Origin of the sequence: Yeosuana aromativorans (assembly GCF_014646655.1) — a bacterium.
GTDB classification, from domain to species: Bacteria; Bacteroidota; Bacteroidia; order Flavobacteriales; family Flavobacteriaceae; genus Yeosuana; species Yeosuana aromativorans.
On record NZ_BMNR01000001.1, the window covers coordinates 403,053 to 460,723 of the forward strand.

At 36.3% G+C, this 57,671-nt stretch carries 40 protein-coding genes and 2 tRNA genes (2 of these 42 cut by a window edge); 16 read left to right on the forward strand and 26 right to left on the reverse strand.

Translation table 11 applies throughout. From position 1 onward, the window contains the following. The 7 genes from IEW94_RS01570 to IEW94_RS01600 all read left to right on the forward strand — a co-directional run. Positions 1–464, forward strand: partial view of a glycosyl hydrolase gene (locus tag IEW94_RS01570; protein WP_188649510.1) — the final stretch only. It extends 898 nt beyond the left edge of the window; only the last 464 of its 1,362 coding nucleotides appear in the window; the start codon falls outside the window, past its left edge; its stop codon occupies positions 462–464. A gap of 78 nt (positions 465–542) precedes the next feature. Further along, positions 543–1,367: a T9SS type A sorting domain-containing protein gene (locus IEW94_RS01575; RefSeq protein ID WP_188649511.1), complete on the forward strand. Its 825-nt coding sequence runs from the start codon at positions 543–545 to the stop codon at positions 1,365–1,367. A gap of 126 nt (positions 1,368–1,493) precedes the next feature. Beyond that, on the forward strand, positions 1,494–2,939 hold the full coding sequence (locus IEW94_RS01580) for a sulfatase-like hydrolase/transferase (protein ID WP_188649512.1): 1,446 nt from the start codon (positions 1,494–1,496) through the stop codon (positions 2,937–2,939). An 18-nt stretch (positions 2,940–2,957) separates the two neighbouring features. Next, on the forward strand, positions 2,958–4,490 hold the full coding sequence (locus tag IEW94_RS01585; protein WP_188649513.1) for a T9SS type A sorting domain-containing protein: 1,533 nt from the start codon (positions 2,958–2,960) through the stop codon (positions 4,488–4,490). Between the two features lie 11 nt (positions 4,491–4,501). Continuing rightward, entirely contained in the window at positions 4,502–6,148 is a 1,647-nt protein-coding gene (locus IEW94_RS01590; RefSeq protein WP_188649514.1) for a right-handed parallel beta-helix repeat-containing protein, read from the forward strand. A 13-nt stretch (positions 6,149–6,161) separates the two neighbouring features. Then, positions 6,162–7,739 carry a sulfatase gene (locus tag IEW94_RS01595; protein WP_188649515.1) on the forward strand — a complete coding sequence of 526 codons (1,578 nt, stop codon included), beginning with the start codon at positions 6,162–6,164 and terminating at the stop codon, positions 7,737–7,739. A 133-nt stretch (positions 7,740–7,872) separates the two neighbouring features. Continuing rightward, positions 7,873–8,103 carry a hypothetical protein gene (locus tag IEW94_RS01600; RefSeq protein WP_188649516.1) on the forward strand — a complete coding sequence of 77 codons (231 nt, stop codon included), beginning with the start codon at positions 7,873–7,875 and terminating at the stop codon, positions 8,101–8,103. A 202-nt stretch (positions 8,104–8,305) separates the two neighbouring features. Here the strand turns inward: IEW94_RS01600 and IEW94_RS01605 are convergent, their stop codons facing one another. From IEW94_RS01605 to IEW94_RS01670, 14 genes are all read right to left on the reverse strand, one after another. Then, positions 8,306–10,981, reverse strand: coding sequence for an alpha-L-rhamnosidase-related protein (locus IEW94_RS01605; protein ID WP_188649517.1), 2,676 nt, complete (start codon positions 10,979–10,981; stop codon positions 8,306–8,308). A gap of 136 nt (positions 10,982–11,117) precedes the next feature. Beyond that, on the reverse strand, positions 11,118–12,002 hold the full coding sequence (locus IEW94_RS01610; RefSeq protein ID WP_188649518.1) for a carbohydrate kinase family protein: 885 nt from the start codon (positions 12,000–12,002) through the stop codon (positions 11,118–11,120). 81 nt (positions 12,003–12,083) lie between these two features. Then, positions 12,084–13,826 (reverse strand): RagB/SusD family nutrient uptake outer membrane protein, encoded by a 1,743-nt coding sequence (locus tag IEW94_RS01615; RefSeq protein WP_188649519.1) that lies wholly within the window; start codon positions 13,824–13,826, stop codon positions 12,084–12,086. Positions 13,827–13,836: 10 nt separating this feature from the next. Beyond that, the gene (locus IEW94_RS01620; RefSeq protein ID WP_188649520.1) at positions 13,837–16,992 is read right to left on the reverse strand and encodes a SusC/RagA family TonB-linked outer membrane protein; all 3,156 of its coding nucleotides are present in this window, start codon (positions 16,990–16,992) and stop codon (positions 13,837–13,839) included. A gap of 14 nt (positions 16,993–17,006) precedes the next feature. Then, complete coding sequence (locus tag IEW94_RS01625; protein WP_188649521.1) at positions 17,007–18,584, reverse strand: glycoside hydrolase family 32 protein; 1,578 nt, start codon at positions 18,582–18,584, stop codon at positions 17,007–17,009. Positions 18,585–18,587: 3 nt separating this feature from the next. Next, positions 18,588–19,907 (reverse strand): sugar porter family MFS transporter, encoded by a 1,320-nt coding sequence (locus IEW94_RS01630; RefSeq protein WP_188649522.1) that lies wholly within the window; start codon positions 19,905–19,907, stop codon positions 18,588–18,590. Positions 19,908–20,255: 348 nt separating this feature from the next. Beyond that, positions 20,256–23,006, reverse strand: coding sequence for a substrate-binding domain-containing protein (locus IEW94_RS01635; protein WP_188649523.1), 2,751 nt, complete (start codon positions 23,004–23,006; stop codon positions 20,256–20,258). Positions 23,007–23,364: 358 nt separating this feature from the next. Beyond that, positions 23,365–25,017 (reverse strand): GH35 family beta-galactosidase, encoded by a 1,653-nt coding sequence (locus IEW94_RS01640; RefSeq protein ID WP_229669415.1) that lies wholly within the window; start codon positions 25,015–25,017, stop codon positions 23,365–23,367. A gap of 78 nt (positions 25,018–25,095) precedes the next feature. Beyond that, the gene (locus IEW94_RS01645; RefSeq protein WP_188649524.1) at positions 25,096–26,277 is read right to left on the reverse strand and encodes a T9SS type A sorting domain-containing protein; all 1,182 of its coding nucleotides are present in this window, start codon (positions 26,275–26,277) and stop codon (positions 25,096–25,098) included. A 117-nt stretch (positions 26,278–26,394) separates the two neighbouring features. After that, positions 26,395–27,492, reverse strand: coding sequence for a PKD domain-containing protein (locus tag IEW94_RS01650; RefSeq protein ID WP_188649525.1), 1,098 nt, complete (start codon positions 27,490–27,492; stop codon positions 26,395–26,397). Between the two features lie 12 nt (positions 27,493–27,504). Further along, entirely contained in the window at positions 27,505–29,475 is a 1,971-nt protein-coding gene (locus tag IEW94_RS01655; RefSeq protein WP_188649526.1) for a hypothetical protein, read from the reverse strand. Between the two features lie 10 nt (positions 29,476–29,485). Next, a complete protein-coding gene (locus IEW94_RS01660; RefSeq protein WP_188649527.1) occupies positions 29,486–31,222 on the reverse strand; it encodes a RagB/SusD family nutrient uptake outer membrane protein in 1,737 nt (578 codons plus the stop codon). Between the two features lie 10 nt (positions 31,223–31,232). Beyond that, the gene (locus tag IEW94_RS01665) at positions 31,233–34,517 is read right to left on the reverse strand and encodes a SusC/RagA family TonB-linked outer membrane protein (RefSeq protein WP_188649528.1); all 3,285 of its coding nucleotides are present in this window, start codon (positions 34,515–34,517) and stop codon (positions 31,233–31,235) included. A gap of 198 nt (positions 34,518–34,715) precedes the next feature. After that, entirely contained in the window at positions 34,716–35,888 is a 1,173-nt protein-coding gene (locus IEW94_RS01670) for a FecR family protein (protein WP_188649529.1), read from the reverse strand. 134 nt (positions 35,889–36,022) lie between these two features. Here IEW94_RS01670 and IEW94_RS01675 point away from each other — a divergent pair, with 134 nt between their 5' ends. Next, a complete protein-coding gene (locus tag IEW94_RS01675; RefSeq protein ID WP_188649530.1) occupies positions 36,023–36,619 on the forward strand; it encodes an RNA polymerase sigma factor in 597 nt (198 codons plus the stop codon). Between the two features lie 355 nt (positions 36,620–36,974). Here IEW94_RS01675 and IEW94_RS01680 read toward each other — a convergent pair. The 3 genes from IEW94_RS01680 to mutS form a co-directional block, all read right to left on the reverse strand. After that, positions 36,975–37,059: transfer RNA gene (locus tag IEW94_RS01680), tRNA-Leu, on the reverse strand. Positions 37,060–37,087: 28 nt separating this feature from the next. Beyond that, positions 37,088–37,159, reverse strand: a tRNA-Gly gene (locus tag IEW94_RS01685). 96 nt (positions 37,160–37,255) lie between these two features. Further along, positions 37,256–39,835: a DNA mismatch repair protein MutS gene (mutS, locus tag IEW94_RS01690; RefSeq protein WP_188649531.1), complete on the reverse strand. Its 2,580-nt coding sequence runs from the start codon at positions 39,833–39,835 to the stop codon at positions 37,256–37,258. A gap of 207 nt (positions 39,836–40,042) precedes the next feature. On the opposite strand from mutS, the gene IEW94_RS01695 reads away from it, so the two are divergent. The 3 genes from IEW94_RS01695 (at position 40,043) to IEW94_RS01705 (ending at position 41,739) form a co-directional block, all read left to right on the forward strand. Beyond that, positions 40,043–40,480: a DUF1573 domain-containing protein gene (locus IEW94_RS01695; RefSeq protein WP_188649532.1), complete on the forward strand. Its 438-nt coding sequence runs from the start codon at positions 40,043–40,045 to the stop codon at positions 40,478–40,480. An 80-nt stretch (positions 40,481–40,560) separates the two neighbouring features. Next, positions 40,561–41,097, forward strand: a complete 537-nt coding sequence (locus IEW94_RS01700) for an RNA methyltransferase (RefSeq protein WP_188649533.1) — start codon at positions 40,561–40,563, stop codon at positions 41,095–41,097. 243 nt (positions 41,098–41,340) lie between these two features. After that, complete coding sequence (locus tag IEW94_RS01705; protein ID WP_188649534.1) at positions 41,341–41,739, forward strand: hypothetical protein; 399 nt, start codon at positions 41,341–41,343, stop codon at positions 41,737–41,739. A 121-nt stretch (positions 41,740–41,860) separates the two neighbouring features. On the opposite strand, the gene IEW94_RS01710 is transcribed toward IEW94_RS01705, so the two are convergent. Further along, positions 41,861–43,156 carry an alpha-L-fucosidase gene (locus tag IEW94_RS01710; RefSeq protein WP_188649535.1) on the reverse strand — a complete coding sequence of 432 codons (1,296 nt, stop codon included), beginning with the start codon at positions 43,154–43,156 and terminating at the stop codon, positions 41,861–41,863. Positions 43,157–43,346: 190 nt separating this feature from the next. Further along, complete coding sequence (gene folK, locus IEW94_RS01715) at positions 43,347–44,474, reverse strand: 2-amino-4-hydroxy-6-hydroxymethyldihydropteridine diphosphokinase (protein WP_188649536.1); 1,128 nt, start codon at positions 44,472–44,474, stop codon at positions 43,347–43,349. Positions 44,475–44,546: 72 nt separating this feature from the next. On the opposite strand from folK, the gene IEW94_RS01720 reads away from it, so the two are divergent. The 4 genes from IEW94_RS01720 (at position 44,547) to rpsU (ending at position 49,164) form a co-directional block, all read left to right on the forward strand. After that, positions 44,547–45,251, forward strand: a complete 705-nt coding sequence (locus IEW94_RS01720) for a queuosine precursor transporter (protein ID WP_188649537.1) — start codon at positions 44,547–44,549, stop codon at positions 45,249–45,251. 82 nt (positions 45,252–45,333) lie between these two features. Further along, positions 45,334–47,970 (forward strand): AsmA-like C-terminal region-containing protein, encoded by a 2,637-nt coding sequence (locus IEW94_RS01725; protein WP_188649538.1) that lies wholly within the window; start codon positions 45,334–45,336, stop codon positions 47,968–47,970. Positions 47,971–48,074: 104 nt separating this feature from the next. Continuing rightward, positions 48,075–48,938 (forward strand): sigma-70 family RNA polymerase sigma factor, encoded by an 864-nt coding sequence (locus IEW94_RS01730; protein WP_188649539.1) that lies wholly within the window; start codon positions 48,075–48,077, stop codon positions 48,936–48,938. Between the two features lie 31 nt (positions 48,939–48,969). Continuing rightward, on the forward strand, positions 48,970–49,164 hold the full coding sequence (rpsU, locus tag IEW94_RS01735; protein ID WP_188649540.1) for a 30S ribosomal protein S21: 195 nt from the start codon (positions 48,970–48,972) through the stop codon (positions 49,162–49,164). A gap of 54 nt (positions 49,165–49,218) precedes the next feature. Here the strand turns inward: rpsU and IEW94_RS01740 are convergent, their stop codons facing one another. Further along, positions 49,219–50,013 carry a DUF2797 domain-containing protein gene (locus IEW94_RS01740; RefSeq protein WP_188649541.1) on the reverse strand — a complete coding sequence of 265 codons (795 nt, stop codon included), beginning with the start codon at positions 50,011–50,013 and terminating at the stop codon, positions 49,219–49,221. A gap of 41 nt (positions 50,014–50,054) precedes the next feature. Between IEW94_RS01740 and IEW94_RS01745 the strand changes: the two genes are divergently transcribed. Next, the gene (locus tag IEW94_RS01745; protein ID WP_188649542.1) at positions 50,055–51,569 is read left to right on the forward strand and encodes a GH3 auxin-responsive promoter family protein; all 1,515 of its coding nucleotides are present in this window, start codon (positions 50,055–50,057) and stop codon (positions 51,567–51,569) included. Between the two features lie 234 nt (positions 51,570–51,803). Here IEW94_RS01745 and clpX read toward each other — a convergent pair whose 3' ends face one another. The 6 genes from clpX to IEW94_RS01775 all read right to left on the reverse strand — a co-directional run. Continuing rightward, positions 51,804–53,036, reverse strand: coding sequence for an ATP-dependent Clp protease ATP-binding subunit ClpX (gene clpX, locus IEW94_RS01750; RefSeq protein WP_188649543.1), 1,233 nt, complete (start codon positions 53,034–53,036; stop codon positions 51,804–51,806). A gap of 74 nt (positions 53,037–53,110) precedes the next feature. After that, positions 53,111–53,785, reverse strand: a complete 675-nt coding sequence (gene clpP, locus IEW94_RS01755) for an ATP-dependent Clp endopeptidase proteolytic subunit ClpP (RefSeq protein WP_188649544.1) — start codon at positions 53,783–53,785, stop codon at positions 53,111–53,113. 132 nt (positions 53,786–53,917) lie between these two features. Beyond that, complete coding sequence (gene tig, locus IEW94_RS01760) at positions 53,918–55,246, reverse strand: trigger factor (RefSeq protein WP_188649545.1); 1,329 nt, start codon at positions 55,244–55,246, stop codon at positions 53,918–53,920. A 135-nt stretch (positions 55,247–55,381) separates the two neighbouring features. Further along, positions 55,382–55,729 (reverse strand): phage holin family protein, encoded by a 348-nt coding sequence (locus tag IEW94_RS01765; protein WP_188649546.1) that lies wholly within the window; start codon positions 55,727–55,729, stop codon positions 55,382–55,384. Between the two features lie 11 nt (positions 55,730–55,740). Further along, the gene (locus IEW94_RS01770; protein ID WP_188649547.1) at positions 55,741–56,853 is read right to left on the reverse strand and encodes an energy transducer TonB; all 1,113 of its coding nucleotides are present in this window, start codon (positions 56,851–56,853) and stop codon (positions 55,741–55,743) included. Between the two features lie 67 nt (positions 56,854–56,920). Continuing rightward, on the reverse strand, positions 56,921–57,671 hold the 3' portion of the coding sequence (locus IEW94_RS01775) for an alpha/beta fold hydrolase (protein ID WP_188649548.1). 20 nt of this gene lie beyond the right edge of the window; the window shows 751 of its 771 coding nt (coding positions 21–771); its start codon lies beyond the right edge, outside the window; its stop codon occupies positions 56,921–56,923.

Consider the following 57,671-nt stretch of genomic DNA (forward strand, 5'->3'; position numbering starts at 1 on the left):
TTGATGCTGATGAATTGATTCAAAATGGGCATTTTGAGGGAGGAACCTACACAAAAACATACAACTGGGGAACTGCTCCTATGCCAAATGGTTGGGATGGATACGAGTCTGGCATTGTTGATACTGATGTTACAACAACCTATACCGGTAATTACTGCGCTAGATTAAAAAGTGGAAGTTCCGCCTTAACAACAGTGGTTCCAGTTGAAGCTGGTAAAACTTACGTTTATAAACTGTATTCTAAATGGGCTCAAGAGGGTGTCAATATGAGAATTGTCTTTAAAGACAATGTAGCCAATGTTAAAATTGGCCAATCAGAATTTTTGCCAATCTCTACAGAATGGACAGAATCAACTGGAGAAATTACAATTCCTGATGGTGTGACTGAAGTATTAATCTCACTTTGGAATGGTAGCCAAACACACTTTTATTTTGATGACATATCATTTAAATTAAAAAAATAAGATCTCTCACAACTTTCATGACCAAAAAGGTCATGAAAGTTGCTTTAATTAATTAATAACCATTTAAAATAAATCATTATGAAAAAAATTACTTTTTTAATTACTTTATTAACCATTTCATTTAGTTTTGGGCAAACCAACTTAATCACCTATGGTAATTTTGAATCACCCCAGGCAACAGGAAAAATAACATCGGCATCAAGCCCTTGGTCATCAAGTGTTGGCTATACTTCTGGCCAATCTTCAGTTAATAATAACAGTTCCGTAGCTCATCTGGGAGATCAATTTTTAGCCATGCCGAATGACTTTACCAACGTAAGGCAATCATTTACCGCAGTTGCAAATACCACTTATACATTAAGTATATGGTATCAATTTATTATGGGACAAGGCACTCCTGACGCTACTGATGGTATATATGTTTCAATAAGAAACGATGATGGGTCAGACAGCGGAAATGGTTCGCAATTTAGCACCCCTATTCAAGTTTACATTGATCCTTCTACCATTGATGGTAGTTGGCATGAACTTACTTTAGAGTTTACAGCGCCTCAAGCCAATTTGTTACTTTTTATGACTAAACAAGCTCGTGCAGCTTCAGGGCCAAATAATGCGGCCAGAATGGATGACATTAGTATTACTGAAAAACTTTTGTCTGTTAAAGATTTAGCACAGTTTAAATTTACTGCATCACCAAATCCAGCAAAAGATTATATAAACATATCAGCTGCTAAACCCATTAATAAGATAGAAGTTTATAATCTTTTGGGACAACAAGTCATTAATTCAAACCTTAACAGTACCAGACAAGACATCAGTGTTTCAAACCTTTCAAAAGGGGTTTACATCCTAAAAGCATTTATTGAAGATGCTACTGGAACCTATAAGTTTGTTAAAGAGTAAATTTTGATTAATAGTTAGTTTTAGTTGTAATTTGATTACAGAAGTATTCTTTTAAATAAACCTATTAGAATGCTTCTGTTTTTTTATCAATAATTATTTAGAACACTTTCAGAAAAAATAATTTTAATGGAAAAACACAGGCCCATACATCATTTTATTATCCTTTTCTTGGGTCTACTGATTTATTCATGTAACAATAAACCAAAAGATAGTTCCGTAACAGCATCAAATCAAAAGGAACAATCAAAACCCAACATCATTATCATTCTTGCTGATGATGCCGGTTATGTTGATTTTGGTTTTATGGGTTGCAAGGATTTAGACACGCCAGAAATAGACAAGTTGGCTAAAGATGGTGTTGTTTTTACCGATGCCCATGTCACGGCAAGCGTTTGTGCTCCTTCAAGGGCAGGACTGATGACTGGTAAGTATCAACAACGGTTCGGATTTGAATCCAACGGAACTGGAGATGCTAAATCAGGTGATATTGGCTTATCTGATGATGTGGTGACTATGGCCAATGTGTTTCAAAAAAACAATTATAAAACCATAGCTATCGGAAAATGGCATTTGGGGGCAACTGCAACAGATCACCCAAACAAGAGAGGATTTGATGAATTTTATGGCTTTTTAGCGGGTAGTCGCTCCTATTTTCCTTTAGATAATCCAGATCAAGAACACATGCTCCAACAAAATGGAAAACGCATCAAATTTGATGGCTATTTAACGGATGTTTTAGGCGACCGTTCGATTCGTTTTGTTGAAGAAAACAAAGACAAACCATTTTTTATGTACTTGGCCTATAATGCGGTACACACACCCATTGAAGCCAAAGAGGATGATTTAGAAAAATACAAAAATAATCCTAGACAATACTTAGCAGCCATGACTTGGTCCTTGGATCAAAACATAGGTAAACTCAGAAATAAATTAAAGGAATTAAACCTATTGGATAATACCCTTATTTATTTTTTAAGTGATAACGGAGGCGCCCACAACAACAGTTCACAAAATGGCCCTTTAAAAGGCTGGAAAGGTAATGAATTTGAAGGCGGCCATCGGGTTCCTTTTATTGTAAGTTGGCCAGCCAAAATAAAGCCAGATCAAAAATTTAATGGATTGACTTCGTCATTGGATATTTTTAGAACCTCACTGGCGGCGGCACATATCAAACAAGATGATAATTTGCAATTGGATGGCGTGAATTTATTGCCTTATTTATTTAAAGAAAAACAAGGAAACCCACATCAAGAACTGTATTGGAGAAAACTGGAAGAATCAGCTGCCAGAATGGGTGATTTTAAATTGGTACAACTTAAAGATTTTGGAGCAACCATGTACAACTTATCTCAAGATTTAGGAGAAATGAATGATCTCTCAACATCTGATACAGCAACTTATAATACCCTATCAAAAAAATACACTGATTGGGAATCAAACATGATGGTTCCTTTATGGCGAGAAGGAAAATCATGGGAAGATGTTACGTACTATATCCAAAAAAGACTCATGGAAAACAAACCTGTATTGTACAAATCACCTGAAGAGAAAAAACAAATAGCTACTCATTAAGTTTACAAAAATCATGATATGAAAAAACATATTTTGTTAATATTAGTAATCATGTCTTGTTCAATATATGGACAAAACATTATTGTTAATGGAAATTTTGGGACAGGTAGCTTAAGTCCTTGGAGTGGTTATGCCAATCAGGTTCTTACAGATGATATTACAAACTCATTATGTGGCAATGACAACAATGGTGATTCGTCCACTTTTCAAGTCTTTTCTGTCACAGAAGGAGTAACCTATGATGTCGCTTTTGATTACAGATGGGTTAGCGGATCCGGAACTTATAACATGAACGTGGTAGTAAAAGACGGCGCTACAGGAGGGTCCAATCTAGGGCTTTTAACATTAAACACTACGCCTGATTTTTGGCATACTGGCACGTTTTCCTTTACGGTTCCAACTGGAGTTACGCAGGCGAGAATTATTTTTTATAAAGCTGCCGGCAATCGGCCTTTACGAATGGATAATGTTTATGTGGCGCCCCAAGGTTCTATATCAACTTTTATAGATTCCAATACACCTTTGAACGCCCAACCTATTGGTGTAGCAGGTGATTGGGATTTGGATTTTAGCGATGAATTTAATGATGCAACCTTAAACACATCAAAATGGGTTGTGTCCGTTAGTAGCAGTTCAAGAGGATCAAGAACAAATTTAGGAGTAAATGATTGGTGGTGGAAACCTGAAAATGTCTTTTTAAATGGAACGGGAGATTTGGTTTTACGAGGCACTAAGGTAGATAACAATACCATGTATTGTGGTAGTGTAGAAAGTAAAAATCTGTATGAACCAACCTATGGGTATTTGGAAGCGCGTATACAAATAGCCGAAACAGCTAAAGGCAATCACACCGCTTTTTGGCTTCAAGGCCATAACCAAGGTAATGTTGATAATTCCGCAGCTGATGGCGCAGAAGTGGATATTGTTGAATCCGCTTGGTTAGCAGACTACACAAAGGCTGTTGTTCATTTTGATGGTTATGGTACCAATGCAAAAAACTACACCATTCAATACAATACACCAAATATACATACAGGCTATCATATTTTTGGTTTGTATTGGACCTCAACCTCTATGGATATTTATTATGATGGTGCTAAAGTTGTATCTACCAATTCAAGCAAACCGTTCCCTTTTACGGTTGATTCAAACGGCTATCCACTAGTGCCGCAAGTTCCTGAATGGTTATGGCTTTCGGTTGGTGCCAGTTTTGCCGATGGTGATTTTCAAAGTCAACCCGTAGGAAACTTATCTGATGCACTGGTTGATTATGTGAGGGTTTACAAACTATCTTCAACATTAGGTGTTAAAGATGTCCGTGTTGATAATACGTTCAATATATATCCAAATCCCGCCGTAAACAAAGTAACCATACAGTCAAATGAACCCGAGTACCTGCTTAACATTTATGATACTAACGGCCGGCTTATCATGCATTCAAAAAAATCAACATCAACTACTATTGATGTGAGCAATTTTGCTAAAGGGCTGTATTTGTTTGAGATTATTACAAACCAAACCATTAGCACCCATAAAATACTCATCAACTAATTCAATTAATAATGTCAATCAAAACCAAATTTCTAATTTCATTTTTGGCTGTTTTACTTCAAAGCACTGTTTGGGCTACAGATTATTTTGTACACCCTAGTTTAGGAAATGACGCCAATACCGGTCTTTCAAAAGAACAGGCATTTAAAACTTTATCTCGAGCCTCAACAATTGCATTGCAAGCTGGTGATCGATTATTTTTGGCTTCAAATCAAGAATATCAGACCGGACTTCAATTAATAAATGTAAGTGGCACCAAAGAGAACCCAATTGTTATTTCTACAATAAATTGGGATATTACTGAAGAAGAAACAAAGCCAGCTACCATCAATTTTAAAGGAGAATCGTATGGCATTCTGATTCAGGATTGTAGTTATATTGAAGTTTCAAAAATAGCTTTAACTGCAAATGGCTTTTTTAGTGCTGATGCGGCTCAAACCATGAGATGTGGCATCATGATCACCAATAAAAATGAGTCGTTGATGAAACACATTAGTATCAAAGACGTTCAAATTTTTGATGTTTTTTATGAAAATCTGGCGTTTAAAAGAGGTAAAGAAGAAGTAAAAACAGCCAATGGCACCCAAAAATACGGTTGGGGCATTCGAATTATTGATAAAAACCCAAACAACTTAATTGAGGATATTGAAATTAAAAACTGCTCCATAAACAGTGTGTCACATACTGGAATCAAATTAACAGGAAACTCAAAAAACATTTCAAATATTACTATAGCAGATAATAGTATTGAACAAACAGGTGGGCCAGGCATTCAAATGTCTGAAGTTAAAAATGTGCATGTTTATAAAAATAACGTATCCTATTCTGGCAGTGATGATGATTCCAGAAAATGGGGTCGCGGCAGTGGTCTGTGGACCTGGGGCTCATCACACGTTTTAATAGAAAAAAATAAATTCATGTATGCTAACGGACCCGGCGACTCTGCTGGTGCCCATATAGATTTTAATTGTGACAATGTGGTTTTACAATACAATATTAGTGCCTATAATGCCGGTGGTTTTTGTGAAATTCTTGGCAACAATTACAATTGTTCATATCGTTACAACATCAGTATTAATGATGGTCACAGAGTTAAAGGTGTTAATGGCGCTTTTCAAGAAGGCAAAATATTTTGGCTAAGTGGATTTCAGGGAGAGCAAAGGAAACGCAAAGGTCCCGTAAATTCGTATTTTTATAATAATACCATTTATTCTGATTCTACAGTTGTTGCCAAAATAGCCATTGACAATACCAGTAACGGTATCTTGATAGCTAACAATATTTTCTATTTGGAAGGGCCTTCAAAAGCCGTGTTAGGCGACCAATATAAGCCCGATAAACTGACAGGTGATTTGGCTAAAAATGTATTTTTTAAGAATAATTTGTTTTTAAATAAAGATGACTGGCCAAAAGAAATAGGAATTAAAGACATTGCACCTATTATTGGGAATCCTGAGTTTGCAAAAAAAGGAGGCTTGGAAGCCAAAGATTATATTCCTGAAAATTTAAAATTAATCCTAAACAAAGGAATTCAAATTAGTTTACTCCCTAACGATTCTGTTGGTTTATTACAATCTCTTGAACCCAAGAAAGATATTTTAGGTAATCCCATTCAAGGTAACCCTAGTTTAGGAGCCATCGAGCCAAAAATAAATTAATAATTACTGAATCATGAATTATCCCAATAAAAAAGTACTGTTTGGTTTTGCTTTACTCATTATGGGTTTACAACATATCATCTGCCAAACGCTACAGGACAAACCCAATGTTTTATTTATTATTTGCGATGATTTAAATGATTATGAAGGTGCTTTTGGTGGGCATCCACAAGCCAAAACACCCAATATTGATAAGTTGGCAGCTTCTGGTGTTCAGTTTATTAATGCAGCAACAAACGTTCCCGTATGTTGCCCATCAAGAAATAGTTTAATAACGGGCGTTTATCCACACGCATCAAAAGATTATGGATGGACAGACCTAAAAAAACAGCCCGTTTTAAAAAATAATAAAACACTTATCCGCTATTTTAAAGAAAACGGATATAAAACTTTAGGAACAGGAAAAATAACCCACGGGAACATCAAGGAAGATTGGGATGAATGGGGGATGCCATTAAACCACAATTATGGTCCTGTATATTTTAACGGAGAGAAAAGAACCAGTAATCCATCCGTTCCTGCCCCTTATAACTCCATTGGTCCTATTGATGGGTCTTTTGGACCGCTATCGGCTGCAATATCTGAAGGCAAAAAAGGAGAAAAAGGATGGGTTTATGGGCCAGACAATAAGCCCATGCGCTACATCAACGATGATGATAGAGATTTAATGCAAGACGAATTACATGTTCAATGGGCCAAAAAGAAAATTAAAGAACTTGAAAACCGTCAAGACGATCAACCTTTCTTTTTGGGAATAGGTTTTGTAAGACCACACACACCGCTTCATGCGCCAAAGAAATATTTTGACATGTTTCCCATTGAAAAATTACAATTGGAAAAATGGATGATTGATGATGAAAAAGATACGTTTTATGCTGAAAATTTTGACCCGGAAGATAAAGACAACAACAAAGGCCCAAGATATTATAGGATGTTATTGGAATCTTATGGCGGTAATAGAGAACTGGCTCTTAAGCATTTTTTACAAGCCTACTTGGCCTGTGTTGCATTTGTTGATGACCAAATAGGACAAGTCATGGAAGCCTTAAATAACAGTAAATTTAAAGACAATACCATTGTTGTTTTGACCAGTGATCATGGTTGGCAAATGGGTGAAAAGCAATATTTGTTCAAAAACTCACCTTGGGAAGAAAGTGTCAGAATCCCTATGGTCATTAAAATTCCAAATTCCTATTCAGGCCTAAAAGTTGAACATCCCGTATCATTAATTGATTTGTTTCCAACATTTAAGGATTATTGCCACTTAACTGGGAACAATAAAATAAATGACCAAGGAGCTCCTCTGGGCGGCCATAGCTTAAGACCACTTATAGAAGGAACCGGAGACTTTAAAGGTCCCAATGGCACATTAACGGTTGTTGGAAATTATGGTGTTACCATTCCAACAGAGAAACAAAATTTTTCATACAGAACCAAAAATTGGCGATACATACGATACAGTGATGGCAAAGAAGAATTGTATAACCATGTCACAGACCCCTATGAATGGGACAATTTGGCCTATGATAAAAAACACACTAGTATAAAAAATAAATTGGCCAAAGAAATGAATGCTATCCTTGCAAACTAACAGTTCATTTTATAAGCTATCAAAATCAGTAAACAATGGTATATAGTCCAAACCTTTTAATATTCACGTATATAGTTTAGAAAGTAATTACATAAAATTACTTCACTTTTTTAATAATCATAAAACTAATCCGATGAAAAAATTATTTTTAGGTACTTTATTACTATTAGCAGTCAGTATATCATTCATATCTTGTAGAGATACAAAAAAATCTGAATCCGTTGAAAATGCCATAGATAATGCTGCTGATGACACAGAAGGTGCTCTTGAGCAAACAGGTAAAGCCATTGACAACGCTGTTGAAAAAACCAAAGAAGCTGGGGAAGCTACTAAAGAAGCCGTAGAAAAAGTAGGTGACAACTAAGCCTTTTGGCACAAAATACACAAAACAAAAAAGCCTTTATCGTTTGATAAAGGCTTTTTTATCACACTATCTTGTTGCCAAACTAGATATGTTCAAAAATACTATTGATAACATTTAAAAACTAATAATATTTAGATTTCTACACTTGTTAGCAACTGCTCAACATCTAAATATCGGATATAGCTAAGGCAAAAATTATTTTCTATAATTTTATGACCCTAACATAATCCAGCATAGCTGTATTGACTTCAACGTTCATGTTAATATTCCACTCATCAAAACTTAACACCAACTGATTTGTTCCTTTTTTCAAATCAACCGTGAACGAATTGGAATAGCCCCAGTCTGACCATTCATCTTTTCCCCTTTGTGGGAAGACTGCAACACCTTTGTATGTATCATTGACATACAGGCTTCTAATAGCACATTTATTATCCGTATTCCAAGGTCCACTTCCGTTGGAATACCTAAAATCAATACTGTACTTTCCTGCTTTATCAACGGTAACAGGAATTACAACATACCTATTATCTCTATTGGAAAGCTCTATAAACCCTTTTCCTGAATAGTTTATATAATGTTTGTTTGAGGCCTTATAATAGTTTTCAGCTTCAATTGTTCTTTCGTTTTTAGGTTCAAAAACCCAAATGGGCTCGCTTGTAAAGGATTCATATCCATTAACATCAACAGCGCTTACCTTGTACTCAGCAAATTTATTGGCACTAATTTTAAAAGAATTGGTGTTTACGTCAGAAACAGCTTCTCCGTCTTTATAAACCCTATAATTTTTGGCAGCAGGAATACTATCCCAATACAATGTGTTATCTTGAATTGTCACGATTGGATTTGGCAAACTAAACTTATTTTCAACCATATGGATAGGTTTTGTATCGAAATCTTCATTGGACAGTTGAATGTGAATGATATGATCTCCAGAAAGATTTGCGGGGAAAAAATGATTTGATTCCGCTTTTCCATCTAATTGAAATGCTTTTATCTTGTCGCCATAGCCTTCAACCGTTATTGTTAATGTGGCATCCCTATAGCTAAAATTTGAAAGCTCTTTTTTGCCAGAATAGTTCTTTGGAATTACAGGTTGAAACAATATACCATCCTTTTGAAAATGCATTCCCATAAATACCCTATGAACCATGGCCAGGTTTCCCGCCATACTCCATAACATTCTATTGGAATTGATTTCGGTTCCTTTAAAATCACCATTATCCGCTTCAAAATTCTCATAGTTGCTTAAAAACAGTGCTGCTGGTCTGTATATAGCTGCCAATCCATAGGTCAACGCCTTTTCATTGCCAACTTTGGCAGAAGCTAAGTTCCAGTATGATTGTACAAATGGCCAAATGGCGTTATTATGGTAGGGTGGAATATTGGGGATTTGAGGATAGATACAGGTTACTCCAAACTCGGTCACTGGGGATTCAGAAATTATTTTGTTTGATTGTTCTGCACTGGTTACATCAAACAAAATGGCCAATGCTTCGCCCAATGCTTCAAAACGTTTAGACTTGTTTAAATATTTTCTTCCGTAAAGGTATTGGGCATAAAAGCCTTTGTCCTCCATCCACAGTTCTTTATTGATGGCTTCTTTTATGATATTGGCTCGTTTATAAAAGGGTTGGCTGTTTTCACCCAATTCATTAGCCATGTTTCCCAAGATTGTATTGGCCTGGTAATGTAATACATTGGTGCCTAGATTCATGGATTCAGCAATATCCATATTGGACATCCATTTGGGATAGGTTTGTTCCCGCCAATCTAGAAAAGACGATTCCCCTTTATAAAGCCCTATATCAGATTGCAAGGTTTTATAATCGTCTTCAAGGGTGTTTTTAATGATTTGATAGGATTGTTTCAGCCATTCTTTATCGCCTGTTACCTTGTAGAGTTCCCAAGCGGCAATAGTCCATACAACACGGTCTGACGACACTGGCCAAGCACCACCAGAACCCGTATCTTGGATAATACGGTCACGTTTAACTTTACGCATTAAACTTATTTTGGCAATTGTTGGCTCATGATAAGCAAAAGCGAGGTAGATACTGTAACTGATATCCCTAGTCCAAACGCCACCCCACTCTGCTCCCGTTCTAAACGTGCTATCGGGTTCAATGTTTTTAAGCGCCTCCTCTGTAGCCAAATTATATAGGGCATCTACTATAGGCTGATCGGATGTATACTTTGGTTTTTTTGAAACATCTTCTGAAAGCTTCCATTCTTTTTCCCGCTTCATTGACGTATCATACGGATTCATAATAAGGGTGATTTCATAAACACCATCCATATCCTTGTCAGTTAGTTCAAGATTGTTTTCCTCTAAATTGGAAAAATCCCATGTTAAGGGTTCGGATCCTCCAGCTATATAAAACCCCTTAAAATCTTGTTTTGCAATTCGGGTACCATCATAAGCTTGATAATAGCCTTGCGTTTTAAATTGATTTAACACAGGCGACATATCTACTTTAAAAGTATACTGGTAATTTGGTGGTAATTTTTCTCCTAAATCATGAACCATTTCTGTATCCTTTTTTCCAAACGAAAAAACCGGAGAATCATGAATGCCTGCTTTAATTAACACATGATGGTCATTTCCAACAGGCATTTCAATATCCTTTTCGTTGATCGTAAATTTAAAACTGATATAATTGGAATACGTTGCATAAACAGAGCTTACATAGTTTGAAATTATCTCATTTGGAGAAACTATAACCGCTTTATTGTTGCCTTGGACAACACTGTCTTTATAAACTGCAAAATGTTTTGATTTGTATAATGCGTTTGAATTTTGGTCGGGTGTTTTATTACAACCAATCACAGAAAAAAGTGAGGCAATTACATAAAGACTAATACGTTTAAATGTCATTTTAAGGTCTTTTGTTTTTTATAAAAATCAAAGATTCGTTAAATCAAATATAATCATAAGAAGTTATACATTCTGTTATAATTGAGCTTTTAGACGTATGAAAATTGACAAGATCTTTAATTGAAATGTTATAAACTTAATACGGATTTATAAACGCATCTATTTCTTTACGCGATATTGTTGGGTTGGCTCCTTCACTTTGCGCTACCAAAGCTCCCACAGCACAGGCAAAATCAATAGCTTCTTGTGGATTGACCCTGTTAAGTAACTGGCTGATTAAAGAGGCTAAAAAAGAATCGCCAGCTCCAACAGTGTCAACAACTTTAATTAAATATCCACTGTTGTAATACAACTTGTCATCATACAACAAAACCGCTCCATGATGGCCTTTGGTAACACAAATGTGTTTTGTATTGGTTTTGCTTGCAATAAAACGAATGTTCTGTTCCAATGACAAGTATTTAGAGCTCAGCATCTTGCTGACCTCATACAGCTCGTCATCATTGAACTTGATGAAATCGGCCTTTTCCATTAAATGGACCAATACCGCTTTGGTATAGTAAGGCGGCCTTAAATTAAGGTCAAAAATTTTGTACTTTGCAAGTTCAATGAGTTTGTATAATGTGTTTCTAGAGCTATCATCTCTTGCTGCTAAACTTCCAAAAACAAACGCATCGGAATTTTTAACTGCTTTTTTGTTTACTTCTGTCAAGCGTATCTTGTCCCAAGCTCTTGGGTATTTAATATCATAAGATGCCGACCCTTTGTCGTTCAGCATTACTTTTACTTTTCCAGTTTTGTACTCATTGTGCACCTGAACACAACCTGCATCAATACCAACTCCTTTGATATAGTTGAGTATTTCCGCTCCATTTTTTCCTTGCCCTATGGCACTGACCATGGTAACGTCATTGCCTAAGGCCTGCAACCTATTTGCTACATTTAACGGTGCTCCTCCTATTTTTCGGTGCGTTGGAAACACATCCCACAACACCTCTCCGAAACATGTGATTTTTGACATTTTTCTATAAAATTATTCCAGAAGGAATATACTGATTCCTTCTGGAATGAAAAAACTAACTCAAACTAAACACTTAAAAAATTAATAACCTGGGTTTTGATCATATAACCCTCCCGTAAAATCTATTTCTCTTTGTGGTATTGGATAATACTCATCTCTACCAGCTGTAAAGTGGGCATTTGCCAGAAAATCACGTTTTGTTTTTTCCTCATTAAGATATGAGTTTAGAACGGTTTCGGCATCTCCCCAACGAACCAGATCAAAAAAGCGTGGTCCTTCCATACCAAATTCCAGTCTTCTTTCAAATTTCAGAGCTTTTAAAGCCTCTGCTTGAGAGAGTCCTGTTGGGTATAATCCAATATTATACACATCAGAAGCTCCAGCATCAATTGGTCGTTGTGTACTTTGAGAAGCTCGTGTTCTAATTTGATTAACAATCGCAATCCCTGGATCAACTTGTCCCATTTGTATTAAAGCTTCTGCCTTAAAGAGCAACACATCAGCATATCTAATAAAATCCACATTTTTAGATGTTCCAACAAAAGGTCCTTCTTTCACATAACATGAACAGTCTGGAGCTTGTTGTTCTTTCATATTCCCAAAATATCCATAAACACCAGGGTCTCTTGCCCAACTAAAATTATAAATCATATCACCACTGGAGTTTACCGTATTTCTGTATTTGAAAGGTCTTCCAGGAATGCCTACAGTATGGTCAATTCTAGGGTCAAGTGTTACACCAGAAGCCAATGGCGCTTCCCCATTGCCATCAATAACATTGAAAATATCTGAATTGTTAAACGTATCCAATAAAGGCAATCCATTGGCATCTGTTTTAAAAGCATTTACCATATTCTGGCTCGCTAAATGAAATCCGCAACATCCGTAAAGACCAGTTCCATGTGGCGAGTTTAACCCTGTAACATAGCTTACCCTACCTACTTCGGTTCCATCATTAATTGAAAATTGTGCTGCCCATATTGATTCTGGACCGTTATCATATCCGTCTAAAAAATTATTGGCATAGTCAGGTTCTAAAGCCCCTGTTACATCATCGGCATAATCAACAACTTCCTGCAATCTTGACATATTGATATTTGTAACTTGGTGTTTGTCATTTTGCTCATAGGCCTGATACAAACGAAGTTTTGCTAAATAGGCAGCTGCTGCATTTTTATCGGCTCTTCCAACTTGATCTTGTGACTGCGGTAAATTGTTATAAGCAAATAAAAAGTCATCAGCAATCTTATTCCACAAGTCTTCATTGGATAGATCATTTGATGTTTGAAGAATATCCTCTTGCGTTAAATCTTCAGTTATGTAGGGTATTTTATTGAACAATAGCTTCAACATAAAATGAGAATGACCACGCAAAAACCGCAATTCTGCTATTCTTTTTGTTTTATCTGGATAATCCGCATCAGGAATTTCATTGATAACGGTTAGGGCAAAATTTGCTCTTGAAATCGCCTTGTAAAAATTGGTCCAGGTTCTTGGGGTCATCCAATCGCCATCATCAGCTTTTGTTAAATTGTATTGCTCATAATGATCCACAATATCCACATCACTTCTTCCGCCTCCACCTTTATAAGCGTCATCAGATCGTACACTACCATATACCCATTGATGAGTAAGAGGCCCAATCATTTCGTCATTGGCTATGCCAGCATAAGCCGCAACCACTAGTGCTTCTGCATTTTCAGCGGTCCCCACATTTTCAGAAGACAATAAGCCTTCTGGTTCGTATTCTAAAAAATCTTTGCTACATGCTACCAATAAAACTACTGATAAAACAAGACTTGATATTTTTATATATTTTTTCATGATTCTAATTTTAAAAATTTAAGTTTAAACCTATGGATAAGGTTGTTGGAACAGGGATTCTATTAACATCAACGCGTTCAGGGTCTGAACCTATATAGCCTTTTGGGGTTATCCAAAATAGGTTTTCACCTTGAAGATAAATACGGCAATTGGTCATTCCACCCCATTTGCTGATTAAATCTTTTGGCAGACTGTATCCTAATGCTAGGTTTCTCAATTTAAAATAGGAATTGTTTCTAAAAAGATAGTCTGATGTCTGGGTATCGTTATTAACCAAAGACAATGCTGGAATATCAGTATTTGTATTTTGTGGCGTCCACGCATTTAGAGTACCAGGTCCTGCATTTTCTCTTCCTTGAACAAAGTTGTTCCAAAAAATATAGGGATCTTGTCCTATACGTCCTGTTACACCTGATCCAAAAATTGAAAGATCAAAATCCTTGTATTTTAAATCAATGCTTATACCATATTCTAAATCTGGTAAGGTGTTTCCAAGAAAATCTCTATCAGAAGAATTAATAACACCATCATTGTTAAGGTCAACAAACTTAATACCTCCTGGTCTGGCACCAACCTGACTTGCATGGGCATCGACCTCTGCCTGGCTTTGGAACAGACCATCTGTTTTATAACCATAGATTGAGAATTGGGAGTGCCCAATAATTGAATTCTCTGCCGTTCCAGGATATGCCGCCCTTACTTCTTCTGGCAAATCTGTAATCTCATCCTTAAAAGCTCCAAAATTAGTAGACACAGCAAAATATAAACCATTATCCAAGGTATTGGAATATGCTAAAGACAACTCCCATCCTTTTGTTGATGTAGAAGCACCATTAACAAATTTTTCTTGCCCTTCACCAACTGCTGATGCGATTGGAGGTTTGATTAAGATATCATTGGTTTTTCTGGTGAAATAATCAAATGACCCAATAAGCTTGTTTTGCATAAACCCAAAATCAACACCTAGGTTCACTTCTTTTGTGGATTCCCATTTCAAACCGGAATTGGCAGCTTGAATAGAGACAAATCCAGAAGGCAAATTACCAGTATTGGCGCCATTTAAATCATAGGCTGTACCAACATTATAGTAAATATTGAAAAAGTCTGGAACATAGACATTTTGATTGGGTCCATATCTAGATTCATACAAACCAAATCGCGCTACATCACCAATGGATTGATTACCCACTTCACCATAACCGGCTCTTAATTTTAGGTTTGAAATAAAATCGTTGTCTTTTAAAAAGTCTTCATTATTAATTCTCCAGCCAACAGTTGCAGCAGGGAAAATACCATACCGATTATCAGCACCAAATCTTGAGGAACCATCCCGTCTTAATGTAAATGTTGCCAAATATTTGTCAGAATAGGCATAATTTATTTTTCCAAATTGAGATAATAATCGGCTTCCGCTTGAAGTTCCATTGGATGACCTTGCTCCTGAGGCAGCTGCCAAAGTAAAATAGGATTCTGTTTCTACAGCAAATCCATCAGCAGATGCCAAAAGAGATTTAAAATCCGTTTTTATGGATTCTGTACCAAGTAAAACGCCTATTTTATGTTCACCAAATTCTACATTGTAGTTTAAGGTATTTGAAAAGGTAAGACTGGTATATTTATTGGTATCAAAAGTCAAACTGTTGTTTGATCTGGTAATAAACCCATTATTAACGGTGGTTTCAATATCCTTTCTTTCAAAATTGTTGTAGTCTATCCCTATACTGGTTCTGAATGTCAGGTTTTCCATTAAATCTACTTCTGCAAAGATGTTTCCAAAGAACGATAGTCTATTGGTATTATCCCATCTATTAAGATATTGCATAAGAACCGGATTGTTCCTATCAGAATATCCAGAGCCTATTGGCCCAGCAAAATTCCCATTACTATCATATACTGGAATGGTTGGAGCCAAAGTAATAGCCAAACCAGGAGTTGGAGCACTACCTACATCAGGTGAAGCCAACAACTCATTTGAGTTTGAAAACTGGGTATTAATTCCTGTCCGTACTTTATCATTAAACAATTTATAGCTTGAATTTAATCTAGCGGAATACCTTTCATAATTGGTGTATTTTAGCATTCCTGTGTTTTTTATGTAACCTACATTGAACAACGTAAAGGCCTTGTCGGTTCCACCAGAAACTGTTAACTCGTTATTAAAAACATAGCCTGTTTCATAGGTTGCATCTTGCCAATCGGTATCGCCTGCAGGCACATTGGGGTCACCACCAACAAACGGCTGAACTGTGACACTGTTTAATACTGGGTTATTATAATCCCCATTCCAATCAAAATTATAGATTTCGCCATAACCTCCGTTTGGATCGGCACCATCATTAACAGATGCTCTCCACAATACTTCACCTCTCTGTTGGGCATTTAACATTTTGTAACGTTGTTTTTTCTCAGATTGAGCAGAGAAACTTGAATTATATGAAATGCTCAATTTTTGGTCTTCACTTCTGGTTGAGCCTTTGGTTGTTACTATGATAACACCATTGGCAGCCCGAGAACCATAAATAGAGGATGCAGAGGCATCTTTTAGTACCTGAATGGACTCTATAGTTGTTCCACTAATGGATGAAAACACTTCTTGCCTCACGGTTGGAATTCCGTCAATCACATAAAGCGGATCGTTATTGCCTAATGTACTAACACCTCTAATTAAAATTCTGCTATTAGTTCCGGTAGGGTCACCTGATTTTTCAACAAAAAGACCTGGTACACGTCCTTGTAAGGCTTGCATGGGGTTTCCCGTACTTAAGCTTTGTCCTTGCAATGGTTTAAAATCCACTACGGTTACGGCACCAGTAACATCAACTTTACGTTCTTTGGTATACCCCGTTAACACCACGGCTTCCAGTTGCGCCGTGTCAGTTTCCATAGCAATATCAATGGTAGTTTGACCATTTACCTGAACCTCTTGTGTTCTATAGCCCACATAACTGAATACAAGAGTGGCATTACTGTCTACGCCCTCTAGAACGTAGTTCCCATCAAAATCTGAAACAGCACCTTTTGTTGTTCCTGATACAATTACTGAAGCTCCAGGTAATGGAAATCCGTCTTCAGAAGACGTAATGACTCCTTTTACTTCAATTTCTTGGGCTGTTACTGACAAAAACGAGCCGAACAGCAATAAATAAATGAGTAATCTAATTTTCATAATTGAGTTGTTATTTAGTTTAATTTTAATTGTTTAATAATCAAGTTTTCTATTTCAACTGGTTTAGCATTCGCATTTATGGAAAATGAGTCGAACGGCTGTGTGGTAAAAAATATCTCTGTCATAACCGTTGTTCCATTATTGTAGAAAAGTTCAATAGAAGTTTTGTCTAAAATGATTCTTACATCCAGATCATTTATATTTTTGTTAAGTGGTGCTTTCGAAACATTTTTTGCGAAGTCCTCAGAAAAGGAGGTGTTTCCTGATTTAGACCTATCAATAAAGAAGAAATGGTCTTTATTGTTCAATCCAAACGATATGGATTCTCCAATAGAGTTACTTAGACTAAATGTGTAAACATCTTGTTTTAAATCTGAAACCGTGAATTGTATATCAGCTTTTGTAAAATCCACTAATGGGGATTTGGCAACAACCGTTTTGTCTGTTATAGAAATCTCATTTTTACGTATCGTTTTGGAAACATAGTTTTGTAGTTCTCTTACGGGCAAAAATTTTAGCCGATATTGTCCATCATTTTTAATTACGGTTATTTCTCTTGGCGTTGTCATGGCACTTCGCCAAGTTTCGGTAGGAACTTGTTGAGCATATTGCCAATTGGACATCCAGCCCAAAAACAATTTTCTGCCATCAGAATCTGGGATATTAGACCAAGTTACACCAGCGTAATTATCTTTTCCGTAATCGATCCAAAGCGCTTTTTCGTTTTCTAAATCATTATTGAATGATGGATCCAAGCTAAATGTTTTACCATCAAAATCACCAATAAAATATTGGGTTGCAGAACCTCCGTTCAAACCTCCCGGATTAATACTTACTAGCAATACCCATTTTATTTCATTGGTTCCTTCAACAACCATTGGAAAGAAGTCTGGACATTCCCAAACACCTCCGTGGGCACCAATATGTTCTCCAAAACTTGATTGAAATTCCCAATCTTTTAAATTTGTAGAGGTATATAGGTTTATTTTGTCGCCTGCCGCCAAAACCAAAGTCCATTTTTGATGAATGGAATCCCATGTTACTTTTGGATCTCTAAAATCCTTCAATCCGGGATTTTCAATTACTGGATTGTTTTCATATTTTGTAAATGTTTTGCCTTCATCCAAGCTATAGGCTATACTTTGAGTTTGTAACCACTCGTCATTCCCTAATCGTTTAGAGTTGGTATACATGGCAACTACTGGTATTTTGTTTCGAGTTGCTCCAAAACCTGAACTATTATTTAAGTCAACAACAGCACTTCCAGAAAATATGTCTCCTAATTTATCAGGATAAAGTGCAATAGGTTGTTCCGTCCAAGTTATCATATCGGTACTAATGGCATGCCCCCAGTGCATAGGCCCCCAAACATTCCCCTCAGGGTAATATTGGAAATACAAATGATAGTACCCATTGTAGAAAAACATACCATTTGGGTCATTCATCCAATGCGCCTTAGGGGTAAAGTGAAAATTGGGACGATACAGTTCCTCTTCAGAATATGTCTTTTCATTCGCTATTGATTTTTTGTTGGCATTTTTGCAACCAACAAAACATATTATGACCAACATTGTTAAAAGTGTACGTTTCATATTTTAACCTTTTATTAATTTTTTACTTAATTCTTCTAAAGGAACCCCTTTGGTTTCCGGCATGATAAATATCACAAACAACAATTGCACAACCATCATAATGGCAAAAAACATGAAGACCACGCCTGCACCGATGCTTGCAAACAAAGCAGGTACCAGAGATGGCACAACAGCAGCTAATACCCAATGGGTTGAACTGCCAAAGGATTGCCCTGAACCCCTTAAATGGTTTGGAAATATTTCAGAAATAAATACCCAAATTACGGTTCCCTGACCTACGGCATGGGCCGCTATAAACATAAATAGGAATATGGGCATGGAACTTCCTTCCCAATGAAAAAAGAACGCACAAGACACTAGGGTCAAGGATATAATATAGCCCACAGAACCGATATACATCAATTGCTTTCTGCCTAATCTATCAATGAGATAAATTCCTAAAAGAGTGAATAGCATATTGGTTACCCCAACACCTATGCTACTTAAAAGGGCGGAGCTTTCGGCAAGACCTGCTTCAGTTAAAATTCTTGGTGCATAATACAGAAAGGCATTGATACCAGACAATTGATTGAAAAAAGCAATCAAAAAAGCCAATATTAAAGGGAAACGATATTTTTTAAGGAATATATTTTCGTTGGGAACTGTATTGTCCATTTCATCCTTGATTTCTAACATCAGTGCTTCAGGATCTTTATCTGGACTTATTATTTGAAGCACTTTTCTGGCTTCATCATTTCTAAATTTAGTAAGCAGCCATCTCGGGCTTTTAGGCACTGTTAATGCGAATACAGTATAAAATGCAGCAGGAAAGGCTTCAACACCAATCATCCAACGCCAATCATTATCTCCTACATTGTTCAATAAATAATTTGACAGAAATGCTATTAGTATTCCGAAAACAATATTAAATTGATAAAGGCCAACTAGTTTTCCTCTGTCTTTTGCAGGAGCAATTTCAGATATATAGGCTGGTGCTGCAATGGTTGAGGCCCCCACACCAAGCCCCCCAATAAATCTAAATACGGCAAATGTCCATGGGTCATTGGCCAACCCAGACCCTATAGCAGATACTGTATAGAGAACACCTATCCAAATCAGTGTGTTTTTACGTCCTATTTTATTGGTAGGAATACCACCAAAAAAAGCGCCTACTACAGTTCCCCATAGAGCCATTCCTATAACAACTATTCCGTGAAACATATCCGAAGATCCCCAAAGTAATTGTAGTTTTTTTTCAGCGCCCGATATAACTACGGTATCAAATCCGAAAAGGAAACCAGCCAATGCGGCCGTAATGGACCATATCAATATTTTTTTGTTCATTATAGTTTAGTTTTGTTATCGCCAAATTACAAGGAAAGTGAATTTCTGGAGTTTAGATTTGTAACAATAAGTTATGAATCTGTTAATGATTTCTTAACTTTGATATAATTAACTAAAAATCAGTATGTTACAATATTAACAATTTTAAAATTAAATTTTGGGTTTCAAAATTGTTACTTGATATATTCAAAATTGTTACCCTAAAATGAATCTAAGAAGTGTCAAATTCATAAAAAACATGATACATGTTTATTAATTTAACTGTTTTATGTATTCATTAAAAATAAATACACAAAAAAACAACCTATAAATTATTGAATTGCCAAATAAAAACGTGCTGTTATGGGTTTAATCTTCCCTATAAGCCTTGGGCGACTTATTGTATTTGTTTTTGAAACTTGTGGAAAAATAATTTGGAGAAGAAAAACCAGTGGAATAGGCTATTTCTGATATGGTTAATAACGATTCTTGGAGCAAGGCTTTGGCTTTTTCCAATCGTATATTTTGAATGTAGTCACTAATGTTAACACCTAGTATGGCCTTCATCTTTCTGTAAAGTTGAATTCTTGAAATATCTAAACTGCTGGCCAATTGCTCTACCGAAAACTTTGAATTGTCTAAATTTTGAGCTATTAGCTCATTAACTTTTAAAATAAACTCCTGCTCAAATTGGCCAAAACCTTCTGGAGCATCAATGGTATGCACATTATTAATGTAATAATAACGCAGCTTCTCTCTATTGTATAATAAGGTTTTAACAGATTGTGATAGAATAGCAAAACTGAAAGGTTTTGTCAAGTAAAGATCCGTGCCAGATTCCAAGCCTTTAATATAAGATTCTTTATTGTTTAGTGCCGTGAGTATGATATTGGGGATATGTGATGTTCTAAGGTCTGATTTTAAGGTTTTACAGATCTCAAAACCACTTTTGCCAGGCAAATTAACATCACAGATAATGATGTCTGGAATAAACTCGAAAGCCATTTCAATACCATTACTACCATCAGAAACATATACAGTATAATCTGTTGAGAACTTACCTTTTAAGTATTTTACCAAATCTGGGTTATCCTCAATTATTAAAATAGAATAGCGTTCATCATCTTGTAATATAGGTTTTTCGCTAAAGGAGTCATCTTCGTAATCCTCTACTTCCAAATCTGTAATAGACTGGTCAATAATGTCTGGTTCAAAAATAATTTCATCAGAATTTAAATGGACATGGTCTTTGTATAGTGTAATGATAAATTCGGCACCATGTTTTGAAATCACTTCAATAGTTCCCTTGTGCAACTCAACAAACTCTTTTGAAAGATGCAGCCCTATCCCAGAACTGGATTTATTATTGTTTGATCCTTGGAAAAATGCCTTGAACACATCCTGCAACTCTTGTTTTGGTATGCCAATTCCTGAGTCCTTGAAATGGATTTTAACAAAATTGGTGTTGGGATCATCAATAATTTCAATGCTTATAGTACCGTTATTGGGAGTAAATTTAAAAGCGTTTGAAAGTAAATTAAAATACACTTTGTCCATTAAATTCCTATCCAAATAAATTGATAAATCTTCATTGTTTGAATGAATGGAGAATTTAATATGCCGCTTTTGGGCCTCGCGCTCAAAATCCTTGAAAATCCTTTTCGAAAACTGAAATAAATTGGTTTTAGATGCCTTTAAATTAAATTTGCGGTCTTCAATCTTTCTAAAATCCAGTAATTGATTGATCAATCTCAATAATCGTTTGGAGTTATTAAAAATCAGATTTACTTCATTCAATAGCTTATTATCACGAATTACCTTGTTTTCTGTTAAAGATTCTATTGATGATAAAATGAGTGTTATAGGTGTTTTAAATTCATGTGACAAACCCGTAAAGAAGTTAACTTTGGCATCGTTACTGATTTTAACCTCCTCGGCTATTTTTTTAATTTGGTTTCGCTGAATGGTGATCTTTTTATTTCGCAACTCCAGTTCCCGCTTTTTCTTTCTAATGTTGTATCCTGAATAAATACTGTAAGCTCCTAAAAGAACACTTAATATCAATAATACCAAAAGTAATTTTAAAGTGTTTTTTTGTGTAGTAAATGTTTTTTCTTGCTGTCTTATTTTTACTTGTTGACGTTCAATGTCGCGCTGATGCTGATTGATTTTGTCAAATTGATTGCTCATAATGTCAGCATTACGAGAATCTATGACGATGGTACTCAATATGTTATTTTTGGGAACTGGCTCGCCATTTAATATTTTTAAAGCTAATCTAATGGCCTCATCACCTCCTGTTGGATATAAAATGGTAGCCAATAATTTTTTATCCTTAACTAATTGAATACCTCCATTGGGACCATTTAACCCATCCACTCCAATAATTTTGATTTGGTTGTGAAGTTTCTTTTCCTTGGTTACTTCGTAAGCTCCCAAAGCCATTCTGTCATTATGAGCAAATATATAATCCACGTCTTTTATACTGTCAAGTACATGGCGTAACTGATCCTTAATTGAATAACTCTCCCAATTTCCTTCAATGGTTTTAACAACTTTTAAATTAGGGGTTGTGTCAACAATATCGTTAAAACCCGAACTGCGTTCAAAAGCAGGCGAAGAGCCTTTAAGTCCCTTGATTTCTATAACCCGTTTAGGGCTGGTTGTTAATGATGCCAAGTAATTGGCTGCATTAGTGCCCACTTGATAATTATCGCCCCCCAAATAAGCCGTATAATTATCTCCATCTATTTTTCTGTCTACAACCAAAACGGGTATGCCTTTTTTAAAAGCTTTTTCAACAACAGGAGTAATAGGTTTAGATTTTATAGGAGATACAATCAATATGTCTACAGGTTCAGAAATGAGTTGCTCAATATCTTTTATCTGTTCATCAATATTGTCTTTGCTATCCAAAATTTGAAGGTCAACATCCGGATAAAACCCGGTTTGGATTTCCATAGCTTCATTCATTGATTTTCTCCATTCGTCATTAAAACCTGTTTGAGAAAACCCAATAGTATATTTTTTGTTTTTAGAATCATTTGAACATCCAAAAACCAAAATTAAGCTTATGAGAATTATGTCCTTTAAAAAATAGCCTTTGCGACAATTTATCATTTCATACATTAATTGACAGATTTCTAAAGTAGAAATTTTTAAATGAATTTTAAGTTTTTGAGTCGCATATTTTAAAAAAAGGAAATACAAAAAAGCCTCTATCTTCTTGAAGATAAAAGCTTTTGTACAGAACATTGACCTATTATCGAACCAAATATTGAATTTATTCAAAAGTTTGATGGATGATTTTTAAAAACAAAAAAACCTCCAACCAAAAAAGGTTGAAGGTTCTACAGTACTGAACATTGACTTATTATCGAACCAAAATATTGAATTCTTTAAATATATAAGTAACTTTTTTGAAAACAAAAAACATCCAACCCAAAGGGTTGAGCTATAGAATCACTTCTATCAATAGCTATCTCTCATAAGTAATTACCTTGTAGATTCCTGGAGTAATGGTTTTTTGCATTTTTGAAGGGGAATACGCATCCGGATCGCCTTCTTTTTTATTGATCTGGTCAATACCTTTACTGCTTTCAAATAGTCTTCCAAAGACCCTTAACCTAGAATTGTGGAAGGTTTCATCACCGTTCAGCATGCGGGTTGTTACCCAAGCACCATTTTCAAACCGTCCCTCAAATACTTGTCCTATATAAGCTGTAGTATCCCTTTTTTCTGAATAGAAATATACGGATAAGTTCATTCCAATAATCAAAAATTCATTGGCATCCGTTTGAATGACAATGCCAAAAGATGGCTCATTGGGTTTTTCGTACATCACTTTAATTTTGTAATCGCCCATATACAAGTCCTCATAGGTTTCATTGCCTTCTTTAAGCACTGCTTTCATGTTGCCAGTTCCCTGATATTTTAAAATGTAATGTTGAATTTCATTCAATACACCATAGGCTTTTTTGAACACAAAATCATCACTGGCATCTTCAATGCCGAAAGGCGAAAAACAAATCGCATCGTGCGCCCCAAAAGCATAATAAGCCCGACCCATTTGTGCGGTTGATTCTGGGATTAACAAAGGATTATCGTCCCTATGGTACCTAGCCACAATCTCCTTGAAGTTGGGCAAATAAATGTCTGGTGATTGAACATCGATATTGGGCGCGGCCGCTTTCCAGATATCCATGACTCTTGAAACGGGACCGCCATTAGGATAAACTCCCGGTAAATCGTCTGGTTTCTGTACAATCCAAGCATTGACCATCATGGGCAAATTGTATTGCCCCCGGCCCGATTTTGCCACAAAATTAATGTACGTTGCATATTGCCAAGTGGTGAAAAAGGCTTTGGCTTCGGGCGTATCTCCAAAAATTTCTTTCCATGTTCCTGAAGTTTTAAAGTTTGACTTAGACCAAGCATTACTAACATAAGTGTCTAATTGTTTTTTGTTTTCCTTTAAATAAGTCATTAATGCTTTAGGAACTTCTTTTTCAAATAAATCAAGTGCAACTTTATTATAATCGATGTCTTGGAACATGCCCACCTCATTTTCTGGTTGCATTAAAATAACGGTTTGGTCTGTGTCATATTCCTTAATATGTTTCATTAATTGCGTAAACGCTTTAGCATCGGCTATTTTGGTAGCTTCACAAAAAGGCGACAAAGTTTCTATTGCTTTGCCTTCTTTAGTTTTTACCCTAAAAAAACGCTTGGTGTCTTTTTTAACCCACATTGGCGCATAACTAGATTCGCCATTTTTCCAACTGGCAAACCAAAGCAAACAGACTTTTAAATGATTCTCTTTGGCATTATCAATAATGGCATTAACTAATGTATAATCGAAAACACCTTCTTTGGGTTCAAATTGTTCCCAAGCAACCGATACAAAAACTGTGTTAAGATTCATGGCCTTCAATTTGGGAAACAATGGCTTCATATATTCTGTAGTTGAAGCAGAGGAGTTGTGCAATTCACCAGCAATCATTAAATAAGGTTGACCGTTCACCACAAGTTGGGTTGCCCTACCGTGTTTTGTAAGATAGGGCACCTTGCTTTGAGCAAACATTTGAAAGGATACTAATAAAAACAGGAATAGAACTTTTGCAATTTTCATGATATATAATTTGATGGAATTTTAAAAATAAAGCCCATTTTAAATCAATGGGCCTTATTTTAAGTGGTACTATAAAAATTAATTGAATATTATTTTTTTAACACCATAGACATTGTCTTTATTTATCTGCAAAATATAAACACCTGTATTGTTAACTGCTTTTGAAGATTTGGTTCCGCGTATGGTTTCTTTCATTATCAGTCTGCCTTGAATATCAAAAACATGTAGCTTTGTACCCATTTGATTTTTGGCAAAATTAATCCTGCCAGAAGCGTCAAAAAACACCCTTTCATTAAGTGGTTCGTAAGATTTCATACCCAACACCGATTGATTGGCAACATAAACATTATCCAAATAGATTATGGATGAACTGTTTCCTGCAGGCATGAATATAATCTTGTTGATCTCATTGCCCACGTGGCTGCTCAAATCAATACTGTATTCAGCCCACCCTGTGGTTGAGGCGGCATCATAGGTCAAATTGCCTCCCCATTGCCATGTACCGGAACTGCTTGTGTATTCAAACTGTAGTTGGCCCGGACCCACATTGCTGGGATTGTAGATTGAAAAATAAATCTTGTCACCGATCGATGGCGTGAAAGTTGGAAAATATTGTATTTGGCTCCAATTAGATGGCCCTGTTGCCGCACTATTGGTACTGCCATTTACACTATCGGGGTTGGGGTTGGACACTTCAGAACCATCGGCAAACCAAATCCCTGAAGAAGTCGATTCGTTGTAAATATAATTGGTTTGCGATACGTTCAATGATTGAGAACTAAAATATACATTATCCAAATAGACTATGGCAGAACTGTTTCCTGCAGGCATGAAAATAATCTTGTTGATCTCATTGCCCACATGACTGCTCAAATCAATACTGTATTCAGCCCAACCTGTGGTTGAGGCCGCATCATAGGTCAAGTTGCCTCCCCATTGCCATGTACCGGAACTGCTTGTGTATTCAAACTGTAGTTGGCCCGGACCCACATTGCTGGGATTGTAGATTGAAAAATAAATCTTGTCACCGATCGATGGCGTGAAAGTTGGAAAATACTGTATTTGGCTCCAATTGGACGGCCCTGTTGCGGCACTTTTGGTACTACCGTTTACACTGTCGGGGTTGGGGTTGGACACTTCAGAACCATCGGCAAACCAAATCCCTGAAGAAGTCGATTCGTTGTAAACGATTGTTTGGGACTGTATCGCCGAGGATAGTATCATGGCGAATAAAAAGAGAAACGTAATTTTAGATTTCATAATTTAAAGATTAAGATTAGACAATTATTTAGCTTCATTTTTTAGACTTAGTATGTAAAGCCTCTATCAAATAATTATTATCATTTGATTATCAGGTATTTATATTTTTTTAATTAATTATTGTGATTCCTTAAGAGAAATTTCATCAATATAAATGGTGCCAGCTCCCGGTTGAATGAACTTGAACTGAACCCAAGCATTATTGGCTTTCCCCTCGGAGTAAATTTGCGTAAGATCGCCCGTTTGAAACGTGATGGTTTTAAAAGACCAATCACCGGTAACTTCCCTAATGGGACTGTACCACGCAAAATTGTGCCAGGACTGCTCATCACTTTGATTGGTCAGTTCTGCAGCGGTAACTTGGGTAAAATCATCGCTCTTTATCCAAAAGCTCAATTCATAGGTTTTGTTGCTTTCCAGAACGGCATTGGGGAACCCGGTGATCCCTTTGGTAAACAACTGGGATTCCACATTGGCGGCATTGATGACAATTTTAGCATAACCATCGGTCCCCAGGGCACCCCCACCGGGCGTATTTTCAACACTGAACACCATGGCATCGGTGCCATTTGAAACCCATGATTCCCAAACATCTGTCGCTGTTTCAGACGCTTCAAAACCAAATACAGACCGCACGAACTGCTCGGTTCCTACTTGAACATTAATGGTTTGGGTGTCAACCATCCCGTTTAGAAAGGTGACCTCCAAAGTACAGGCTACGGGGCCTTCTTGTGAAAATGTCACATTAACGTCTTGATTGGTAGAAGTAGCGGGCGTTCCGCCTGGAAATGTCCAAACCCTGGATGCCACACTTTTTGAGTTATCTGTAAATACAATAGGGCTTCCTGCATCGGTTTGGTAAGCGCTCACCTCATAATTTATCAGTCCACTGCCCACTTGAACATATAGTTCCTTGGATTGTGTGATTCCATCTGAAAAGGTATTCTCGATGGTACAGGTAATCAAGCCCACCTCTGAAAAACCAACACTAACTTCTTTGTCCGTAGATGAAGCAGGTGTTCCACCAGGAAATGTCCATTTTCTTGAAACAACACCCGATGAATAATCTGTAAACAAAACAGGTTGTCCCAAATTGGTTTGTGTTGAACTCACATCGGGATCAAAAACAATCTCATCTTGATAGATATGATTTTCAACACAGCCTAAGAACAACAAAGCAAATGCTGGTAAAAAGGATAAAATTTTTGTTTTCATTATCATAATTTTTTAAAACGATTGTATCAAACTTTGCAAACTATTGTTAATGTCAGGATCGCTCCTGTAAAATTGGCTAATAATGTGTTGTTGATATTGATCTATTGCTAACGCCATTGAGCCAATATTGATGTCATACGGATTCCAATTGGGAACTGGAGTGTTTAGGTTTTGGGGCAAGTTGTTGATTCTTATATTGTCTGGCAAGCCCAAAAGCGGATGGAAATACCCCAAAGCCACATAAGCCCTTAATGCTTCCAGAGCCTTTGAGGGTACAAAAGGCAAGGCCAATGTGGCACCGTAAGGTGCTGGCGATTCTTGAATGACTTCACTTTGATTAGCCCCCGAAACAAAAGACCCTTGATTACTGATGTAGTTATCCCAATTAACGAAACCGTTATTTTCTAAATTTGACAAGGTGCCACAGGCCGTAAGCCCCATCAACGGTTTGCCAAACCTTGATTGTGATGCCGTTGCATCCATCGTAAACGCGCTGGTACTATTGGTTTTGTAAGGTTCAACGGGACCTGTCCAGAGTTGCATCCAATTATATGTGAAGCCAGCACCAAACCAACTTACATAGTACCCATTTTTCTTTTCTCTAACTATTCTATTTAAATCAAGATTATTAGCTTCTCCAGAAGCTAAGGCCTCTAGATAGACCAATTCTGTTTCTTCTGAAAAGGCATCACCCCAAACCTGTCCGTTTTTTTGGCCGTTAGCGGCATTCATTCCCTTGGAGATTCTTCCGTATTTATATGAATCATTGGCATCATTGTAAATGACTTTTTCCCATTGGGGCCTGTCCAACAATTCATTGCATAACTGTAGCATATCATCCTCTGAGGCATACCGCTGTCTGACCGCTCTCAAACCTGCTGCGCAAATGGCCCAATCTATGGTACTAATGGCAGCAGCATTATTTTGAAATAGGCCAGTACCATTGGCATTATAGTAGTGCAGAGGAAACCCATAAATACCACCTGAACCATCAAACCAATTTTGGGATTGCTGCCATTTGAGCATGGCGAATATTCGGTCTCTTACTTGTTGCGAATCCATCAAATGGGCGTCCTCGGCAAGTATATAGATGGCATACGCATAACCCATACCCGACAAAGATACCCTAGAGGTTTCATCAGCCGATTCGAGCACCACCCCTCTACCATCACCCAAATCCTTGTAATTCCATAAAAAATAATTGATACTTGATTTTTTAAGCCATTCCAACAATTGGACATCATCAACCGGAGGTTGAAAAGGTTGGGTATTTCCATTTTCCAAGTAAATATCATCTATTCCAATCGCCCCTTTTTTAAATGTCGATAAGTCTTGGTTTTTACCTTCAATTTTAAAAACTAAATGATGTAAATTTTGATCGTTAATAGACATTATAAAGGACTTCATTTCTTTGGTCGTTACCTCAAAGTCTTCACTTTTAATAAGATCTCCATTTATGCTATAGGCTTCCAACGTCAACGTTATGGACACGTCGTAACTAACGGCCTTAAAACTTACTCCGCTTAAGTTCTGTAAAAATGCACCGGGCACGGGCACGGGGTTAACCAATTTTCCGTATAGGGCCAAAACAAATTCAAAATAGTCGCTTTCTTTATTAATTCCCTCAAAGGATATTTTTTGCATGGCATTATAGCCATTCCTTATAATTTCTGATGATACCTTCGTGTATTGACTACTTCTGGTAACCCATTCTGAATTAACCTCGGTGCTTCTATTTTTTCCCATATCAGCCGTATATATGGCAATACCAGGATCATGATTGGGCGCGGCATATTCAGGAAGCACATAAGGTCCATCGGATGGCTGGTTACCTCCCCCTGTGCCTCCAATGGGGTCTGGCATAGGTGTTTTTCCAACGTCCCCTGAGCTACTACAGCTTGTAGTTAAGCACAAGAGGCACACCATCAGAAATTTACTGATTTTTATGTTATTTGAAATACTATGTAGATAATATGGCATCATGTTAATTTTTTTAATTGTAACCAGGGTTTTGTTCTAGATTACTTTTCAGAATTTCCTCAATAGGAATTGGCCATAAATAATGACTCGTTGGAAAACTTCTTTTGCCGGTTCCACCCTCAAAATAATAGTACCTGTAAGATTTGGCTCCGGTATTGGCGTCTTTCTTTACCTGGACCGCAATAATATCCTTAGCAAAATCTGCTTCAGCATCCAACCATCTGCGGGCATCATACCACCTATTGCCTTCAAAAGCCAATTCTATTTTTCTTTCATGCTTGATTTTTTCCAACAGATTGCCCGATGCATCAATGGGAGGCATGTTAACACTACCCCTAGATCTTACCTTGTTGACATATTCCACAGCCATAGGAAAATTATTCAAGTGATATTGGGCTTCTGCATAGGTCAAATAAAATTCAGCCAACCGCATATATATCCATGGTTGATGACTGGATACACCAGCGTTTAACGACCAGCTTTCATCTAAAGATTTTCTAATACCGTAGCCCAGCATACTACCATTCCACCAAAAATCTACATTGGTATTTCTACTGTCTTTACCTCCATCCCAAAACTCCAAATCTCTATCTTTAAATGTTGTTCCATCATACAACACAGAATATCGAAGTCTTGGGTCCCTGTTTTGGTAAGGATTGCTCGGGTTGTAATTGGTGGCCTTAGGATTGATAATGGGTGTTAAGTTATTGGGGCTGCCGGTATAACCCAAAACTGGTATCTCTCCGGAAGTTGTCTCATATTGATCCACAAATTCCTGTCTGGGGTTTTCACTTATCCAACCACCGTCACCATTAGGGAAACGCCATTCGTCTATACTTTGTCCTCCCCTGTAATGATAATAGTAATCTGATAACACATCTACGAGCTCAAAGCCGTACTGACCTAAAAACTGCTTAAAGAAAATCACACCTGAATCCATGGGGTTCAAAAACAAGCCCGGGTAATCATTTGATAGGCTGTACTGATTTAAATTGAACAATTCTTCACAGGCCTGGGAAACTTTTTGCCATCTGGTCTGGTCATTGGTTTTGTTAAAAAGTGGGCTGGCGTCAAACATCAAAGCCCTTATTTTTAAACCAATAGCCGCCCCTTTGGTAATCCTTCCAAAATCCTCACCAACGGCCTCGTCTCGATTAGGCAAATCTTCTATGGCTTGATCCAATTCATCAACTATAAATTGCACACATTCATTAAACGAAGCCCTGGGGACATTGAAATTTGAATCCAAATCAAATGTCTTCTTGATTAATGGTACGCCACCATATCTTGAAATGAGCTCAGTATAGAAATAAGCCCTCAAAAACCGGATTTCGGCAGTAAGTTGTTTAATCCGCTCTTGCTCCCCACCTTGGTAACTGGATATTTTTTCAAGGAAAATATTGTCATTTCTTATGGCTGTGTAGGCATCCAACCAAAATCCATTAAAATAATACATGTTCAAGGATCCCGATGTAAGACCTCCTTGGGTATATTTATCCAAAAACCTTGCTTCATGCATATGGTAGCTTTCATCGGTAATACCCGTCATACGCAACCCTCCGGCCCATTTACAAAAACCATGTGGCAACTCATCATACCTGTCATTAACGTAAAGTTCAATAAGGTTTAAATCTTGCCAAACATCAGCTTCAGAAATAGCATCCAACGGCTTTAAATCTAAAAAGTCCTTGTTACAAGCCGTCATAGATAACATTAAAACCAGGATTATATAAAACTTTATTTTTTTCATTTGTTCTTTTTTAAAATGTTAAGCTAAGACCTGTTGATAATAATCGTTGTTGTGGATAAAACCATCCTGTTGACGAACTGCTCTCGGGGTCATTGATTTTTACCTTGTCGTAAATGATCAATAGATTATGTCCAGACACAAAAAACCTTAAGCTATCAAGTCCTAGTTGGTCCAAAAGTCTTTTATTGAAAGAATAGGACAGCTCAACGTTTTTAAGCCTTAAAAAGGAATTGTCCTTGATCCAAATGGTGGACACCTCCCTAAAACTACTACTAGCCGTATCAAAGGCAGCTGGATACTCTGCATTGGGCGTTCTTAAGGCAGACCGCCATCTTTTTTCATAAAACTCAGATTGTTGGTTAATATCAAAAGGCCTGTAAATGGTCTGTGCCTGGGCCTGGCCTTGGAACAATATATTCAATGAAAAATCTTTCCACTCCAACCCCATGGTACACCCATAAACAATTTTAGGCGTGGGTGAATTTTGTAAGATGATTTGATCCTGTTCATTAAGCACCCCATCATTGTTTTTGTCAACAATCCTGACATCACCGGGCTGGGCATCAGGGAAATGGACCGAATTGTCAATCTCATCTTGATTTTGGTAAATACCGTCTGCTTGATACAACAAAATAAAATCTACTGGTTTGCCCGTTCTGCGTTGCCATTCCGGCACATTGGGCGGCTCATCAATAAAGATTATTTTACTTTTGGCATAGGTAAATTGTCCTCCTATGGAATATTTAAACTCTTTAATGTTGTTTCTGTGCAGTACTTGGGCATCAACCCCCTGGTTGGAAACCCTCCCTATATTTTCATCGGGTAAGGTCAAGCCTGAATACACCGGTACCGAAGCATTTCTTGGTGCCAAAATATCTGAACGCTTTTCATAAAACGCATCAATGCTCCCGTCCAATAACCCTCTCTTTAAAGAAAAGTCCAGCCCTAAATTTATTTTTTCTGAAGTCTCCCAAGTAATATTGGGATTGGGGGTTGTCCCTGGGGTCAAACCATTAACTCTATTGGGGTTTTCCCCAAAAATATAGGAGTTGCCTATGTTGTAAATTTGAAGATATTGAAAATTATCAACCCTATCATTTCCCAACAGCCCCCATGAGCCTCTTATTTTTAACTCGTTTATCAGGTCGCTTTTGAAGAAATGTTCTTTGGATATCCTCCACCCCAATGTGACCGCGGGGAAAAACCCAAAACGTTTACCTTTCGGAAAATTTGCGGAACCGTCATAGCGCATGGTAATATCGGCCAGATATTTGTCATCATATCCGTAGTTTAATCTACCAAAATAATTTTGCCTAGCCGTTTGAAAACCCTTTCCACCATTCTCTTTGTTTTCATCGGAGCCGCTAAATAGATAGGGGATATCTTCTGAAATCAAGTTTTGACGTGAAGCAAAGATATATTCCCCTTTTTGTTGATATTGTTCGTAAGCTATGAACGAACTGATGTTATGCTTTCCAAACTTTTGGTCGTACCCCAATTCAAAGTGAAAGGTTTTATTGAGTTCTTCTGAAAATTGTTGAAATAAGGAAATATTGCCCGTTTGATATTTTAAATTAACATAAGTTCTTGTTGTTTCATCGTATTGATATTGGTCAAAAGGTTTAGAAAGGTCTTTTCTGGTAGTTGTGTAATAATCAATGGCTGCATAGCCTTTGGCATAAAGGCCCTTGGTTATGAAAGGCAAATCCCAGTGCAATGAAAACTTCGAGTCAAATTTTTTGGTCTTGGTATTTTTGTTTCCGCTGTCACCATTAACCAAGCTAATTGGATTTCCAGAGGACGTTTTTGCTAGGAGTCCATTTTCAAAATAAGGAAACTCATAAGGCGCTTGAACAAATATTTGCCTAATGAGACCATCAGTATCTAGAGTTGGTCTATGATTATTTCCAAAACGTCCCGACAAATCAAAACCTAATTTAAGGTTTTTAGCCAATCGGGTATCAATATTTGACCTCATGTTGTATTGTTTGTACCCGTAGGCGTCACCTGTGTAAATGGCATCTTGGTTTAAAAATTGTCCTGAAAGATAAAATTGTGTCTTTTCATTGCCTCCCCTTATGCTTAAAGCGTGTTGTAGTTGCGGGGTCCATTTGCTTGTAACCACATCCCACCAATCTGTATCTGCCCATTGGGAGCTGTCTATGCTTCCATCACGATATTGTCTAATGACATCTTGAAACTCCATAGGCCTTCCATTCCTGACATTGATTTCGTCAATCCATGTTAAATACTGACGGGCATTCATTAAAAATGGTCTTCTGGTAGGTTGGGCTAGTGAATAGCTTTGATTATAAGTGAATTGCGTTTTTCCTTCCTTTCCTCTTTTGGTGGTAATAAGTATGACCCCGTTGGCCGCTTGAGCACCATAAATGGCTGCAGAGGCATCTTTCAAAACAGAAATGCTCTCAATATCATTTGGGTTCAATCGCTCAAAACTACCTCGGTTGGGTATACCATCAATAACATATAGTGGCGTGTTGTTCCCCGTGGTTGCAATTCCTCTTATCAAGGTTGTTATTTCATCACTACCTGGCTCTCCACCTCTTGAGTTGATAATAAGCCCTGGGATGCGTCCCGTGAGATTATTTGCTAGGTTGGCTGTTTGGCTTTCTTGAATTTCATCCGTTTTAATATCAGAAACCGCCCCGGTAAGGGTCACTTTTTTCTGAGTACCATAGCCTACCACTACCACCTCATCAAGACTGGCGGCATCTTCTTTTAAAACGACCGTGATTTGGGTTTCTCCCTGCAAAGCAACCTCTTTTGTTTTGTAACCCAAATAGGAGATGACCAATGTTGGGGCTTTACCCTTAATGACCAAATTGAATTTCCCATCAAAATCGGTTTGTGTTCCATTATTGGTCCCTTTTTCAATAATATTGGCACCTGGCAAAGGTTGCCCGGCATCATCAGTCACCAGACCTTGTATGATATATTCTTGAGGTTTCAACGGCGTTTTTCCCTTGGTTTTTTCCTTAATCAAAACGGCATTGTTCTCTGTGACACTAAATTCGAAATCACCAGATGACAAGCTTCGCCTTAACAGTTCATTGGCGCCTATGGTTCCCTTTTTTAATTGAACTTTTGGCAGCCCATCAAAAATCCCCTCTTCATAAAAAAAGGTATAATCGGTTTGATCCATGATCAAGTCAAAAACTTCATCAACAGTAAGCGTTTTATCTTCAAGGATTTTAATTTTTGAGTTTTGAGATAAAGCACTTTTTGGAGTTAAGGCAAAAACTACGGTACAGCATAAGAATATGAATGTTCTCATAATGATTAGTAAAAACCATTTTCTGTCAAGCAGACAGGAACGGATTAGTTTAATTTGCATAAATTTGTAGTGTTAGTTTAGTTATTTAATTACTTGCTAATAAGACCTTGAGGGTAAAGTGGTAATCTTTGGCGAGACAAACTTTATCCTCTTTTTTTATTATTTCATGATGATTATTCTTTAATGTTAAAAAATGGCTTATCTTATAATGATTGTTTTATCGGTTATCTCATAGTTATTTATGGTACTGGATTTCATAATGGATAATATTTCTTCAATACTTTGGTTCTTATTCAAGTTACCCTTAAACTTTAAAGACTCCAAAGACTTGTTTTCAAAAACGACTTGAACATCGTACCATCTTGCTAACACTTTCATGATCTCTTTAAGTGATTTGTCCTTAAAACTGAACAGGCCTCTTCTCCAAGAAGTTTCAGTATCAACATTTACCTGTGAAATGGCCAAAGTATTGTTTGTTAAGTTCAGTTTTGATTGCTGGTTTGGTGCCAATATTTTATTGCCTGACGAAGTACTGATGGCTACCACCCCTTTGACCAAAGTGGTATAAATTTCAGATTCATCCCTGTAGGCCTTTATATTAAATTCTGTCCCTATCACTTCTACTTTTTGGGATTTATTGTACACCTGGAATTTGGCTCCTTTGTGTAAAGTACTTGGAGAAACCTCAAAGTAAGCCTCACCATAAACCAACTCTACTTTTCTTGTTTCTCCCTCAACAAAAGCTACTGGATATTTTAATTGGGACTCAGAATTTAACCAAACCTGGGTGCCGTCAGAAAGTTTTATAAAAAACTGTCCCCCTCTAGGTATGGTCAAATAATTGTAGGCGATATCCTTGGGTTTTGTTTTATTCCCTTTATAAACAATCTCCTCACCGTTACTAATGGCGTTTTGGGTTTTTACCTCGTTACCTTTTTCTAAAGCAATCTGAGACCCATCCTGCAACGTAAGGGTTGCTTTATCGGTTCCAGGCACAATATTGTTTTTTACATCACTCACTTTGTTTTGGTCAGAAGACGTTTGAGAATTAAATAAATCTCGCCTTATGGTGTAGGCAACAGCAAAAATCCCTACCAGAACAGCGGCAGCTACATATTTAAAAGCTGTTGTTCTGTAAAATCTATGGAACAATGGTTTATCCCTTTTGATTTCTTTTAAAAGCCTATCAAGCACCCTGCTTGAATCTGGATCATTTATACTGTAGATCACCGCATAATGGGTCTGCACATAGGCCTTGAACAGCTTTTCATTTGCAGGGGTTTCTATCCATTCAGAAAGTATATCCAGATCAGTTGATGTTGCTGATTTAGTGATATATTTTACGATGATTTTTTCTATTTTGGGAGTCATTTAATACCTTTTGATCTTTACTATATTACAAAGCAAAAACTAACAACCCTTACTTTTTTGATAATTATTTTTAGTTTGTATTGATAATTTATGATATTTACACACTGATTAATGTGGATTTATAGTTTTTTATCATGGCTTTTTCATACATCAATAATGAAAAACTAATTGAACACCTTAAAAAAGGTGATGAGAGTGCCTATGCCTATTTGGTATCAACCTACCATAAAAAATTGTTTGTATATGCACTAAGCCTCAACAATGATCACGCTACTGCCGATGATATTGTTCAAAATGTTTTTTTAAAGACCTGGGAGTACAGAAATCGCCTTAACCCAGATTATTCGATAAGCAGCTTTTTATATAAAACCACTTATAATGAATTTATCAACCAGTATCATAAATCCAGAGCTATTTCAAACTTAGAACGCAGCTACATTGAAGCCCTTGATACTGCCATTGATGAAGACAACAAAGACGTCATGGAACGTAAGATTGCTTGCGTAACCGAGGGTATTAAACACTTACCTCCCAAATGCAAGGAAACTTTTTTGTTGAGCAAGAAAGAAGGGCTCACCAATATTGAAATTTCGGAGTATCTAAACATCTCAATCAAAACGGTTGAGGGTCAACTTACCAAAGCCTATAATCTATTGCGCCAGCGCGTTGGGGACCAATTGAAAGAAATCTTATTTTTCTTTTTTGGGAAAACTAAACAAAACAGGATTTAGTTTCATATTATTTTTTGGTAAATAACATCAATTAATTCTATACTTCTTAAAATTCTCGGATTCCTTAAAAAATTTCTATTAAGACTTAATCAGCATTACTAGGATAATTATTTTCTACTAAAAAAGGATAAGGCTAGCAATAAGTTCCAACGTGATGGTTTTGAGTTTACTCCAGCCTGTGTATTTAGCCTTGTATCTATACAATTAGATTAAAGTAATCCGTTTTTTTTCTGGACAAGCAAAATTATATTTAATACAAATCGTTAACTTAATCCATTCACTAAATCAAGTTTAGACCAACATATTTTTTTTGAAAACAAAAACCTCCAACCAAAAAAGGTTGAAGGTTCTACAGTACTGAAGGCGGGACTTGAACCCGCACGGCCATAATGGCCATTGGATTTTAAGTCCAACGTGTCTACCAATTCCACCACTTCAGCAACTTTGGTATATTTTAAAAAGTTTCAGAGCGAAAGACGGGATTTGAACCCGCGACCCTCACCTTGGCAAGGTGATGCTCTACCCCTGAGCTACTTTCGCATTATTTAAGAACGAGCAATATGATTATTGCGGATGCAAATTTAAAATATTTCTACTAAAACCAAAGGGTTTTTAATAAAATAATGGTTTTTATTTCTAGGCTCGTTTTTCTTTGATTAGCATGCGCTTAATTTCATTGAGTTTCATCAGCGCTTCAACGGGTGTAAGTGTATTAATATCAATATGTAAAATCTCATCCTTTATATTTTCAAGCAACGGGTCATCTAGGTTAAAAAAGCTTAATTGCATATCGTCTTGCAAGGTTTTTACCGTATCTGATAGCTCTTCGCTGGAATGTGATTTTTCCAGTTTCTGCAAAATCTTGTTTGCCTTGTGGATGACTTGCTGTGGCATGCCTGCCATTTTTGCCACATGAATTCCAAAACTATGGGCACTGCCTCCTTCAACCAATTTCCGTAAGAAAAGCACATGGTCTTTTAATTCTTTTACAGATACGTTGAAGTTCTTGATCCGCTCAAAGGTTTCGGTCATTTCATTCAGCTCATGATAATGTGTGGCAAATAAGGTTTTTGGCTTAGCAGGATGCTCGTGCAAATATTCACTAATGGCCCATGCTATGGAAATACCGTCATACGTACTGGTTCCGCGACCAATTTCGTCCAGTAATACCAAACTCCTTTCAGAAATATTGTTTAATATGGAAGCCGTCTCATTCATCTCCACCATAAAGGTTGATTCGCCCATAGAAATATTATCGCTGGCACCTACTCTGGTAAAAATTTTATCAACAAAACCTATTCTAGCTGACTTGGCCGGTACAAAACTTCCTATTTGCGCTAATAGAACAATAAGCGCTGTTTGACGCAAAATAGCCGATTTACCAGACATATTGGGTCCCGTAATCATAATGATTTGCTGTGAACTTCTATCTAAAAATACATTGTTGGCAATATAAGGCTCTCCAATAGGCAATTGCTTTTCAATAACGGGATGCCTACCATCTGAAATTTCCAAATCAAAAGACTCATCAATGATTGGATATACATAGTGATTATCTTTTGCTAATTGGGCAAATCCACACAAACAATCCAACTGGCCTATTAAAAAAGCGTTTTGCTGCACCGCCTTGATATATTGGTGTAGCCAACCTACCAACTCCGAAAACAACTGTTGTTCAATTGCTAAAATACGGTCCTCAGCTCCTAATATTTTAGCTTCATACTCTTTGAGTTCTTCCGTAATATATCGTTCGGCACTAACAAGGGTTTGCTTTCTAATCCAGTCTTGTGGGACTTTATCCTTATGTGTATTTCTAACCTCAATGTAATATCCAAAAACATTGTTGGAGGCTATTTTTAAGGATGTGATTCCTGTTCGCTCACTTTCGCGCTCCAACATGTTGTCCAAATAATCTTTTCCAGATTTGGACAAGTCTCTTAAATCGTCCAGCTCCGAAGAAAATCCTGGTGCAATCGTGTTCCCTTTTAACACATTGACAGGTGCCTCTTCATTTAAAGTTTCTTTTATTTTCTCCCTTAATACCTCACAGCTTTGAAGCGTATCCCCAATAATTTTTAAGGATTGATTGGTACAATTGGATGCAATGGCTTTTATGGGCACAATGGCTTCCAGTGAGTTTTTAAGCTGAATGACTTCACGTGGATTGACTTTTCCTGTGGCCACTTTTGAAATCAACCGCTCCAAATCGCCAATATGCTTAATGTGTTGTTGGATTTTTTGAAGGACCGTTTTCTCTTTAGTCAAATAATCAACCACTTCGTGGCGCTGTTTTATTTTGTCCAAACTTTTTAGGGGCAATGCCAACCAGCGTTTTAATAAGCGTCCGCCCATAGGCGAAATGGTTTTGTCTATAACCTGCAAGAGGGTTACAGCATTGGTATTGTTCGAATTGTAAAGCTCTAAATTTCTGATGGTGAATTTATCCATCCACACATAATCGTCTTCTGCAATTCTTGAAATGGAACTGATATGTTGAATATTATCGTGCTGTGTTTCTGATAAATAATGCAAAACAGAACCGGATGCTATAATGCCTTCATACAGCTCTTCAATTCCAAAACCTTTAAGCGACTTGGTATTAAAGTGTTTAGTCAGGGTTTCGTAAGCATAATCGGCTTGATACACCCAATCTTCCATGTAAAAAACATGAAAATCATTTCCAAAAGTCTCGGTGAATGTGGTTCGTTTTTGTTTGGATACCAATACTTCACTGGGATTGAAATTCTGCAATAACTTATCAATGTATTCCGCATTGCCCTGTGAGGTTAAAAACTCCCCAGTAGAAATATCTAAAAAAGCTACCCCAATATGATTTTTATCAAAATAAACCGAGCATAAAAAGTTGTTGGATTTTGATAACAATACCTCATCATTAAACGCTACGCCCGGCGTTACCAGTTCGGTCACACCACGCTTTACAATGCTTTTGGCAAGTTTTGGGTCTTCTAACTGGTCACAAATAGCTACACGCTCTCCAGCTTTTACCAGTTTTGGCAAATAGGTGTTTAAGGAATGGTGCGGAAACCCGGCCAACTCAGTTTCACTCTCACTTCCGGCACCACGTTTGGTTAAAATGATCCCTAAAATATTAGCTGTTTTAACAGCATCTTCTCCAAAGGTTTCATAAAAATCACCCACACGGAATAACAACAACGCATCAGGATACTTTGTCTTAATCGTGTTGTATTGTTTCATCAAAGGAGTTTCCTTCTTTGTTTTGGATTTTGCTGTCAAAAAATATAAACCTTTAGTTACTTATTTTGTTTTCATGCGAATTTAGTCAATTTAAAAGTTGTTATAAAATTATGTTAAAAATAAAATTCTAAGCCTCAACACATCACACCTTTAAATAAGTTTTCATAGATTTGGCTTTAGTATTAAACCTAAAATACATTTAAAACCATGAAAAAAATTGTTTTACTAAGCTTTACTTTGCTAGGAATGGTATTTACAGGAGTGTCCCAAACTGCTACTAAAGTGGCCGAAGCACAAGCTGTATCCAAAGACGATGGCGCCAAAATTGAGTTTGAAACTGAGACCATAGATTATGGAACCATTGAGAACAATGCCGATGGAAACAGAGAGTTTAAGTTTACCAACACCGGTAACGCCCCTTTAGTAATTACCAATGCCAAAGGGTCTTGCGGGTGTACCGTGCCTACATGGCCAAAAGAAGCTATTGCTCCTGGAGAATCATCTGTTATCAAAGTACATTACGCTACTAACAGAACTGGTGCGTTTTCCAAAAGTGTTACCTTGATTTCTAACGCAGTGAATGCACCTACCAAGGTCCTTCATATTAAAGGTACTGTCAATCCTCCTAAACCAGCTGACAAATAATAATACAAGGAACCAAGTTTTTTAAAATACATGATAAAACTTCCTTTTAAAAGGAAGTTTTTTTTTTGAATATTTGCATTATGAGAAAACTAAAGAACAGCGAGTTGGACCGATTGAGTGTGGACGATTTTAAATCGGTTGCAAAAACACCACTCATTATTGTGTTGGATAATATTCGCAGTCTTAACAATATAGGCTCGGTGTTCAGGACCAGTGATGCTTTTTTGGTTGAAAAAATTTACCTCTGTGGCATTACGGCCACCCCACCGCACAAAGACATTCACAAAACTGCTTTGGGTAGTACCGAAACCGTAGCTTGGGAGTATGCTGAAAACACTTTGGACTTAGTTGAAAAATTAAAATCTAACGGTGTGAAAATCTGCTCTATTGAACAAGCTGAAAACGCTACCATGCTCAACGACTTTATACCTGAACAACAAACAACATACGCTTTGGTTTTTGGCAATGAAGTAAAAGGTGTTGCTCAAAAAGTTGTTTCGGCCAGTGATATGGTGATTGAAATCCCGCAGTTTGGCACCAAACATTCTCTAAATATTTCAGTAAGCGCCGGTGTGGTGATTTGGGATGTGTTTTCTAAGTTGAAAACAAAAGGTTAGAAGCGAATCGTTTGCTTGTCAAATAGAGCAGTTTCCTTTATAAAATTGTATCAAAAGGTCTAGCCAATTTCAATTCAAGCTCCCCTTTCCAAAAATTTCATTTAATCTGATTTTTTTTAGAATAACTAACTTAGCTTGCCAGACGATAAGATTGATTGAAACAGAATAATATCTTAAATTAACTACAAGATTCTAAACAGTACGCAACCAAACAACTTAAATTGTATCTAATAGAAAAAACCAATGAAACAAATTAAAACAATATTTTTATTATTGCTGACCATTTTTTCCATTAGTTGTACTCAGGATAATTCAGAATCAGACAGACAATATAATATAAAAAACAATAGTTGTTCAGAAATAAAAGGAACGGAATACAGTATCTGTTTGGAGTATGTAAATGATTCTAGATGTCCCTCTAATGGAAATTGTATATGGGAAGGTAATGCATCTGCTAATTTTGTATTGAATTCAAAAACTGAAAACAAGTCTTTTACATTAAACACTCAGAAAAATTTCCAACGAGATACAATACTAAATGGATTAAAGATTGAATTAGTTAGTGTTTCGCCTTACCCGTTATTGAACAGCACTACCAATCAGAATGATTATTCGGTTAAAATTAATATTTACATGGAATAAAAAAATTGCAACTTAAATTGCCAGTTTCCTTATAAAATTAATTACAAATTAAATCAAACCTAAAAAATCAGTCCTCACAAATGGCATCCAGAACACTTAAATTAATATTAAAAAACACATATTATTGAATTTTAAGCTTAATAACAGTTATTATATCATCTTGTGAATTGTCATTCCTTTTTATTGTAATTAAACCTTTGTCTTGTTTAAAATCAACTGTTTCATCAGTAGCTAAATAAGTTGCCTCTTTAATTTTTGTTCCACTATACGGTATTTGCAATGTTCCGTTGTCAGGCCAATTAATGATGTACACAAATATGGTATTACCTTTTTGGGTAGTGCCGCCCCAATCATCATTGAATGGAATAGGGCCGCCCCGTGTACCATATACAGCTTCACCATTTGTCTTAAGCCATGCACCCATTCCTTGTAATCGGGTGACTTGCAATGGTTCTATCTCGCCATCAGCATTCGGGCCTACATTAAGCAAAAAATTACCACCCATACAAATTACTTTTACAAATTTGGTTAGAAGAAATTCCAATGGGCGCACTTCTGCATTGGGTTTCCATCCCCAACCGCCTTTTGATATGGTAAAACAACGTTCCCAAGGCCTATCGGTCTGCATGCCGCCATCTTCTTTTTCCCGAGTATCAAAATCGCCTTTCCAACCACTTCTGGGATTGATAACAATTTTGGGTTGTAATTCCCTAACAATGCTGTTCAAACGTAAAGGCTCCCAAGAAAAATCACCCGTGTATGGTTTGTCCTTGGGTCTGGCATGCCAACTGGGTGAAGATCCTCCAAATTCCAGTCCGCCCAATCCTAGCCACTCATCTTCACCACCATCGTACCACAATAAATCTATTTTGCCATAATCACTCATCAGTTCGCGTATCTGTCCATAGGTTTGCGACTTCATTTCCTCTGCGCTGGCCCGATACATGGAAGGGAAAAAGAAGCCAGGAAAACGCCAATCCAAAGGCGAATAATAAAACCCAACTTTTAAACCCTTATCCCGTGCAGCGTTGACATAATCTCTAACAAAATCCTTTTTGGCCGCACTGTGCATGCTGTTGAATTGGTCTTTGCTGGCCTCGCTATCCCAAAGTGCAAAACCATCATGGTGCTTGGTGACCAATACCATATATTTCATACCTGCTTCCTTTGCAATAGTTGCCCATGTATTAGCATTGAATTTAGGGGCATCAAACTCTTTGGCCAAGTTGGCATAGGTATCTTTATCAATACGTTTATTGAACATGACCCACTCTCCTTTTCCGATAATGGAATACAAACCCCAGTGAATGAACATACCAAACTTGGCGTCTTTAAACCATTCCATATCTTGCTGCGGCAATAATAGTTCGTCTTCATTCAAAACTTTTTTTTGAGCATAAAATAAGCTACTGTTCATGAAGAATAGGAATAATATTAAACAATATGTGTTTATGCTTTTCATGTGTAAGATTGATTAGTTATTGACATAAAATTAACTATTAAACTGAATAGACTGCGTATGTTGTGCGTTCAATTTAAAGGGACATATCATTCAAATATGGCTGAAGGCTTCTACTTTCAAGTTTAGAAATTTGAAAGCATCCAGATCACTCTCTACAAATAGTATCCAATATGCTTAGATAATCTTCACGGTTAGCAACAAAATCTTTCTCAGAAATATCAATGATCTTCACATTAAAATCTGTTTGGCTTTTTAAAAACTCCAAATAGCCCGTATTGATTTTATCAAGGTAGTCATTGGCAATATTCTGTTCATAGTCACGTCCACGCTTTTTAATATTATCCTGAAGACGCTCGGTGTTTTGATATAGGTACACATACAAATCGGGCTTTCGTAAATCTTTGTACATCAAATAAAACAGTTTTCTGTAAAGCTTGAACTCATCTTCTGGTAAGGTAATCTTTGAAAAAATCAGTGATTTAAACACATCATAATCGCTTACAATAAAATCCTTGAACAGATCCAGTTGCGATAAATCATCACTTATTTGTTGGTAACGGTCTGCCAAAAATGACATCTCCAAGGTAAAGGCATACCGTTGGGCATCTTCATAAAACTTTGGCAAAAAAGGGTTATCGGCAAAGCGCTCCAAAATAAGCTTCGCATTAAAATCATGTGCTATCTTGGTTGCCAAGCTTGTTTTTCCAGCACCAATGTTACCTTCTATTGCAATGTAATTGTAGTTAGAAAAATTGTGTTGTTTGCTTGGGTTTTTCAACCAAATATTAATAGGCTCAAAATGACTGTTATCTTCACAGTTTTGTAACAAACCAGTAATGTCTTGCTTTAATTCAGGGTGCATCATTTTTGGGGCAAAATCATGCAAAGGTTGTAATACAAACTTACGCTTATGCATTTCCGGATGCGGTACCTGAAGGGTTTTTGAATTAATAACATCATCATCAAAAAAAAGAATATCCAAATCTATGGTTCTGGATTCATAGCCTGTTTTTTTGGTGCGAACACGCCCCAATTGCTTTTCTATGGCGAGCAATATTTTTAAAATCGCTTTGGGTTGTAGTTCTGTTTCTATACGAATACATGTGTTTAAAAAATCGTCACTTTCAAAACCAAAAGCCGGACAATTATAGACTCTTGATATGACATCAATCTTACCTATCTTATTGTAAATAAGATTTATAGCATCTTGAAGATTTTTAAAACGATCGCCTTTATTACTCCCTAATGATATGTATACAATGTGTGAATCCATGATAATTAATGGCAAAATAACTAAAAGAAAATCACTTTAACCTATATTTGTGAAAACTGTTAATAAGTTTCTATGACATTGAAAGACAAGCTCGCGGCACAACGTATTTACTTCATTTTGGGTGCTCTTTTTATTACCTCATTAGTTGTTTCAAATTTAATTTTTCAAAAATTCTTTTACTGGTATCCATTTCATATTGAGATTTTTGGAACCAAGCTTTTTGAAATTTCCGTTGGTATCTTGCCATATCCCATTACCTTTTTAATTACTGATTTAATCAGTGAGATTTACGGAAAAAAACGCGCCAACCAAATTGTGGTAACTGGTATTTTTGCATCGTTGTTTTCTTTATCCATTGTATTTGTTTCTAACCTAGTTCCTGCAACAAGCTGGTCGCCAGTTGGCAATGAGATGTTTTCAACGGTTTTCGGGAATACGGCCGTAGCCGTTTTTGCAAGTATGCTAGCGTATTTATTTGCACAATTTATTGATATACAGATTTATCATTTTTGGAAACGGGTAACCAAAGGCAAACACTTGTGGATACGCAATAATTTTTCAACATTTTCATCACAATTTGTAGATACACTGACCATTTTGATTTTAATGTGTTCGTTTGGAATTATTGACTGGAGCCGTTTTGAAGGCTTGCTTGTCGCCGGGTTTTTGTTTAAAGCCTTTATAGCCTTGTGCGACACACCATTTTTGTATTTAGGTGTGTTTTTGTTTAGAAAACGCTTTAAAATACAAGTCAATGAAGAAATTGAATTGTTGTAATTATTAGAAAAGTTAACAAAAATTTAGTGCAAATATCATCTTTTATGATGCAATTTTACGTATATTCTCTATAAACTATCTTATGAAGAAAGCGTTAAAAATTACCGGAATCACCATACTCTCCATTCTAATTTTACTAATTGCCATCCCATTTCTTTTTCAGTCGCAAATTAAAGATGCTGTTAAAGAATTTATTAATGACAACCTTAATGCCCATGTTGAGTTTAGTGATGTAAACTTGAGTTTTTTAAGCCATTTTCCTAAGGCTTCTGTTTCTGTCAGTGATTTAACAATCACCAATTTTGAACCGTTTAAGGACGAAACCTTTGCTACGGCCAGAGACATATCTTTTACCATGTCAATAAAAGAGCTCTTCAAAGATTTTGATAAAGAGCCTATTGTTATTAATTCCATTACCGTTGATGAAGCTTTGTTAACACTTAAAACGGATAAGTTTGGCAATACCAATTATAATATTGTAAAAGAAGATAGTAGTAACACAGAAACAAAATCAAGCAGCAAATTTTCATTTGACATTAAAGATTATAGAATAAAAAACAGTGCTTTAACATATCTTGACGAAGCATCCAAAATGAAGATTTATGTATCTGAATTGAACCATGAAGGCAATGGCATATTTTCTGCAGAAAAATCTGAATTGGATACCAAAAGCGAGGCTCACGTAAGCTTTACAATGGACAGCACCAATTATTTAAACAATAATCTTGTCAAGTTAGATGCCTTAATAGGTCTTGATTTGCCAAATGATACGTACACCTTTAAAGACAACAAAGGCTATATTAACCAATTGCCTTTGGAATTTCAAGGATATGTAAAATTATTGGAAACAGGTGAAGAGGTCAATATCACATTTGAAAATCCAGAATCATCATTTAAGGACTTTTTAGCGGTCATTCCAGAAGCGTATTCCAAAAATATTGAGCAGGTTGAAACCACGGGCGATTTTAAAGTAAAAGGTGCTATTAAAGGAATTGTGTCAGATGAAACCATCCCTACTTTAGATATTAATATCACCTCAAATAATGCATCCTTTAAATATCCCGATTTACCAAAACGCGTTGAAAACATAACCATTAACACATCTATAAAAAACACAACCGGCAACGCAGATGACACCTATGCAGATATTCACACCCTTGATTTTAAAATAGACCAAGATGTTTTCAAATCGTCTGCAACACTCAAAAACCTGACTGGGAACATGTTGGTAAACGCCAACATAGATGGCGTTTTAAATTTGGCCAATATCAGTAAAGTATATCCTGTTGAGCTAGACAAAAACTTGACCGGTATCTTAAAAGCAAAAGTCAATACGGCTTTTGATATGGACGCCATTGATACCAACGCTTATGAGCGTATTAAAAACAGTGGTAGCATGAGTCTGAGCAACTTTAATTTTTCTTCAGAATCATTGGCGAACCCCATTCAAATCTCTGATGCCAGAATTACCTTTAACACGGGCAATGTAAGCTTGAACCAATTCACTGCAAAAACAGGGAAAAGTGATTTAAATGCCACGGGAACCATTAAAGGATTGTTGGGTTTTTTATTGAGTGACAAACCACTTCAGGGTAATTTTAATTTAAACTCCAACCGCTTTGCCGTCAATGATTTTATGACTGATAATACAGACGAAACCACTGACAGCAAAACACCAAGTGAATCCCTTAAAATCCCGGCCTTTTTAGATTGCACCATCAATGCACAAGCCAACACGGTTGATTATGATAATTTACATTTGAAAAACGTAAAAGGCACCTTAATCATTAAAGACGAGCGAGCCATATTGCAAAACTTAACCTCCAATCTTTTTGACGGGAATTTGGCAGTCACCGGTTTGGTATCAACCAAAGCAGAAACTCCAACCTTCAACATGGATTTGGGCATTAATAGTTTTGACATTGGGCAATCGTTTCAAGGATTTGAATTGCTTCAAAACATAGCACCCATTGCAAAAGCCATTCAAGGTAAGTTTAACACAACCTTGAATTTAAAAGGTTCGTTGACCAATGACTTTACTCCCAACCTAAACTCTTTATCTGGTAATGCGTTTGCAGAGCTCTTATCGTCAACCATTAACCCATTAAATGCCGAAGTTTTAAATCAATTAGGATCTTCATTAAATTTTATTGATTTTAAAAAATTAAACCTCAACGACCTAAAAACCACATTTGAGTTTAGTGATGGAAAAGTGAGTGTAAAACCCTTTCACTTAAAATACCAAGATATTGATATTGAAGTTTCAGGTAATCATAATTTTGATAAAACTATGTCATATAATGCTGTATTTAATGTGCCTGCCAAATATTTGGGTAGTGAAGTCAATCGGTTAATTGGTAAAATTGATGACAAATCGGCAAACAATATATCCATTCCCGTAACAGCCAATATTACAGGAACGTATACCAAACCTTCTGTTACAACCGACTTATCAAGTAGTGTTTCAAAGTTAACAAACCAATTGGTTGAAATACAAAAGCAAAAACTACTGAACCAAGGCAAAGGCAAAGTAACCGATTTACTTGGTGGATTGCTGGGGGGAAACCAAAAAACCACACAAACAGACTCCACAAAAACACAAACAAGTCAAGTAGATTCAACAAAAACAAATACTGGTAGCACCGTTCAAAAAGAAATCAAAAACGTATTGGGTGGTCTATTGGGTGGCAAGAAAAAGAAAACAGACACCATAAATTAGCTTTTTCGGGGGAATTTTCATGGTTTTACCATAAAGCCGCATATTTATTAGGTTTTCTTGATAAAAAAGTTATCTTATAAAAAGTATAACTTTAAACTTAATATATGAGGCAATTAAAAATCACGAAACAAGTTACCAACAGAGAATCTAAATCGCTTGACAAATATCTTCAAGACATTAGTAAAATTCCTTTAATTACTGCTGATGAAGAGGTAGAATTAGCACAAAGGATACGAGCAGGAGATCAAAAAGCTTTAGATAAACTTACTACTGCTAACTTGCGTTTTGTGGTATCTGTCTCAAAACAATATCAAAACCAAGGCCTCTCGTTACCAGATTTGATAAACGAAGGCAATGCTGGTTTGGTAAAGGCAGCCAAACGCTTTGACGAAACACGAGGCTTTAAGTTTATATCGTATGCTGTTTGGTGGATACGACAAGCCATACTCCAAGCATTGGCCGAACAATCCAGAATTGTTAGGTTGCCCTTAAATAAAATAGGATCCATCAATAAAATCAATAAAGCCTATTCTTTTTTGGAACAAACACATGAAAGAGCTCCAAGTGCCCAGGAAATTGCCAGCAATTTGGACCTCACTCTAAATGATGTGAAACAATCCATGCGGATTTCTGGTAGGCATATTTCTATGGATGCGCCTTTAAAAGAAGGTGAGGCCTCAACGCTTTATGATGTTGTAAATTCAAATGAATCACCCAAACCAGATGCCGATTTAATGAACGATTCTTTAAACATTGAAGTCAATCGTGCTTTGGATATGCTATCAGAGAAAGAATCGGATGTATTGCGCCATTACTATGGAATTAATAAAAAACATCCCATGAGCCTTCAAGAAATTGGGGATTCCTTTGGGTTAACCAGAGAACGTGTCAGGCAAATAAAAGAAAAAGGAATAAGACGGTTACGGCACACGTCAAAAAGTAAAATATTAAAAACCTATTTAGGATAATCCTAAAATTCAAATCTATTAAAAATAACATATGCTAAAAATTATAGTAAAAGAAGGAGAAAACATTGAACGCGCATTAAAACGCTATAAACGCAAACACCGCAATATCAAAGTCATGCAAAATCTAAGGGAAGGTCAGTTTTTTACAAAACCATCCGTTAGAAGGCGACGTGAAATCCAAAAAGCGGAATACATCCAAAACATGAGAGACCAAGAAGATATTTAATGGTTTTTACCAAAGCACATTCTCATCCCACTTGCAAGTTCTGTAAGTGGGTTTTTAATTTATGGTAATGGCAACTACCAAGCCCTCATTAGCCCGAACATTAAAAACGGTTTCGTCATCAAAAATGAGATATTGGCCTTTTATTCCTTCCAGTTTTCCTGTAAACGTTTGTTCTTTAATGAGGTTTAAACTTTTAGGTTTGTCAGGATATTTAATAACGGGAAACTCTAAGTTAGTTTCCGTATTGCTTTCAATAAAATAATCTTTGGCTTCCTCAGGAATATATTGTTTCAAGCGCTCACGCCACTGAACCAAGTCTACATCTTTAATATCATTTTTAAGCATGCTGCGCCAATTGGTTTTATCAGACACATGGTCCTTTAAAGCTACCTCGGTAATGCCTGCTAAATATCGGTTGGGTACTTCCACAATTTCAATAGCCTCATGAGCGCCTTGGTCAATCCAGCGCGTAGGCACTTGACTTTTTCTGGTTACTCCAACTTTTACATTACTTGAGTTTGCCAAATAGACAATATGTGGCTGTAACTGTACTTTTTTTTCATACTCTAAATCCCTGTCCTCTTCATCCAAGTGAGCGGTACTTAACTCAGGTCGCATTATCCAATCCGCGGCCTGGGGTATCTCGTAAAAGCAACTTTTGCAAAATCCCTGTCTGTAAATGGGTTTGTCCAATCCACAATTTAAACATTGATATCTAATAAATTGAATGGTTATGTTTTTACCCAACAATTGATTCATATTAATGAAATCACTTTCAAACACTAAATAGTATTGAATAGGTTGTGAAAACTCCGTTTCCATTTTTGTCAAAACGCCTTCAAAAGTCATGAAAAAAAGTGTTATTTTTAAGACTTAAAGATAAAACAAATATGCCAACAACTTTAGTAAATTCCATTGCATCTTGGTTTTTAAAAAAACGCTTCCATCAAATTGAGCTGTTTTTAAAATATCCCAATGAAGTGCAAAACGAATTGCTTTTCAATCTTATTGAAGCGGCTAAAGATACCCAAATGGGCAAAAAATATGACTTTGCCTCTATTGAAACGTACCAGACTTTTACTGATCGGGTTCCCATTTCAACCTATGAAGATTACCAAGATATTATTGAACGATCACGAAATGGAGAAACCAATATTTTTTGGCCTACACCCATAAAGTGGTTTGCAAAATCCAGCGGAACCACCAATGCCAAGAGTAAGTTTATACCAGTAAGTATGGAATCGTTAGAAGATTGCCATTATGCCGCTGGAAAAGATTTGTTGTGCATGTACCTAAACAATAATGAAAACTCCCAAATGTTTACGGGCAAGAGTTTACGGCTTGGCGGCAGCAAGGAACTATATCGTGAAAACGGAACCGTGTTTGGTGATTTATCGGCTATCCTCATAGACAATATGCCCTTGTGGGCAGAGTTTAGCAGTACGCCGAGCAATAAAGTGTCGTTGATGAGCGATTGGGAATATAAAATGCAGGCCATTGTTGATGAAACCATTAATGAAAATGTCACCAGTCTTACCGGTGTTCCATCATGGATGTTGGTGCTTCTCAATAATGCTCTTGAAACCACTGGGAAAAATAACCTATTTGATATTTGGCCAAATCTGGAAGTGTATTTTCACGGCGGCGTGAGTTTTACACCTTATAAAGACCAGTACAAAAAAATATTGCCAAAAACTGATTTTAAATACTATGAAATTTATAATGCTTCGGAAGGCTTTTTTGCCATTCAGGACCAGAATAATTCCAGTGAATTATTACTGATGCTTGATTATGGGATTTTTTATGAATTCATCCCCATGGATACCTATGGAACTCCCGAGCAAAAAATAATTCCGTTAAGCGATGTGAAATTGAACAAAAACTATGCACTGATAATAACGACCAACGCAGGCCTTTGGCGCTATAAAATTGGGGATACGGTTCGGTTTACTTCCATTAACCCATATAGAATAAAAGTGTCTGGGCGAACCAAACACCATATTAATGTTTTTGGTGAAGAACTCATTATTGAAAATGCCGAAGAAGCCTTGAAAAAAGTCTGCAAAAAAACGAAAGCTGAAATTGTGGATTATACTGCAGCGCCCATTTTTATGCAAGGTAAAGAAAAAGGTGCCCATGAATGGATCATTGAATTTAAGACCCCTCCTAAGGATATTGATTATTTTAATGAGTTGTTTGACAATGCCCTAAAGTCTTTGAATTCAGACTATGAAGCGAAGCGTTATAACAACATAACGCTCAACAAACCTAAAATTCACCTAGGCAGAAAGAACCTTTTTTATGATTGGTTAAAACAGAGCAACAAGTTGGGTGGCCAACATAAAGTGCCAAGACTTTCCAATACCCGATGTTATATCGACGAACTGCTACATCTCAATTTTTAAAACCGTTCACTTTATCGGATATATTTGTTTTGCCAAGTTTTTTAACGACTTTAATTTTACCTTAATCTAAAACATTTTAAAAAAGTTTTCTTGCTCAATAAATACATTTACTTTTAAAAAATAAATAAGAAAAGCATCGCTATTATCAATTATATCCATTAATTAATTACATCCATAAAAAATAAAAAACCACTCTAAACAGAGTGGTTTTTTTATAGTAACATCTATTAATTATTATGAAACTGCTTTCAGTTTTTTAATGGTTGTTTTGGTTATCTTATCTTCAGCATATAGCTTGGTGACATTCAGTTTTTTCTCTTTGCTGCTTGGCAGTTCAAACATGGCATCAGTTAAAATCTCCTCACACAATGAACGCAACCCTCTTGCTCCAAGCTTATATTCAATAGCTTTATCCACAATAAAATCCAATGCGCCATCAGTTATGCTAAATTCAATATCATCCATTGAGAACAATTTTTTGTATTGTTTTATGATGGCATTTTTAGGCTCTGTTAAAATAGCCCTTAATGTTTTGACATCTAAAGGGTCCATATAGGTAAGCACTGGCAATCTACCAATGATTTCAGGAATCAAACCAAAATCCTTTAAATCCTTTGGAATGATATACTGCAACAGATTGTCTTTATCAACAACGTCTTCTGATATAGAAGCACTGTAACCAACTGCCTGCATATTCAATCGTCTGGAAATATGGCGCTCAATACCATCAAACGCTCCCCCAGCAATGAACAAGATATTTTCCGTATTAACTTCAATGAATTTTTGGTCTGGGTGTTTACGACCTCCTTTTGGTGGAACATTTACAACTGTTCCTTCAAGAAGTTTTAACAAGGCTTGTTGAACACCTTCTCCAGAAACATCTCGAGTAATGGATGGATTATCGCTTTTTCGGGCAATCTTATCTATTTCATCAATAAATACAATGCCTTTTTCTGCTTTTTCCAGATTGTAATCTGCCGCCTGCAACAAACGTGTTAAGATACTTTCAACATCTTCACCTACATAACCAGCCTCAGTTAAAACCGTAGCATCTACAATGGCCAAAGGCACATTAAGCATTCTAGCAATGGTTTTGGCTATTAATGTTTTACCGGTTCCCGTTTGGCCGACCATAACGATATTACTTTTTTGAATATCAATATCATCAGCGGTTACAGGCTGTAATAAACGTTTATAATGATTATATACAGCAACAGACATTACTTTTTTGGTCATGTTTTGACCTATAATATAGCCATCAAGAAATTCCTTGATTTGCTGTGGTTTGCGCAGTTTTAGCTCAGCAAATAAATCGCTGCTATCACTTTGCTTTGATTCTTCAATAACAATACCATGCGCCTGCTCAATACATCTATCACATATATGCGCATCTAATCCTGCTATTAATAAGTTTGTTTCTGGTTTTTTACGACCACAAAACGAACATTCCAATTCTTCTTTTGCCATTAATCTTACTATTTACGGAGAAATAAATTGTAATAAATCCCTCAATTAGAGGATTTAAAGTTACAATTTTTTATTTAATTTCGAGATAAAATCTCATCGATCATGCCATATTCCTTGGCCTTATCGGCTTTCATCCAGTAATCTCTGTCACTGTCAGCATACACTTTGTCGTAGTCTTGACCCGAATGCTTACTAATAATTTTATATAATTCTTCTTTTAATATTATTATCTCTCTGGCTGTGATTTCAATATCACTGGCCTGACCTTGAGCCCCACCAAGTGGTTGATGAATCATGACCCTTGAATGCGTTAATCCACTTCGTTTCCCTTTAGCACCTGCACACAACAATACGGCTCCCATTGAGGCTGCCATACCAGTGCAAATAGTTGCTACATCTGGCTTTATAAACTGCATAGTATCATAAATACCCAATCCAGCATAGACACTACCGCCTGGAGAGTTAATATATATTTGAATATCTTTTGACGCATCTGTGCTCTCTAAAAACAAGAGCTGTGCTTGAATTATATTGGCAACTTGGTCATTTATAGCGGTTCCCATAAAAATGATACGGTCCATCATTAATCTTGAAAACACATCAAATATGGCAATGTTCATTTGGCGCTCTTCAATAATGTTGGGCGTTAAGCTTGTTGGGTACATACTACTAATAATTTTGTTGTAATACGTACTGCTGATTCCTTGGTCTTTTATAGCGAATTTTTCAAATTCCTTTGCGTAATCCATGGTGAAATTTTATTATTAAACTTTGATTGAAATCCAGTATTCTCCATTTAAGATTTTACTGAAAAAATAGGCGCCTAATTTTAAAAAATCAAGCGCCTAAATATAGGGAATTATTCTGTATTAATACGATGCTTATTTCTTACTGTAAGCTTCTTTAACAAAATTTTCATAAGTCACTTCCTTAACCTTTAAATTTACTTTCTCCTTGTATAGGTTAAGTAGCTTCTGGCTAATAAGTTGCTCTGAAATTCGTCTGGCCTCATCTTGGTTTGACAAGACACGAGCAGCAATATCATCTAGTTCCTTGTCTGATGGGTTTAATTGGCCAAATTGTGCCATTTGCGATTTAATCATGTCTTTAGCATGACCTTTTATATCCTCTATGGTCACTTGAATATTGTTGTCTGTAATAAGTTTACCTTCAATTAATTGATAACGCAAACTTTTTTCAGACTTTTCATATTCTTCTTTTGCTTGGTCAACATCCAGTGGTTTTTCTCCTGCAGTTTGCAGCCATTTTTGTAAAAACTCAGCAGGCAGATCAAATTTTGTGTTATCCACTAAATATTCGGTAACATCATTTAATAACTTTTGATCGGCTTGTTGTGCAAATTGCTTTTCAGCATCTTCTTTAATTTTAGCTTTTAACTCAGTAACCGATTTGATCACGTCTTTTCCAAAAAGCTTATCAAACAATTCTTGGTCTAAATCAGCCAATTCTCTTTTGTTGATTTCAGTAATTGTAAATGTAACGGGAATATCCAGCCCATGTACTTTATCATGACCTACTTTTAAGGCATGCATTAAGTCATGCTCATCATTGTAAAGTCCTTTGGTTTCTAAAGCAACAACATCTCCAACTTTTGCTCCAACAAACTTTTTGGAAGTTGATTTTTCTTTGAACTTATCTAAAGTAAGCGTGATGGTGTTTTCAATGTCGTGTTCTTCATTTTTGAAGGTTCCTGTAATTTCACTGTCTTTTTCAACAACATCTTGAGACACTAATTTACCATACTGTTTTTGTATGTTTTCAATTTGCTCATCAATCATTTTATCGTCGGCCACTATATTGTATTGGGTGATGGCTTTTTTGTTTTTTAAATCGACTTCAAACTCTGGGGCCAATCCCAATTCAAATTCAAAAGAAAAAGCGTCAGAATCCCAATCGATTGTGTCTTGGGGTTTTGGTAACGGCTGCCCTAAAACATCCAATTTTTCTTCGGTTAAATATTTGTTCAAAGCATCTTGCAACAGTTTATTGACTTCATCAACCAAAACTGCTTTTCCATACTGTTTTTTAACCATTCCCAAAGGCACATGCCCTTTTCTAAAACCAGGTATGTTTGCTGTTTTACGGTAATCTGATAAGATTTTTTCCACTTTATCGCTATAATCTTCTTTTGCGATATCTACTTTCACTACAGCGTTTAACGCATCTAGGTTTTCTCTTGTAATATTCATTTTAATTGGTATGAAGCCCAAAACGGGCATTTAACATATAAGGTATTTAATAACCAGCAATTTATATAACTAAAATTGGGTTGCAAAAATATAATATTTTTGCAACCCAACAAAGTTTTTATGATTGTGTTTACACTATTCTTTTTCGTCTTTTAAAAATGAATGCAATATAGATTGTAGTATAGATAGTAAGATACTGAAAAGTATGGCAATCCATATACTGCTAACAGAAAAACCAGGGATTAGCCTATCGGCCAGTAAAATAATCAATGCATTAATGACCAATAAAAACAAGCCTAAGGTAACAATGGTTATTGGTAGCGTAAAAATGACCAAAATAGGCTTTACAAGTAAATTTAATATTGACAATACGGCAGCTACAACAATGGCTGTTAAATAGCTGTCCACATAAACTCCTGATAGGATTTTAGCAAGAATAACAACAGCTAAGGCATTTAATAAAAGTTTGATAATGAGTTTCATATGCTTAAGATTTAATATTTTTTATTAACTGAATTAGGGTTATATGACGTGATAGGCTTTTTTGCTTTGGCAGTAACACTAAATATTATGGGCAAACTATAAGGCACCGTTACGGTTTTTCCATATTGCATTCCCGGTTTCATTTTTGGCAAAGTAGTAATGACTCTAACAGCTTCTGCCTCTAACTCCCTATATGGCGCTCTAGATCTTACATCTATTACTTGCCCCGTTTTATCAATTTTAAAAATAACCAAAATACGCTGTCTACCTGTTAAACCTAAAAAACCAGCTATACTTGTATCGAATTTTTCAGCTACAAACCTTGATATTTCATCAGACATACATTGTTTTCGTTCTTGATTAGTTAATAAATCCTCACAACCAGGATAAACTGGCACTTTCTCAATATCACCATCTGGAATTTCTGTTTGTTCAAAAACTATTGTGTTTTTGGTTTTCTTCAATTTCCCTTTTTTGAAATTCAATGTGTTTACTAAATTCCCAATGGAATCATATTGTTTCTCTTCTCCGCTTTTAAGACCTTCTGAACAGGTTCCCTCTAACATCAATTGTCCATTTTTATAAAAGCGCTTGTAAAAGCCCTGTTTAACGTCATTTACATATTGTACATCCCATTCTTTTTCTCCCGTATCATAGAAGTTTTTCCATAATCCAGAAAGTTTGTTCACAATATAAAAACTTTCAATTTTTAGAACACCATTTTCGTAATATTCCTTGTAACCACCATCTTTAATAAAGTATTTTTTGTTTTCTGAAGGTATCAAAGCGTGCACAACATGCAAATTGCCAGTATCATAAAAATGTTTAAATATCAACCCTCCGTTTTTAGCCGGTTTTCTTTCACTCACTAAGTTGCCTTCTTTGGAATATGTTTCCTGTACACCGGTTGACTGACCAAAATTGTCGAACGTGTAAATCTTTTTTAACTGGCCAGAATCATAATAATCTTTCCAAACACTAAACTTGTTGCTGTTTTTGTAAAACCCTTCTGTTTTTAATTGACCTGTCTTATAGTATTCCTTGTAAGACCCATCTTCATGTTTAACTTGAGAAAAATTATTTATGGTGCATAAAATAACGAGTGAAAAAATAAGGTTTCTCATATAAAAGTTTGGCTTGTGTGTTTTAAATATAATATTTTCTTGATACTTAGAATTAAATTCCAAGCATTTATTTCAAAAAACCCATCACCACATCAAAAAAATCCTGGGGGTTTTCGGCATGTAACCAATGGCCGGCATTTTTGATGGTTACAATTTGAGCCTTGGGAAAATGATGATGGATTAAAGATTTGTCATCATCGGTTATGTAATTTGATTTGCTCCCTTTTAAAAATAAGGTGTATTTATCATAGATAGCTTCTGCGGGCAATGCTTCACCAACTGCTTCTATTTGATCTGTCAGAACCTTTAAATTCATCCGAAGCGCCAATTGCCCTTTTTCTTTCCAATATAAATTCTTGAGCAAAAATTGGCGTGTCCCAAAGTCTGAAATATATTGACTCAAAAGCTCATCTGCCTCCGTTCTGCTTTTAATAATGTCAAAATCCAATGCATGTAGTCCTTCTAGAATAGTTTCATGGTGAACAGGATAATATTTTGGCGAAATATCAGCCACTATCAATTTTGAAACGAGTTGTGGATATTTTGCAGCAAACATCATGGCTGTTTTTCCACCCATGGAATGCCCCAGCAAAATAATATTTGAAAGCTTATGCACATCACAATAGTGTTTTAAATCGTCTGCCAAAACATCATAATTAAATGTGTCATCCCAAAAACTGCTTCCGTGGTTGCGCTGGTCCACTAAATGGACTTCAAAACCTGATTCGCTGAATTGTTTTCCTAAGGTTTTCCAGTTATCGCTCATACCTAAAAAACCATGCAGAATCACAAATGCTTGACCTTGACCTTTTCCTAGA

What these genes read in the sequence shown, in the direction of transcription:
- IEW94_RS01575 (WP_188649511.1), top strand. Translation starts at nt 543, where the DNA reads ATGAAAAAAATTACTTTTTTAATTACTTTATTAACCATTTCATTTAGT.
- IEW94_RS01580 (WP_188649512.1), top strand. Translation starts at nt 1,494, where the DNA reads ATGGAAAAACACAGGCCCATACATCATTTTATTATCCTTTTCTTGGGT.
- IEW94_RS01585 (WP_188649513.1), top strand. Translation starts at nt 2,958, where the DNA reads ATGAAAAAACATATTTTGTTAATATTAGTAATCATGTCTTGTTCAATA.
- IEW94_RS01590 (WP_188649514.1), top strand. Translation starts at nt 4,502, where the DNA reads ATGTCAATCAAAACCAAATTTCTAATTTCATTTTTGGCTGTTTTACTT.
- IEW94_RS01595 (WP_188649515.1), top strand. Translation starts at nt 6,162, where the DNA reads ATGAATTATCCCAATAAAAAAGTACTGTTTGGTTTTGCTTTACTCATT.
- IEW94_RS01600 (WP_188649516.1), top strand. Translation starts at nt 7,873, where the DNA reads ATGAAAAAATTATTTTTAGGTACTTTATTACTATTAGCAGTCAGTATA.
- IEW94_RS01605 (WP_188649517.1), bottom strand. Translation starts at nt 10,981, where the DNA reads ATGACATTTAAACGTATTAGTCTTTATGTAATTGCCTCACTTTTTTCT.
- IEW94_RS01610 (WP_188649518.1), bottom strand. Translation starts at nt 12,002, where the DNA reads ATGTCAAAAATCACATGTTTCGGAGAGGTGTTGTGGGATGTGTTTCCA.
- IEW94_RS01615 (WP_188649519.1), bottom strand. Translation starts at nt 13,826, where the DNA reads ATGAAAAAATATATAAAAATATCAAGTCTTGTTTTATCAGTAGTTTTA.
- IEW94_RS01620 (WP_188649520.1), bottom strand. Translation starts at nt 16,992, where the DNA reads ATGAAAATTAGATTACTCATTTATTTATTGCTGTTCGGCTCGTTTTTG.
- IEW94_RS01625 (WP_188649521.1), bottom strand. Translation starts at nt 18,584, where the DNA reads ATGAAACGTACACTTTTAACAATGTTGGTCATAATATGTTTTGTTGGT.
- IEW94_RS01630 (WP_188649522.1), bottom strand. Translation starts at nt 19,907, where the DNA reads ATGAACAAAAAAATATTGATATGGTCCATTACGGCCGCATTGGCTGGT.
- IEW94_RS01635 (WP_188649523.1), bottom strand. Translation starts at nt 23,006, where the DNA reads ATGATAAATTGTCGCAAAGGCTATTTTTTAAAGGACATAATTCTCATA.
- IEW94_RS01640 (WP_229669415.1), bottom strand. Translation starts at nt 25,017, where the DNA reads ATGAAAATTGCAAAAGTTCTATTCCTGTTTTTATTAGTATCCTTTCAA.
- IEW94_RS01645 (WP_188649524.1), bottom strand. Translation starts at nt 26,277, where the DNA reads ATGAAATCTAAAATTACGTTTCTCTTTTTATTCGCCATGATACTATCC.
- IEW94_RS01650 (WP_188649525.1), bottom strand. Translation starts at nt 27,492, where the DNA reads ATGAAAACAAAAATTTTATCCTTTTTACCAGCATTTGCTTTGTTGTTC.
- IEW94_RS01655 (WP_188649526.1), bottom strand. Translation starts at nt 29,475, where the DNA reads ATGATGCCATATTATCTACATAGTATTTCAAATAACATAAAAATCAGT.
- IEW94_RS01660 (WP_188649527.1), bottom strand. Translation starts at nt 31,222, where the DNA reads ATGAAAAAAATAAAGTTTTATATAATCCTGGTTTTAATGTTATCTATG.
- IEW94_RS01665 (WP_188649528.1), bottom strand. Translation starts at nt 34,517, where the DNA reads ATGAGAACATTCATATTCTTATGCTGTACCGTAGTTTTTGCCTTAACT.
- IEW94_RS01670 (WP_188649529.1), bottom strand. Translation starts at nt 35,888, where the DNA reads ATGACTCCCAAAATAGAAAAAATCATCGTAAAATATATCACTAAATCA.
- IEW94_RS01675 (WP_188649530.1), top strand. Translation starts at nt 36,023, where the DNA reads ATGGCTTTTTCATACATCAATAATGAAAAACTAATTGAACACCTTAAA.
- mutS (WP_188649531.1), bottom strand. Translation starts at nt 39,835, where the DNA reads ATGAAACAATACAACACGATTAAGACAAAGTATCCTGATGCGTTGTTG.
- IEW94_RS01695 (WP_188649532.1), top strand. Translation starts at nt 40,043, where the DNA reads ATGAAAAAAATTGTTTTACTAAGCTTTACTTTGCTAGGAATGGTATTT.
- IEW94_RS01700 (WP_188649533.1), top strand. Translation starts at nt 40,561, where the DNA reads ATGAGAAAACTAAAGAACAGCGAGTTGGACCGATTGAGTGTGGACGAT.
- IEW94_RS01705 (WP_188649534.1), top strand. Translation starts at nt 41,341, where the DNA reads ATGAAACAAATTAAAACAATATTTTTATTATTGCTGACCATTTTTTCC.
- IEW94_RS01710 (WP_188649535.1), bottom strand. Translation starts at nt 43,156, where the DNA reads ATGAACAGTAGCTTATTTTATGCTCAAAAAAAAGTTTTGAATGAAGAC.
- folK (WP_188649536.1), bottom strand. Translation starts at nt 44,474, where the DNA reads ATGGATTCACACATTGTATACATATCATTAGGGAGTAATAAAGGCGAT.
- IEW94_RS01720 (WP_188649537.1), top strand. Translation starts at nt 44,547, where the DNA reads ATGACATTGAAAGACAAGCTCGCGGCACAACGTATTTACTTCATTTTG.
- IEW94_RS01725 (WP_188649538.1), top strand. Translation starts at nt 45,334, where the DNA reads ATGAAGAAAGCGTTAAAAATTACCGGAATCACCATACTCTCCATTCTA.
- IEW94_RS01730 (WP_188649539.1), top strand. Translation starts at nt 48,075, where the DNA reads ATGAGGCAATTAAAAATCACGAAACAAGTTACCAACAGAGAATCTAAA.
- rpsU (WP_188649540.1), top strand. Translation starts at nt 48,970, where the DNA reads ATGCTAAAAATTATAGTAAAAGAAGGAGAAAACATTGAACGCGCATTA.
- IEW94_RS01740 (WP_188649541.1), bottom strand. Translation starts at nt 50,013, where the DNA reads ATGACTTTTGAAGGCGTTTTGACAAAAATGGAAACGGAGTTTTCACAA.
- IEW94_RS01745 (WP_188649542.1), top strand. Translation starts at nt 50,055, where the DNA reads ATGCCAACAACTTTAGTAAATTCCATTGCATCTTGGTTTTTAAAAAAA.
- clpX (WP_188649543.1), bottom strand. Translation starts at nt 53,036, where the DNA reads ATGGCAAAAGAAGAATTGGAATGTTCGTTTTGTGGTCGTAAAAAACCA.
- clpP (WP_188649544.1), bottom strand. Translation starts at nt 53,785, where the DNA reads ATGGATTACGCAAAGGAATTTGAAAAATTCGCTATAAAAGACCAAGGA.
- tig (WP_188649545.1), bottom strand. Translation starts at nt 55,246, where the DNA reads ATGAATATTACAAGAGAAAACCTAGATGCGTTAAACGCTGTAGTGAAA.
- IEW94_RS01765 (WP_188649546.1), bottom strand. Translation starts at nt 55,729, where the DNA reads ATGAAACTCATTATCAAACTTTTATTAAATGCCTTAGCTGTTGTTATT.
- IEW94_RS01770 (WP_188649547.1), bottom strand. Translation starts at nt 56,853, where the DNA reads ATGAGAAACCTTATTTTTTCACTCGTTATTTTATGCACCATAAATAAT.